At 50.8% G+C, this 57,671-nt stretch carries 42 protein-coding genes (1 of these 42 running past the window's edge); 17 read left to right on the top strand and 25 right to left on the bottom strand.

Features of this window, described 5'->3' with window-relative positions:
* From porV to AB2U10_RS18140, 7 genes are all read right to left on the bottom strand, one after another.
* Nucleotides 1–159, bottom strand: partial view of a type IX secretion system outer membrane channel protein PorV gene (porV, locus tag AB2U10_RS18170; RefSeq protein ID WP_367916419.1) — the 5' end (the start) only. It extends 1,014 nt beyond the left edge of the window; 159 of the gene's 1,173 nt are visible here — the first part of the coding sequence; its start codon is at nt 157–159; its stop codon lies off the left edge, out of view.
* Nucleotides 160–226: 67 nt separating this feature from the next.
* The gene (porU, locus tag AB2U10_RS18165) at nt 227–3,523 is read right to left on the bottom strand and encodes a type IX secretion system sortase PorU (RefSeq protein WP_367916418.1); all 3,297 of its coding nucleotides are present in this window, start codon (nt 3,521–3,523) and stop codon (nt 227–229) included.
* An 84-nt stretch (nt 3,524–3,607) separates the two neighbouring features.
* Complete coding sequence (locus AB2U10_RS18160) at nt 3,608–4,264, bottom strand: transcription elongation protein SprT (RefSeq protein WP_367916417.1); 657 nt, start codon at nt 4,262–4,264, stop codon at nt 3,608–3,610.
* 14 nt (nt 4,265–4,278) lie between these two features.
* On the bottom strand, nt 4,279–4,845 hold the full coding sequence (locus AB2U10_RS18155) for an anthranilate synthase component II (RefSeq protein ID WP_367916416.1): 567 nt from the start codon (nt 4,843–4,845) through the stop codon (nt 4,279–4,281).
* Nucleotides 4,846–4,964: 119 nt separating this feature from the next.
* Nucleotides 4,965–6,386: an anthranilate synthase component I family protein gene (locus AB2U10_RS18150; protein ID WP_367916415.1), complete on the bottom strand. Its 1,422-nt coding sequence runs from the start codon at nt 6,384–6,386 to the stop codon at nt 4,965–4,967.
* A 355-nt stretch (nt 6,387–6,741) separates the two neighbouring features.
* Nucleotides 6,742–7,269 carry a ferritin gene (locus AB2U10_RS18145; protein WP_367916414.1) on the bottom strand — a complete coding sequence of 176 codons (528 nt, stop codon included), beginning with the start codon at nt 7,267–7,269 and terminating at the stop codon, nt 6,742–6,744.
* A 168-nt stretch (nt 7,270–7,437) separates the two neighbouring features.
* Entirely contained in the window at nt 7,438–7,779 is a 342-nt protein-coding gene (locus AB2U10_RS18140; protein WP_367916413.1) for a hypothetical protein, read from the bottom strand.
* 253 nt (nt 7,780–8,032) lie between these two features.
* Between AB2U10_RS18140 and nagB the strand changes: the two genes are divergently transcribed.
* Entirely contained in the window at nt 8,033–9,952 is a 1,920-nt protein-coding gene (nagB, locus tag AB2U10_RS18135; protein WP_367916412.1) for a glucosamine-6-phosphate deaminase, read from the top strand.
* 192 nt (nt 9,953–10,144) lie between these two features.
* Nucleotides 10,145–10,300 carry a hypothetical protein gene (locus AB2U10_RS18130; protein WP_367916411.1) on the top strand — a complete coding sequence of 52 codons (156 nt, stop codon included), beginning with the start codon at nt 10,145–10,147 and terminating at the stop codon, nt 10,298–10,300.
* Nucleotides 10,301–10,346: 46 nt separating this feature from the next.
* Here the strand turns inward: AB2U10_RS18130 and AB2U10_RS18125 are convergent, their stop codons facing one another.
* On the bottom strand, nt 10,347–13,274 hold the full coding sequence (locus tag AB2U10_RS18125; protein WP_367916410.1) for a DEAD/DEAH box helicase: 2,928 nt from the start codon (nt 13,272–13,274) through the stop codon (nt 10,347–10,349).
* Nucleotides 13,275–13,421: 147 nt separating this feature from the next.
* On the opposite strand from AB2U10_RS18125, the gene AB2U10_RS18120 reads away from it, so the two are divergent.
* Nucleotides 13,422–14,240, top strand: a complete 819-nt coding sequence (locus AB2U10_RS18120) for an enoyl-ACP reductase FabI (RefSeq protein ID WP_367916409.1) — start codon at nt 13,422–13,424, stop codon at nt 14,238–14,240.
* A 183-nt stretch (nt 14,241–14,423) separates the two neighbouring features.
* On the opposite strand, the gene AB2U10_RS18115 is transcribed toward AB2U10_RS18120, so the two are convergent.
* From AB2U10_RS18115 to AB2U10_RS18100, 4 genes are all read right to left on the bottom strand, one after another.
* Nucleotides 14,424–15,704, bottom strand: coding sequence for an aminotransferase class V-fold PLP-dependent enzyme (locus AB2U10_RS18115; RefSeq protein WP_367916408.1), 1,281 nt, complete (start codon nt 15,702–15,704; stop codon nt 14,424–14,426).
* A 114-nt stretch (nt 15,705–15,818) separates the two neighbouring features.
* Complete coding sequence (locus tag AB2U10_RS18110; protein WP_367916407.1) at nt 15,819–18,290, bottom strand: ribonucleoside-diphosphate reductase subunit alpha; 2,472 nt, start codon at nt 18,288–18,290, stop codon at nt 15,819–15,821.
* 341 nt (nt 18,291–18,631) lie between these two features.
* Nucleotides 18,632–19,300, bottom strand: a complete 669-nt coding sequence (locus tag AB2U10_RS18105; protein ID WP_367916406.1) for a thiamine diphosphokinase — start codon at nt 19,298–19,300, stop codon at nt 18,632–18,634.
* Between the two features lie 4 nt (nt 19,301–19,304).
* Nucleotides 19,305–21,182, bottom strand: coding sequence for a beta-N-acetylhexosaminidase (locus tag AB2U10_RS18100; RefSeq protein WP_367916405.1), 1,878 nt, complete (start codon nt 21,180–21,182; stop codon nt 19,305–19,307).
* A 307-nt stretch (nt 21,183–21,489) separates the two neighbouring features.
* Here AB2U10_RS18100 and AB2U10_RS18095 point away from each other — a divergent pair, with 307 nt between their 5' ends.
* Together AB2U10_RS18095 and prfB are read left to right on the top strand one after the other, a co-directional pair.
* Nucleotides 21,490–22,365: a YegP family protein gene (locus AB2U10_RS18095; protein ID WP_367916404.1), complete on the top strand. Its 876-nt coding sequence runs from the start codon at nt 21,490–21,492 to the stop codon at nt 22,363–22,365.
* A gap of 206 nt (nt 22,366–22,571) precedes the next feature.
* Nucleotides 22,572–23,649 (top strand): peptide chain release factor 2 gene (prfB, locus tag AB2U10_RS18090; RefSeq protein WP_367916403.1). Its coding sequence is split into 2 segments (ribosomal slippage): nt 22,572–22,622 and nt 22,624–23,649, totalling 1,077 coding nucleotides; the frame shifts between segments, so codons are not numbered across the junction.
* 204 nt (nt 23,650–23,853) lie between these two features.
* Here prfB and AB2U10_RS18085 read toward each other — a convergent pair.
* Nucleotides 23,854–24,384, bottom strand: a complete 531-nt coding sequence (locus AB2U10_RS18085) for a YceI family protein (RefSeq protein WP_367916402.1) — start codon at nt 24,382–24,384, stop codon at nt 23,854–23,856.
* Between the two features lie 125 nt (nt 24,385–24,509).
* On the opposite strand from AB2U10_RS18085, the gene AB2U10_RS18080 reads away from it, so the two are divergent.
* Nucleotides 24,510–26,228 (top strand): M3 family oligoendopeptidase, encoded by a 1,719-nt coding sequence (locus AB2U10_RS18080; protein WP_367916401.1) that lies wholly within the window; start codon nt 24,510–24,512, stop codon nt 26,226–26,228.
* 222 nt (nt 26,229–26,450) lie between these two features.
* Entirely contained in the window at nt 26,451–27,845 is a 1,395-nt protein-coding gene (locus tag AB2U10_RS18075; protein ID WP_367916400.1) for an MBL fold metallo-hydrolase RNA specificity domain-containing protein, read from the top strand.
* 74 nt (nt 27,846–27,919) lie between these two features.
* Here the strand turns inward: AB2U10_RS18075 and AB2U10_RS18070 are convergent, their stop codons facing one another.
* A complete protein-coding gene (locus tag AB2U10_RS18070; RefSeq protein WP_367916399.1) occupies nt 27,920–29,401 on the bottom strand; it encodes an ATP-binding cassette domain-containing protein in 1,482 nt (493 codons plus the stop codon).
* Nucleotides 29,402–29,503: 102 nt separating this feature from the next.
* On the opposite strand from AB2U10_RS18070, the gene AB2U10_RS18065 reads away from it, so the two are divergent.
* Complete coding sequence (locus tag AB2U10_RS18065; protein WP_367916398.1) at nt 29,504–30,451, top strand: N-acetylornithine carbamoyltransferase; 948 nt, start codon at nt 29,504–29,506, stop codon at nt 30,449–30,451.
* A 9-nt stretch (nt 30,452–30,460) separates the two neighbouring features.
* Here the strand turns inward: AB2U10_RS18065 and AB2U10_RS18060 are convergent, their stop codons facing one another.
* Both AB2U10_RS18060 and AB2U10_RS18055 read right to left on the bottom strand, forming a co-directional pair.
* Entirely contained in the window at nt 30,461–31,414 is a 954-nt protein-coding gene (locus AB2U10_RS18060) for an MlaD family protein (protein ID WP_367916397.1), read from the bottom strand.
* A gap of 40 nt (nt 31,415–31,454) precedes the next feature.
* Nucleotides 31,455–32,237, bottom strand: coding sequence for an N-acetylmuramoyl-L-alanine amidase family protein (locus AB2U10_RS18055; protein ID WP_367916396.1), 783 nt, complete (start codon nt 32,235–32,237; stop codon nt 31,455–31,457).
* A 158-nt stretch (nt 32,238–32,395) separates the two neighbouring features.
* Here AB2U10_RS18055 and AB2U10_RS18050 point away from each other — a divergent pair, with 158 nt between their 5' ends.
* Entirely contained in the window at nt 32,396–35,338 is a 2,943-nt protein-coding gene (locus tag AB2U10_RS18050) for a putative LPS assembly protein LptD (RefSeq protein ID WP_367916395.1), read from the top strand.
* A gap of 107 nt (nt 35,339–35,445) precedes the next feature.
* On the opposite strand, the gene AB2U10_RS18045 is transcribed toward AB2U10_RS18050, so the two are convergent.
* Complete coding sequence (locus AB2U10_RS18045) at nt 35,446–36,363, bottom strand: PfkB family carbohydrate kinase (RefSeq protein WP_367916394.1); 918 nt, start codon at nt 36,361–36,363, stop codon at nt 35,446–35,448.
* Between the two features lie 426 nt (nt 36,364–36,789).
* Here AB2U10_RS18045 and AB2U10_RS18040 point away from each other — a divergent pair, with 426 nt between their 5' ends.
* A complete protein-coding gene (locus AB2U10_RS18040) occupies nt 36,790–38,013 on the top strand; it encodes a hypothetical protein (RefSeq protein ID WP_367916393.1) in 1,224 nt (407 codons plus the stop codon).
* Nucleotides 38,014–38,207: 194 nt separating this feature from the next.
* Here the strand turns inward: AB2U10_RS18040 and AB2U10_RS18035 are convergent, their stop codons facing one another.
* Nucleotides 38,208–38,714, bottom strand: coding sequence for a GbsR/MarR family transcriptional regulator (locus AB2U10_RS18035; RefSeq protein ID WP_367916392.1), 507 nt, complete (start codon nt 38,712–38,714; stop codon nt 38,208–38,210).
* A gap of 170 nt (nt 38,715–38,884) precedes the next feature.
* Nucleotides 38,885–39,544, bottom strand: a complete 660-nt coding sequence (locus AB2U10_RS18030) for a metal-dependent transcriptional regulator (protein WP_367916391.1) — start codon at nt 39,542–39,544, stop codon at nt 38,885–38,887.
* 77 nt (nt 39,545–39,621) lie between these two features.
* Here AB2U10_RS18030 and AB2U10_RS18025 point away from each other — a divergent pair, with 77 nt between their 5' ends.
* Nucleotides 39,622–40,617 carry an NADPH:quinone oxidoreductase family protein gene (locus AB2U10_RS18025; RefSeq protein ID WP_367916390.1) on the top strand — a complete coding sequence of 332 codons (996 nt, stop codon included), beginning with the start codon at nt 39,622–39,624 and terminating at the stop codon, nt 40,615–40,617.
* 22 nt (nt 40,618–40,639) lie between these two features.
* On the opposite strand, the gene AB2U10_RS18020 is transcribed toward AB2U10_RS18025, so the two are convergent.
* Together AB2U10_RS18020 and nhaA are read right to left on the bottom strand one after the other, a co-directional pair.
* Nucleotides 40,640–42,466, bottom strand: a complete 1,827-nt coding sequence (locus tag AB2U10_RS18020; RefSeq protein ID WP_367916389.1) for an ExeM/NucH family extracellular endonuclease — start codon at nt 42,464–42,466, stop codon at nt 40,640–40,642.
* 29 nt (nt 42,467–42,495) lie between these two features.
* Nucleotides 42,496–43,668 carry a Na+/H+ antiporter NhaA gene (gene nhaA, locus AB2U10_RS18015; protein WP_367916388.1) on the bottom strand — a complete coding sequence of 391 codons (1,173 nt, stop codon included), beginning with the start codon at nt 43,666–43,668 and terminating at the stop codon, nt 42,496–42,498.
* Between the two features lie 92 nt (nt 43,669–43,760).
* Here nhaA and AB2U10_RS18010 point away from each other — a divergent pair, with 92 nt between their 5' ends.
* The 3 genes from AB2U10_RS18010 (at nt 43,761) to AB2U10_RS18000 (ending at nt 47,524) form a co-directional block, all read left to right on the top strand.
* Nucleotides 43,761–44,825 carry a sensor histidine kinase gene (locus AB2U10_RS18010; protein WP_367916387.1) on the top strand — a complete coding sequence of 355 codons (1,065 nt, stop codon included), beginning with the start codon at nt 43,761–43,763 and terminating at the stop codon, nt 44,823–44,825.
* Nucleotides 44,818–45,495 (top strand): winged helix-turn-helix domain-containing protein, encoded by a 678-nt coding sequence (locus AB2U10_RS18005; protein ID WP_367916386.1) that lies wholly within the window; start codon nt 44,818–44,820, stop codon nt 45,493–45,495. The genes AB2U10_RS18010 and AB2U10_RS18005 overlap by 8 nt, the downstream gene beginning before the upstream one ends.
* A gap of 79 nt (nt 45,496–45,574) precedes the next feature.
* On the top strand, nt 45,575–47,524 hold the full coding sequence (locus AB2U10_RS18000) for a KUP/HAK/KT family potassium transporter (protein WP_367916385.1): 1,950 nt from the start codon (nt 45,575–45,577) through the stop codon (nt 47,522–47,524).
* Nucleotides 47,525–47,570: 46 nt separating this feature from the next.
* Here the strand turns inward: AB2U10_RS18000 and AB2U10_RS17995 are convergent, their stop codons facing one another.
* A complete protein-coding gene (locus tag AB2U10_RS17995) occupies nt 47,571–48,260 on the bottom strand; it encodes an SMUG2 DNA glycosylase family protein (protein WP_367916384.1) in 690 nt (229 codons plus the stop codon).
* 147 nt (nt 48,261–48,407) lie between these two features.
* Between AB2U10_RS17995 and AB2U10_RS17990 the strand changes: the two genes are divergently transcribed.
* The gene (locus AB2U10_RS17990; RefSeq protein WP_367916383.1) at nt 48,408–48,905 is read left to right on the top strand and encodes a DUF4890 domain-containing protein; all 498 of its coding nucleotides are present in this window, start codon (nt 48,408–48,410) and stop codon (nt 48,903–48,905) included.
* 87 nt (nt 48,906–48,992) lie between these two features.
* On the opposite strand, the gene AB2U10_RS17985 is transcribed toward AB2U10_RS17990, so the two are convergent.
* A complete protein-coding gene (locus AB2U10_RS17985; protein WP_367916382.1) occupies nt 48,993–50,012 on the bottom strand; it encodes an SO2930 family diheme c-type cytochrome in 1,020 nt (339 codons plus the stop codon).
* A gap of 70 nt (nt 50,013–50,082) precedes the next feature.
* Entirely contained in the window at nt 50,083–51,357 is a 1,275-nt protein-coding gene (locus tag AB2U10_RS17980) for a parallel beta-helix domain-containing protein (RefSeq protein WP_367916381.1), read from the bottom strand.
* Nucleotides 51,358–51,450: 93 nt separating this feature from the next.
* Between AB2U10_RS17980 and AB2U10_RS17975 the strand changes: the two genes are divergently transcribed.
* Nucleotides 51,451–53,808, top strand: a complete 2,358-nt coding sequence (locus AB2U10_RS17975) for a carboxypeptidase regulatory-like domain-containing protein (protein WP_367916380.1) — start codon at nt 51,451–51,453, stop codon at nt 53,806–53,808.
* A 3-nt stretch (nt 53,809–53,811) separates the two neighbouring features.
* Here the strand turns inward: AB2U10_RS17975 and AB2U10_RS17970 are convergent, their stop codons facing one another.
* Nucleotides 53,812–55,005 (bottom strand): MFS transporter, encoded by a 1,194-nt coding sequence (locus AB2U10_RS17970; RefSeq protein WP_367916379.1) that lies wholly within the window; start codon nt 55,003–55,005, stop codon nt 53,812–53,814.
* A gap of 275 nt (nt 55,006–55,280) precedes the next feature.
* On the opposite strand from AB2U10_RS17970, the gene AB2U10_RS17965 reads away from it, so the two are divergent.
* Nucleotides 55,281–57,446, top strand: coding sequence for a pectate lyase-like domain-containing protein (locus AB2U10_RS17965; protein ID WP_367916378.1), 2,166 nt, complete (start codon nt 55,281–55,283; stop codon nt 57,444–57,446).
* The last annotated feature ends 225 nt before the right edge of the window (nt 57,447–57,671 follow it).

Genomic DNA, 57,671 nt, shown 5'->3' with positions numbered 1-57,671 from the left:
CGCACCGGCATCGCCCATTGCTGCAGCCCGGGAGTCCGGTGAAATAGCCATAAAAGGCACTGCCGTATAGATTATAGAATAGTTCTTGGTAGAACTTTGTGCGTTAATAAGTCCCGGAGTCAGTAACAGGAGAATACTTAACCAATAATTTTTTTTCATAAAGGAATTTTTCACGAAAATATCAGTTGCCTGATTTTTTTAAAATCGAGCCCCCAAAGTAAGAGATTTATTTCCAAAAAAACAAGGTTCCGCCTGCCTGCGCAGAATGATTTTCTGATCGTATGATCAGCCGGTAAAAGGCCTTCGGGAATGCCGGGGAGCTTCCGTGAAAGTCTGCTTCCAGTCCTATTTCTTCTTCACAGTGGCTGCAGCTGAACTCTTCCGTTCGCAATACCCGGCCCAGGGCATCGCTTATAATCAGGGTTGCGTTCAGATCATCGCCCGGCCGGTTGTGCTTTACGCTTAACCGCAGGTAGTCTGTCACAGGGTTCGGATAAGCCGTTAGCCCGAGTACTTTTAGCTCCGGACGTTCTATTTGAAATTCAAACGTTTTCCGGGATATATTATTGTAGATGTCTGATGCAATTAATGTGCTCTGGTGCCTGCCGTTTTCCAGGTTGCCCACGTAGTAGCTGATCTCGCCTTCTGTGGCTCCCGCCTGCGGGGTAAAGTAAAGAAGCGGATCAGGCACGGGCTGCCCGTTGATGAGCAGGGAGAGGCGGTTTACGGAGTCCCGGCGGGAGACATTGATCCCGTCTTCGTCGCGGAGGGTCCATTTCAGCACCAGGTCCGGGGTGATCTCTGCCACCAGGTCAGGCGGAGTGAGGTTGTGCGGTTCCGGGAGGCTTCCCGTACGCAGGGGCACCGGCGCTACCCCGGAGAACTCCTGCAGGGTGCTGTCGGCCGACAGGCAGCGGATCACGATCCGGCCGTTTCCGGAACCGGGCAGCTGGTCATTCGGCAGCAGGATCTCCCCTTCATAGACGTAGTTGTGTACCGGGAACCGGCCGCTGAAAATTACTTCTGACCTGAGCGTATATTCAAACGGCGGGCTGTCGGCAAAGCCGCCCAATGTTTTTTTAACCCCCGGCTTATCGATGACCGAAACCAGGGCTGTTCCGTTCTGAACGGTTTCAGACCGGCCGGAGAAACGTACTTTGCGGTAAGCAGTAAGGGTATCGGCCGCCAGTGAAAACGATGCCGGTGTGCTCCACCGCGGCAAGGGCAGCGAGGGGTCGCCCAGCAACGAAAAGTTGCGGTTGATCTCGCCTTGCACCGACTGGTTTTTGGTGATCCTGAACAGCTCCCCCAGTGTTCCGGCCCCGGTAATATGGCTGAAGAATGCCTGGTTGACCAGCTGGTTGGTGCTGGAATACACGGGCCGCGTGGTGGTCAGCAGGGCTATGGCACCGGTTTGCGGCCGTAAGAGCATTAATTCGGCACCTGAAACGACTCCCGGGTTGTCGAATTTCCCGAACTGGCAGGTGGCCGTAAACCAGATCGGGAGCCGGCCGGCATTGCGGAAGGTCATGATGTCGCTCAGGGTGAGCAGCTTTTCACTGGTGAGGCCGTCTTCGGCACCGTGCCCGATATAGGTAATGAGGTAAGATCCGTTATTGACCAGCTCGTGCAGCCGCCGGTTGGCTTCAGGTACCGTTCCGTTTTGTACGGGGAAGTCATCGAGGTAGAGCTTCTCGTTCATAAAGCCGGGAAAGGCCTGGAGGGCTGTGGCTTCCAGCTCTTCGGCGTCGCGTTGATGCAGGTTATAGTCGCGGTTGTCAGCCACAAAAGCCAGGCGGTTATTCCAGCTCACGTGCTCCACAGCTTGCCGGTAAACGATATATTTGGCAATGTAGTTGTGCAGCTCGGAGAGGGTCCGGGCGGGTATTCTTCCTACGGCAATGTCCATGATATGGTCGTCAGACGTAGTGCTGATCCACTGGTTGTTGACACTCTCCCCCTCGGGCCACAAGCCTTCGTGCGGATCGAGAAAGGCGAAGTAATCGTCAGAAGCAAAGCTGTAAACCGGCTCCAGCGACTCGCGCGATTCATAGGTGGGAATCAGCAGATCTACATCTGCATAGTCGGCGGTATTGTTGTTTTTGTAGTCGAAAGAAGCGTCGCCCAGGATGAGCAGGTAGCGGAATTTGCCCGGCGCCAGCTCGTAGAGGTACCGGCAGTAGTCGCGGATGGCCGTAGGATCGGTTTTCCCCGAGCTGAATTCGTTGTAGATCTCGGTAGCAGAACACCCGGCCACTTCCAGGTCTTCGTTTTCTTTCTTGAACCGGATCAGCTGCTCTGCTTCGGTCCTGAATTTCTCCGGGAATACCACCAGCAGCTCGGGCACAATGCCGTTTCGCAGGTTCTGCGGGCTCACGGCCTCCCGGAAACCGGGGTAGGGCAGGGTGGCCGGGTCAAAAACCACCAGGTCGCTCAGTGTATTATCCGGTGAAAAAACGCCTTCCTGCGTGAGGGATAATTCTTTTACGGTGTTGCCCTGATTTACCTGCCACACGCGGGCCGATGCCGCATCGCCTGCCAGCCGGCAGCGGTAAGCCGACGTTTCAGGTACGGTTTGGTACAATACCTGGCGGCCTGCGTAAAAACGCAGGCGGCGGTTGTAGCTGGCAGACCAGTAGTTAAAGTAAACTCCTACGTTGCCCACACTTTCGGCGCTGAGCTGCAATTCCACGCGGGCCGGGGGGGCTTCCGGTTTTAGTTCAAAAGGATAGGCATTGGATACCCGGAAATAACGGGCCTGGTTGTCGTTCGGGTTATGAGGGGCGCCGTTCAGGGTGTCCTGCCGGGAGAGGTTCCCCGCGGTGATCCGTACAAACTGGCGGCTGATGCCCATCGGGTACAGCTCAAAGCTGAGGGTATAATCAGAAACGAAATCTTCCTGCGCCGGTGAAAAACTATAGGAAGAGCGAAACATATCGCCCAGCCAGAGCCGCCCGGAGTTGAGCAGGTTCTTCAGCTCTTTTTCTTCGTACCCGTAAAAAGGCAGGTTATCCCTGACGGGTGACCCGGTGTCTGCCTCCTGCCGGCTTATTTTGAGAGAAGGGCTGCTGCCGATGGTAATGAAATAGTCATTGGAGTTGCTGTAAGGATTGATCTCATGCGAGAACCGGCCGTCAGCATAGGTTACCGTATGCGGGTCACGGCCATAAAAGGCCATATAATCTCCGGTATCCCATTGGTTGTTTTTGTCGTTAAGGAAAACCGGGATCTCCTGCAGCCCTGTAACTCTCTCTGCCGAATTAAGCTGGGGCAGGGGACCGGGATGCCCTCCGTATACCCGGATTTTGTCGGGATCTGCTTTGGCAAAGGCAGGGGCATATTTCTCAAAAAAAGCCTTATCCAGCTTGTAAACCCCTGAGCGGCTGACCGATACTTTTATCCACTCGCCCCGGGCAAGAGGAGAGGGCTGAGCAAAGGCTGTGGCGAAAGATAAGAGAAGGTATAAGATGCCCTGTAACCCGTACGAAATACCTTTTTGTAATTGACAATGGACAATTGACAATGGACAATTGACGATGGACAACTGACAATGGGGTACTCGGAACGTACTGCTCGGAACTGGTTTTATACTCATTAAGATCTCATCTTAAAGCTCCACCCGGGCTACGCCGGGAATGGTGTAGCGCTTTCGGGTATTAACGCATTCTACCAGTATTCTGGTCCGCCGGGGCTGAATTCTTTTGAACTGCCGGCCGTTAAAGTTAAATACTTTTCCGTCAGGTACCTCTGAAAGATAGATGCCTTTCACTACTTTTTCAGGCGAATAAAAGGAAAGGGCCCGTACCAGTGCCGGGTCTTTGGTAGAAGAGGCGGCAGGGTTCTGCATGTGCGGAACAAGCACCTGCAGGATATCTTCCGGGAAGATGCGGGCGCTCAGGAGGGGGGCCATCAGGGTTTTGAAATGGAATTTCCATTCCTGCCCGTGAGGGGCCGGTGCCCGGTGGAATAGCTTCTGGCCGACCCGTACCCGCTGGTGGGCGATCTCGTGAATCAGGGTGATCAGGAAACTGTAAGGATTGGAGTCGCCGTTCACCGAAATAAAATGCCGGCCGTTTTTGTACATATAATTCCCCAGGCAGGTCTTGCGGGACCCGGCCACGGTAAAATTGAACGGGTGTTCGCGCCAGAGGGCCATAACGTAGTCTACCGCGTCTTCAGGGATATGCCCGGCAAACCCTTTGCGGAAAACGTCTTCGTTCTGCGGCCTGACAGCCCGGGGTTTTTTATTGAGAAATCCTAACATTCACCGGGAAAGGTTTAGTTCTGCATCCAGTTCTCCATCATCTTCACCCCGTGCTCGGTAAGGTAGGCTTCCGGGTGAAACTGGACTCCGCGTACGTCGTAGCGGGTATGTGCCTCAGCCATAACGTTGCCTTTATCGTCAACGGCCGTTACCTGTAAGCCGTCGGGGAAGGTTTCGGGCAGGACCGTCCAGGAGTGGTACCGGCAAACGTTAAACTGTTCGGGAATATCCCGGAAAAGCAGCTCATTGCGGTCTTTCACGATACAGGGGGTAGTGACCCCGTGCAGCACCTCGCCCATATTTTCAAGCTTTGCGCCGAAAGCCTCGCCAATGGCCTGGTGGCCCAGGCACACGCCGAGAATGCTCTTGGTTTCCTTGTATTCATTGAGCAGGTCCATCATGATTCCTGCTTCTTCCGGGATCCCCGGCCCCGGTGAAAGCAGGATCTTGTCGTATTTTTTTACCTCTTCCAGGGCGATCTTATCGTTCCGGAAGACGTCTGTTTCTGCCCCCAGCTGCTTCAGGATATACACCAGGTTATATACGAAGGAGTCATAATTGTCTACTACCAGTATTTTCATTTTTTTAGCTTTTAACTTTTAGCCTACAGCTCTCAGCTGTCAGCCTTCAGCCGAATAACGACTATTTATTTAATTGTAAACAATATCTAAATATCTAACTTCTGATAGCTCACAGCTGATTAAATTTCTTCCGCCATTTCAATGGCCTTGCGCAAAGCACCCAGCTTCAGGTGTATTTCGTTCATTTCGGTTTCCACGTCTGATTTGGCAACCACGCCCATGCCGGCCTGGAAAAACAGGGTATTGTTTTTACTTAAAAACGTACGGATGGCAATGGCGTGGTTAAAGTTACCGTTAAAATCCATAAATCCGATGGCTCCGCCGTAAATACCGCGGTGATTGGGCTCTGCCCGGTTAATGAGGGTCATGGCGTTATGCTTCGGCGAGCCCGACAGCGTACCTGCGGGGAAGGTGTCAGCTACCAGCTGCAGCGGGTTGACATCGGCATTCATACGGGCGGTAACTTTCGAAACCAGGTGAATCACGTGGCTGTAGAACTGTACTTCCTTGAAGATCTCCACATGTACCTGCTCTGCATTGCGGGAAAGGTCATTGCGGGCCAGGTCTACCAGCATTACGTGTTCTGCCGATTCTTTCGGGTCGGCATGAAGGTCAAGCGCCAGCTGGCTGTCGTGCTGGTCGTCGCCCGTTCTGCGGAAAGTTCCGGCAATGGGGTGGATCTCAGCGGTGCCGTCATGAATAAAGATCTGTTTTTCCGGGCTTGATCCGAAGATATGGTAATCTCCGCCGTCAAAATAGAACAGGTAAGGCGAGGGGTTGATGCTTCTGAGAGCACGGTATACGTTGAAATCATCGCCCGAGAAAGTACGGCTGAATCTCCGTGACGGTACAATCTGGAACACATCGCCGCGCAGGCAGTGCCGGATGCATTGCCGGATGATTTCCCGCATTTTGTCGTCAGGAATATTGGTTTCTTCTTCACCGGTAATTTTAAATACGGAAGTGCTGCGCTTGGGGTTTTTAACAAAAAATTCCAGCGTCTCCAGGCCATCCCGCACGGGTGCGGGCTCTTCGCCTTCGCGTGTGTAGGTATGTTCAAAGAGGTGAAGCTCATTTTTGAAATGATTGACAGCAATCACGTACCGGTAAACGCGGTATTGAATATCGGGAATGTCGTTTTCCGGCGCTTTCTCCTGGAGGGTAATGTCTTCAAAATACTGGACGGCGTCGTACGTGATATGGCCGAAAAGCCCGTTGGAGATAAAGCCGGGGTTCTGGCTATGATGCTCAAAACGCGAAGAAAACGCCTGCAACGCCTGCACGGCATCTTTCTTATCGGCCAGCGGGTAGATGTTTTCCGGGCCGCCGGGGTAGACCTCCTTTACCTGCCCCCTGTCAATGGTAATAGAGGCTACGGGGTCACATGCAATGTAGCTGAAGCTGTTGTGCATGGCGTGGTAATCGGCACTTTCAAGGATCACCGACAGCGGGTACTGCTCCCGGATACGCAGGAAAATGCTTACAGGCGTAAGGGTGTCGGCCAGGAGGCGCTTGGTTCGGGTAGTAATTTTGAATTTCATAGTAAAAAAGCTTTCAGCCATCAGCTTATCAACCGTTTTGGGCTGATAGCTGACGGCTATTAAAAAAGGCCTGCCGTAGTTGAACAGCAAGCCTTATAGTATCTTAAAATCCCATAGCGAATGATGTTCAACCCTCAGAGAGAAGAACGCCACCAGTTAGCCGCTATGCCGATTGATAATTTCATGGTGCAAATGTAGAAATGTTTTTGAAAAATTATGGGGGTTGGGATGAATTTTTTATAACCACATAGGTACATAGACATATAAGTTCTTACTAAACAGGTCTTATGTGCCTATGTGGTTAAAAAAGGGGGCATAAATGCCCCCCATCGCTTTATAACTGCCCAAAAAAGTTTTACTCGTGTCCCCCGATCTTCGCAATTTCCTTGTCAAGAACGAACCGGCCGGTGGCGCTGTTTACATCAATCAGCTCAAAAAGCTCCAGGGCTCTCCGGGCATTTTTCTCTTCTTCACGCTGCTCTTTCACGTACCACATCAGGAAATCTTCGGTGGCGTAGTCATGATTGGCCCGGCATTGGCCTACCAGGCGGTTGATGGAGTTGGTAACGGCAATCTCGCTTTGAAGGGCTACCTCAAAAACACTCCTGAGATCCGGGTATTCCAGCTGAACCTCACCCACCACCGGGGTAACGGCATTTCCGCCTACCTCGTTGATGTACCTGAAAATTTTCAGGAAATGTTCACGTTCTTCCTCCGCCTGCCTGTACAGGTATTCGGCAGAACGTTCAAAGCCGTTTCGCTCCAGCCACGAAGCCATGGCCAGGTATTTGCTGGAGGCTTCCGCTTCCATTTTGGCCTGGGCATTCAGTGCAATTTCTATATCTTCTTTTAATGAGGTCTTGTCTCTTAATAAATTCTTCATTTGATCTTCTTGATTTATTTGTTTACAAAGTTAACGAAGATCCGGGAGATAAAAATTCCCTTGTGCGCTGATTTACAGCTATTTGTATTGAATCTAAATTTAAAACAAATCAAATCAGGGCGGACCCCCCGGCAGGGGAGACAGCAGAAAAGGCACAGTTGCAAGCGGTTATACCACGGTGTAATCGCCCAGCACCTCGTGAATCAGGGAAACCAGCTCCAGTGAAAAGCGGGTACCGTCTACCAGCTCGCGAAGCTGGATGAGGTCACAGAGGGTAAGCGTAACAGCAGAAGCCAGGCGGGCATGATGAAGCGAAACAAAATCGCACTCGTCAGAAAGATTGAACAGGAGCTCTTTCAGGTCTACCGCGTGAATGTGCTTCCGGAAAAGAAGAAAATCATTGACAGAGAATTTCCAGGTATAATCTTTGAAGTTCAGAATAATAGAGTTGGTCAGGTCACATTGGAAGGCCCGGCCCTTTGAAGTACTGTAAAGCTCTGATAATGTCAACGCCTGAAGATTAAACCCTGCAAATATACACGGCAAAAAACAGATTTAAAAAATTATTTATAATTAATCCAGATTTTAATTTAACTATATTGGCGCTGTGAAGCAGCAGGCGGAGAGTCGGGAATGATTAAATTAACATGGTTTTTAAGAATTTATAGAATTAATAATTTTTTTTAATAAAAAAACTCTTCTAAATTTAGCCGTATAAATTAAACAGGTAGTTGTACTCCTAACATCAAATTATTTTAACACCATGGGTGATTCAACCGTTAAAGAACCGATTGCGTACGAGAAAATTCCAACCCGTATTTTTGCAGATCCGAAAGAAGCCTCAAAATCTGTAGCGCAGGAAATTGCCGACCTTATCCGGAGGAAGCAGAAAGAAGGTAAAAACTGTATACTGGGTCTGGCCACGGGGTCTTCCCCCAAAACCGTATACGCAGAGCTTGTGCGCATGCACAGGGAAGAAGGCTTAAGCTTTAAGAATGTAATCTCGTTTAACCTGGATGAGTATTACCCGATGGAGCCGGATGCGATTCAGAGTTACTGGCGTTTTATGCGCGAGCAGCTGTTTGACCTTGTGGATATCCCGAAAGAAAATTATTTTATTCCCCTCGGTACGCTTCCGCAGCAGTCTATTGCTGAGTTTTGTGCCGGCTACGAGGCAAAGATAGACGCACTGGGCGGCCTCGACTTCCAGCTGCTGGGCATAGGTGGCAACGGGCATATCGGCTTTAACGAGCCGGGCTCGCTGATCAACTCCAAGACCCGCCTGATGATGCTGGACCACTCTACCCGCGCAGCGGCTACCGGCGATTTCGGCGGAGACCTGACCAAGGTACCCAAGAAAGCCATTACCATGGGTGTTTCTAAAATTTTACAGGCCAAACGGGTCGTGCTGCTGGCCTGGGGAGAGCGCAAGGCCGAGGTTATTGCCCGTGCGGTAGAAGGTACAGTAACCGAGCAGAATCCTGCTTCCTACCTGCAGACACACAGCAACGCCCTGTTTGTAGTAGACCCGGCGGCGGCCTCCGAGCTGAAACGGATCAAAACGCCGTGGCTGGTAGAAGATGTGGTATGGGATAACCAGATGATCAAGAAAGCCGTATGCAGCCTGGCGCTTGAACTGGGTAAGCCTATCCTGAAGCTGACCAATAAAGATTATAACGATAACGGACTGTCAGAGCTCCTGGCCGGTTACGGGCAGGCGTATGACATCAACATCGATGTGTTCAATAACCTGCAGCACTCCATTACCGGGTGGCCGGGCGGAAAACCCAACGCCGACGATACCAACCGTCCTGAGCGGGCACTGCCGGAAAGAAAGCGTGTCATTATCTTCAGCCCGCATCCGGATGACGACATCATCTCAATGGGGGGTACATTCCAGCGCCTGGTAGACCAGGGCCATGAAGTGCATGTGGCGTACCAGACCTCGGGTAACATTGCCGTGTCAGATGATGAGGCGCTGAGATTCATTGATTTTGTGGTAGACTATAACCGCAATTTCGGGATCAATAACGAGAAGGCCGAAAAAATCTTCGAAGATGCCAAGCTCTCTATTAAAAATAAGAAAGGAAGCGAAGTGGATTCGGAAGCGGTAAGGCACGTAAAAGGAATTATCCGCAGGGGAGAGGCCAAGGCTACCTGCCGCTTTGTGGGCATTCCTACTGCGCATGCGCACTTCCTGAATATGCCTTTCTATGAGACCGGCAAAGTGCAGAAGGCTCCGCTGGGTAAAGAAGATATTGCGGTTATTAAAAACCTGATCGAAGAGGTGAAGCCTCACCAGATTTATGCGGCAGGCGACCTGGCCGACCCGCACGGAACCCATAAGGTTTGCCTGGATGCTATTTTTGAAGCCATTGACCAGATCAAGCATAAAAACTTCATGAAAGACTGCTGGCTGTGGCTGTACCGCGGTGCCTGGGCAGAATGGGAGATCCATGAAATTGAAATGGCCGTGCCTATGAGCCCTGACCAGGTTATGCAGAAACGCCTCGGGATTTTCAAGCACCAGTCGCAAAAAGACGGTGTGGTGTTCCAGGGAACCGACGCGCGCGAGTTCTGGCAGCGGGCAGAAGACCGTAACCGGGCTACTGCCGGGCTGTACAATAAGCTGGGGCTTGCCGAATACGAGGCCATGGAGGCATTTGTACGCTGGAAGTTCTAATCCCGGCGTCATCTGCCTGAGGCGGTTGTAAGACCTGTTGGGGCTTTTCGTAAGGGCAGGGTAGAACTATGGAGTTAAAAAATATAAAAAAAATTAGATAAAGCTGTTGTATTTATCAAAAATTCTTTTTAACTTCACTTGTGTTTTGATCATCAGGGATTAAAATACCTTATAAAGCTACCCTTACCAATTATGAAAAAATTCAATTTGTTTATGACCTGTCAATGGATAGTATTTGCGCCGATTATTATCCCGATCAGTATTATTACCGGTGCTTATGAAGGACTGAAGAAGGTAATTCACCAGGCTTCTGTGGATATTTTCCAGACAGAAGAAATGACTTCCTGATGAATTTTAGCAGAATATAGAAAAACCGGGCGTGTCCCGGTTTTTTTTATTCTATAAGGCTTAGTATGTCTTCGGTGGTTAACGACTTGAAGAAACCTTCTTCTTCTATAATGAGCTCATCAAAAAGCTGCTTCTTGGTGTTTTGCAGCTCCACAATCTTCTCTTCAATAGTATTCTGGGTGATAAACTTATAGCTGAACACCGTTTTGGTTTGCCCTATGCGGTGGGCCCGGTCTACGGCCTGTGCTTCAATGGCGGGGTTCCACCAGGGATCCAGTATAAATACGTTTTCGGCAGCGGTCAGGTTAAGCCCTACTCCGCCGGCTTTGAGGGAGATCAGGAAAACCTGCTCCGAATCCTGCTGCTGAAAGCGGTCTACCAGCTCCATCCGGTTCTTCGTGGAGCCGTCGAGGTACAGGAACGGGATACCTTCGGTGCGAAGGGCTTCGGCCACAAATTCCAGGTGCTTTACAAACTGACTGAAGACCAGTGTTTTTGATCCTTCCTGCACTACTTCGCGGATACGCTGCATCACATCGTTTCCTTTGCCTGATTCGCCCCGGTAACCGGCTGAGACCATGGCCGGGTGGTTGGCCAGCTGGCGAAGCTTGGAAAGCCCCTGCAGCACCAGCATGCCCGATTTCCCCAGGGTGCCGTTTTCCTGCATTCCCATGATCTGGTTTCTTACGTATGAGCGGGTCTCATCGTAAAGCTTTTCCTGCTCTTCGGTCATCTGGCAGTATACCACCGACTCTATTTTCTCCGGGAGATCCTGGGCCACCTGCCGCTTGTTTCTGCGGAGCATAAAGGGCCGGATCCGGGCCGAGAGCACCTTCAGGCTTGCTTCGTCTTTTTCTTTTTCTATGGGGCTCTGGTACTTCTTTTTAAACGCTGAAAAGCTGCCCAGGAGCCCCGGGTTAATAAAGCTCATCTGGCTCCAGAGGTCCAGGGTGCTGTTTTCAAGCGGGGTACCCGTAAGAATAAGCCGGTTTTGGGTGTTGAGGTCCATAACGGCCTTGAAGTTGGCGGAAGCGGCATTCTTGATCGATTGCGACTCATCCAGTATGGCGTAGTTGAAACGGAAGTAACGGATAAAATCGATATCGGAACGTAGCACGCCGTACGAACAGATGATCAGGTCATACAGCGCAAATACCTGGGTGTCTTTGCTCCTCTGGGTACCGTAATGAACCATCACCCGCAGGTCAGGTGTAAACCGGGCGGCCTCTTTCTGCCAGTTGTAAATCAGGGAAGTGGGCAGTACCAGCAGGCTGGGGGCACCCGGCTTTTCTTCCTTGATCTTTTGCAGGAAAGCCAGGGTGGTAACCGTTTTTCCCAGTCCCATGTCATCAGCAAGGCAGCCTCCCAGGCCGTACTCCTTTAGAAAAAGGAGCCAGTTGTAGCCTGCTTTCTGGTAAGGGCGCAGCTCCCCTTCAAATTTTTGGGGAAGGGGGGCATCCTGTATCTCCTCAAAATCAGACAGGGCAGAGAGCTTGCGGTTCATTTGGGTGGTGACCACGCCGTCGTGAGCCAGCAGGTTGACCAGCCCTATAAACTGTTTCCTGAGGCGGGGGGCATCTGCGCTGTCTGCTTCGTCCATGCTTTCAAACAGCTCGGAAAACTTTTTGAACCAGGCTTCGGGGATGGTCGCCAGCCGCCCGTCAGGCAGCGCAAATTCTTTGATATTGTTGAGAATATAATGCCTGAATTTCTTGAACGGGATCCGGAACTCCCCGAAGATCACCTCCGCTTCAATATCAAACCAGTCGTTTTTTTCTACCACCTTTACATCCACGTGGCTGTAGCCCAGGAAGTAAGTGGCTGAATTGCCCTCGCTCTGCTGAACGATAACGGGGTAGGCTTCCAGCTTTTCGAGGTGGTCGCTGATCCATTCCACGGCATAATTTTTAGGCAGTATGCTACGGCCGTTACGGAGGTCGAGCCCTTCGTTTTTGAGGAAAGAGATAACCGCCCGTTCAGCAGGGAGGTTCCTTTTTATCTTGTGGAACTTCCAGGAACCGGCCGTTTTTTCCGGGTAAACGTAGGCGGGATCGCTGAAATTGTCAAATTTAAAATCGTGGTCTCCGTACGAAAAGATGAGCTCCAGGATGACATCAGCCGGCGGGTTCTCGTCTTCCCCCGTGCCGAACAGGCCCGTTCGGGCGGCAGCTTTTACCTCGGTAACCTGGAGGCGTGTAATAAATTCTTCCTTCTCATACGATATATCGAACCCCTGGGCATATACGTTAAAGTTAGCGATCAGGGGCACAATGAACTTCTTATAATAGGTATCTTCGATTTTCCGGGGAATCTCGATGTTGGATTTCTGAAGAAACGGACGCAGCTTTTTACCGTCTACGTGGTCTTCGAAAATATACATCAGGTTATCGATCAGCAGAACTGCGGGAATGTCGTTAATGATGAGCCCGTTACGAAACTGGAACTTTACTTTTTCCCCGTTGCATTTGATAATGGGGTAGTAAATGGTTTTTTCTTCCTCGCGGTTGAAATGAAAATAGACCTTGGCGGGTTCCTCCACAATTTCCACTTCTTTCCAGGTAGGAATGCCGTCGCTCCCCATGATGAAGAAATTCTCTCCCCGGATATTCCGGTAAATTTCTTTCCGGTAATTGTCTATGTAAAGGGTAATGGCTTCGCGGAGGGCAGGATCCCCTTTGGCGGGATCAAAGATCTTTTTAAAAAAATCGTCTCTTTTCAGCTTTTTGTTGGTGTTGAACTTCCTGAAAACAATGTCCTGCTGAATTTTGGAGGTAAGCTCTACCAGGCGGACCTGGTCGCGGGTGAGCCCTGCTTTAAAATCTTTGACGTTGGTTCCGGAGATATTTTGTGACTGGAAAGAAAATTCGCCTTTCAGGGTGAGCTTTACTACGTAAGGCTCGAGGAGATACCCGAGGAACTCATGCTGGTACAGGCTGAAAACAAGTTTAAAAGGTTCAGTAGGTGAAACGATCATGAATTTTTTAAAAAACGGGTTTCAAAACTACGGTAAAAGACGGTGCGGGCAAAGTCTTTTTTGAAAAGATTCGGAATGACTTATCGTACATAAGGTTCTTATCGAAAAAAATAATACTTTTGTGAATTAAGATTAACATAATACACTATGGGTTACGGACTACTTAAAGGGAAAAGAGGAATAATCTCCGGGGCGATCGATGAAAATTCTATTGCCTGGAAGATAGCTCAGCGGGCTAAAGATGAAGGGGCGATATTTACATTGACCAATGCGCCTATAGCCATGCGGATGGGCGAGATCAATAAGCTGGCCGAAGAGTGCAATGCGGAGATCATCCCGGCCGATGCCACCAGCGTGGAAGACATTGAAAACCTGTTCAGCAAGTCGGTAGAGATACTGGGCGGAAAGCTGGACTTTGTGCTGCATTCTATCGGGATGTCGCCTAACGTAAGAAAAGGCAAGGAATACGGCGACCTGAATTATGAATGGTACAAGCAGAGTGTGGATATCTCGGCCATGTCTTTTCACAAATTTATGCAGGTGGCTGAGAAGCAGGATGCCATCAATGAATGGGGTTCTATTGTAGCCCTGACCTACATGGCGGCACAGCGTACTTTCTCTTTCTACAGCGATATGGCCGATGCCAAAGCCATGCTCGAATCTATAGCCCGGAGCTACGGATACCGGTACGGCAAGCTGAAGAATGTAAGGGTAAATACCGTTTCGCAGTCGCCCACCAAAACCCGTGCCGGTGGTGGAATCGGCGGATTTGGCAACTTCTTTGAATTTGCCGAAAAAATGGCGCCTTTGGGAAATGCCACAGCTGACGACTGCGCCGATTACGTGGTTACCCTTTTCTCTGACCTTACCCGTAAAGTAACCATGCAGAATCTTTACCACGACGGCGGATTCTCTATGACCGGGATCTCGGCAGAGGTGCTGGAGATGATCAAGCCGGCAGAATAAGCAAAAGAAATTTACACCAATAAGGATCTCCCGTGCCGGTTCAGGTGCGGGAGATTTTTTGTTACCTCGATTTGGGATATACGAAGTGGGAAAACTTTGAAAAAGTAATCCAGAAAGCTAAAGATGCCCGTAAGAATGTAGGGGAGGAGATCGTAAACCATTTTCCTGACGTCAGGGAAATGGTCACCCATGTCCCAGCTGATAAAGTGCCTCCTTCAGCCGGTCCAGGTCTTTTAGCGTAGTGTATACGTGGGGGGTGATCCTGACGCCGTTCAGCGCTTCCCATTTGATAGGGGAGGTGTGTATCTTGTACCTGGAGAAAAGAAAGCTTTCTACTTCAGCGGCCTCTTTGCCCTCTACGCCCAGGTGGGCCAGGGCACAGGAGTACCGCGGATCCAGCGAAGTGTTCAGCCTGATTTTGGGAAGCCGGGCGGCCTCTTCGGCCCAATAATTTTTCAGGTAGCGGAGCCGCGCTTCTTTCCGCTGGTTGCCTATGGCTTCCTGGAACTTCAGGGCCACGCCGATGGCCTGCTCTATGGGAAAAGACCGGGTGCCGAGGTTCTCGAATTTACGGATATTCTCAGAGCGGGGATTGTCATTGGGAATCAGCGGGAAGATCTTGCTGATCTTCTCCCGTTTTATCCATAACATGCCGCTGCCTATGGGTGCCGACAGCCATTTGTGGAGGCTGGTGCCCAGGTAATCACCACCCAGATCGGGTATTTTATAATCGAGGTGAGCAAACGAGTGAGCCGCATCGATGACCACTTCAGCCCCTCTTTTACGGGCTTCTTCGGCTATTTTTCGTACCGGCAGGATTTGGCCGTTCCAGTTAATGATATGCGTGATATGCACTACGCGGGTACGAGGGGTCATCCGGGCGATAAAGCTTTGCACGATCTGCTCTTCATTTTCAGAGGGCAGGTCCAGGTCGGCGTACCGGATCTTTATCCCGTCGCGGAGCTCTCTCTGGCGCCACGCGTGCAACATATTGGGGTAATCGTAGCGGGTCATGACCACCTCGTCACCTTTGTCCAGCGGCAGGCCCATGATCACGGTATCCAGGGCCTCGGTAGCGTTCCGGTTAATGGCAATTTCTTCTGCTGAGCAGCCGGCATAAGCAGCGAGGTTCTCCCGCAGGGGTTCCCTGCCCTGGTCCATGATGCGCCACATGTAGTAGGAGGGAGCCTCGTTGGCATATTTGCCGTATCTTTCCACAGCATCCTGGACAATCCGGGGCGAAGGGCTTACACCACCGTTATTCAGGTTAATGATCTGGGGCGAGGTGGTATAGGCCTGCCCGATCTGCGCCCAGTAATCTTCATCAGTGGCCAGCTCCCCGGCAGGTGCACCGGCAGAAAGTGAAGCGATCTCGTTCAGGTAATCATCAGAAAGGAGCTTAAGGCCCGGCTGCAGGCTGAGACTGCCGCCGGCAAGGACTCCCAGGAAATTTCTCCGGATCATGGGTACAGGGTGTTAATGGCGGACTAATTTACTAAGAATCTTTGGGTTATGCAAGACAATAAATCAAAAAGACCACCCCGGGGGGATGGCCTTTTTGATAGTATAAAGCATTGCTTATGAGCCACACATTTCGCACCCTTCCGGGTTATCGAGCGAGCACTGCATGGCTGCATATTTCTGCTCGGCTTCACTCATTTGAAAACCGGCTGCAGCCTCTTTATTTTTTTCAGTATGCTCTTTGGCATAAGCCTCGTAGTCCAGCGGTTTTTCCTGTATGTTCTGTGTTACAGGTACGGTTTCGGCAATGGCCTGGCGGTCTACCGTAAACTTCACGGCATCAGCGGCGGCCTTGGTTCTCAGGTAATACATACCGGTTTTCAGACCGGCCTTCCACGAATAGAAATGCATGGAGGTCAGCTTGGCAAAGTTCGGGTCGGTCATGAAAATATTCAGTGACTGGCTCTGGCAGATAAAGGCCCCGCGGTCGGCTGACATGTCAATGATGGTTTTCTGCTTGATCTCCCAGGCGGTTTTGTACAGCTCTTTGAGATGGGCAGGAATTTCGGCGATGGCCTGAACAGAACCGTTGGCGGCGATGAGCTTGTTCTTCATGGTATCGTTCCAGAGCCCGATCTTCACCAGGTCGCGCAGGAGATGCTTGTTCACCACCACAAACTCGCCGGAAAGAACCCGGCGGCTGTAGATGTTGGAGGTATACGGCTCAAAGCACTCGTTATTCCCCAGGATCTGGCTGGTAGAGGCCGTTGGCATCGGTGCCAGCAGCAGCGAGTTTCTTACCCCGTTTCTGATCACTTTTTCACGAAGGTCGTCCCAGTTCCAGAGACCGGAATCAGGACTTACTCCCCACATGTCAAACTGGAATATACCCTGCGAAACCGGCGAGCCTTCAAAAGTAGAATACGGACCTTCTTCGATGGCCAGCTCCATGGAGGTTTCCATCGAAGCAAAATAGATGGTTTCAAAGATATCGCGGTTAAGCTTCTGGGCCTCTTCGCTGTCAAACGGGTAGCGCATCAGGATGAAGGCATCGGCCAGCCCCTGGATACCGATACCGATAGGGCGGTGGCGCTTATTGCTGTTTTCGGCTTCCGGTACCGGGTAATAGTTGATGTCTATGATGCGGTTCAGGTTGCGGGTAACCACCTTGGTGATCTCATACAGCTTCTGGAAGTCAAATTCCGGAGCGGTGCTGTCGGCATTGACAAACTTGGGTAAGGCTATAGACGCCAGGTTACAAACCGCCACCTCATCGGGAGCCGTGTACTCGATGATCTCGGTGCAGAGGTTAGACGACTTGATGGTGCCCAGGTTTTTCTGGTTCGACTTCTTGTTGGCCGCGTCTTTGAACAGCATATACGGTGTGCCGGTCTCTACCTGCGACTCCAGGATATGGAACCACAGCTCCTGTGCCTGCACGGTTTTGCGGGCCCGGCCTTCGGCTTCGTATTTTTCGTAAAGTCTTTCAAAATCTTCCCCGTAGGTTTCTGACAGGCCGGGGCATTCGTGCGGGCAGAACAACGACCACTGGCCGTTGGATTCCACCCTTTTCATGAAGAGATCGGGCGTCCAGAGCGCATAGAAAAGATCCCTGGCGCGTTCTTCTTCCTTGCCATGGTTTTTCTTCATGTTCAGGAACTCGAAGATATCGGCATGCCAGGGTTCGAGGTAAATGGCAAAAGAGCCCTTGCGTTTCCCTCCGCCCTGGTCTACATAGCGGGCAGTGTCATTAAAGACCCGCAGCATGGGGATGATCCCGTTAGAGGTACCGTTGGTGCCTTTGATGTAGCTTCCGGTAGCGCGTACATTATGAATAGCCAGGCCGATACCCCCGGCCGACTGCGAGATTTTAGCCGTTTGCTTCAGCGTATCGTAAATGCCGTCAATGCTGTCGTCTTTCATGGTGAGCAGAAAACACGATGAAAGCTGGGGCTTGGGTGTGCCGGCATTGAAAAGGGTAGGCGTAGCATGGGTAAACCACCGTTCGGAAAGAAGATTATAGGTTTCGATGGCTTTGTCGATGTTGTCACCGTGAATACCCACGGCTACCCGCATCAGCATGTGCTGAGGTCTTTCCACAATTTTGCCGTTCAGCTTCATCAGGTAGGATTTCTCCAGGGTTTTATAACCGAAGAAATCGTAGCCGAAATCGCGGTCATAAATTATAGACGAATCCAGCACGGCGGCATTGGCCTGGATGGTTTTCCAGGTTTCTTTGGAAATAAGCGAAGCGTTTTCACCGGTTTTCGGGTCAATGTACTGGTAAAGCAGCTTCATGGTTCCCGAAAACGACTTCAGCGTATTCTTGTGCAGGTTGGAAATGGCTATCCTGGCGGCAAGAATGGCGTAGTCGGGATGCTTGGTGGTCATAGAGGCGGCTGTTTCAGCGGCCAGGGTATCCAGCTCAGAGGTGGTCACCCCGTCATAAATGCCCGAAACCACTTTCATGGCTACTTCAACAGGCTGAACAAACAGGGAATCGAGTCCATAGCACAGTCTCTCAATTCTAGCGGTTACTTTGTCGAATTTTACGGATTCTCTCCGTCCGTCTCTTTTTATAACAAACATGAGTATGTAGCAATCAGGTGAATAATCTGTTTATTTTAATGGATGTTTTTTCGCAAAGCGATTTCAAAGCTATCTAAAAAAAAGTACAAAAAAAAAGTTGAAAAAACGGGGTTGGAGACAATTATTAAAAATATATAAAACACGAAAAAAAGCTGTGCTGCTAATTATCAGAACATTAAGATATTTTTAAGGAAATGACAACTCGAAAAAATCCTATGAAAAATATTTATCCACAGGTTTTCGTGCTTGTTCCGTACAGGGAATTTGCCTATCGGGTATTTTGGAAGAAAAGGTTATCCACCGGATATCCACCGGTTTATCAACAACTAATAACTTAATTATTAATCGTTACATTCCATTATCAACAGGGTACCTTCTTCGTATTCCACAAGCACCTCACCGTCTTCGGCCGCCTCGTTGGAGCTGCCGTTCCGGTACCCCAGGTGCAGGCTTTCGTGCGTAAGCGGATAACGGAGGTTCCGGGTGGTGATGCCCGTGGTGATACCCAGGGGCATGAGGGAGATCACGGTGCCTTTCCGGTACCATTTTACGAATTTATGGGGCAAAGGCAATATTGGAAAAATACAAGAGTAGTCGTCAATGATCTTCAGGCTGATGCTGCCGGCATATTTGGGTAAAATCGATATATTGGCCAGGGTATGATCGGCCCGCCGGCCGGTAGCCCAGATAATGTTGGCCGCAGGATATTCTTCTTCTACCAGGTAAATAATCGCTTTTTCCAGGTCAGTGAAATTCTGGTCGGGGGTGTGAACCACTTTTACCGGGTACTGGCTTTGCCGTACAGATTCTGCATCCTGGCCGTCGAAGTCCCCGAGGATCACATCTATTTTTATTCCTAAAGGCAGCACGCGGTCCAGCGCCCCGTCAAGTACGATCACTGTGGGAGACCATTCCAGCAGCTGCCCCAAAAGCTCAACGGAGCAGGCCTCACCATTGGCAATGATTAAGGCCGGCTCCTGTTTTTCGCGTACTACGTGATGAGATGACATACGGTTATTTTGCTCTTTTGATCAGCTCTTCCCGGGGAATGATCAGTTCCCGGCCCAGCTCTTTGCCGTCTTTATACGTTTGTGTCCTTAGCCGCAGCCTTCCTTCCGGTATCTCCACGGGTCCGGTATATTTCGTGGAAAACTTCGCGGGATAGGTGTTATCCAGCGAGTAGAACACCTCAGCGCCGGGTATTTCGGTTTTTAGCTCCAGGTAATAGCGGCCGTCTTTCCCGGTTACCGTTACTTCGGGTTCGTAGATGGTTTTGGCGATGCTGACACCGGCCTGGTTGAAGCGCTCAAACGTATTCTCCAGGCGATTGACAAAATCAGTGAAGGTGCTGGCATTTTTAGGCGACCACAGCTTTTCTGAAACGGCCAGCGCACGCGGATACGCCATGTAGTAGGCAAACTGCAGGGTAGGGATCACCTCCGTCCAGAGATTGCCCTGTCCGCCCAGCACATATTTCGGATCCACGCCTTCGGGAGTCGGGTCCAATTCATACGACTTGGCCAGGCTGAGGTCGGCGTAGATCGGATTTTCTACAGATTTGTCGCCCTGGGTGTAGTCAAGATACGCATAGGTTGTAGGGGTCATGACCACGTAATGGCCCTCTTTGGCGGCCTTAATGCCTCCATCCATGCCTCTCCAGCTCATAACGGCGGTAGATTTGGGCAGCCCGCCCCCGTCAAGAATCTCATCCCAGCCGATCATCTTCTTCCCTTTGGAAGCAATGATGTCATTGACCCTTCTGACAAAATAGGCCTGGAGCTCTTTGGTATCTTTCAGGTTGTTTTTCTTCATAAACTCCTGTACGCCGGTATTTTCGGCCCAATAGCCGTGATAACACTCGTCGCCTCCCATGTGGATATATTCACCGGGGAAGAGCCCCGCCACTTCGGTCATAACCTTATCAACAAACGTGTATACATTTTCATCGGCAGGGTTCAGCGTATTTTCAATGAGCATCCTGAACTCGTGATTTCCATACCATTCGGCAAATTTTGAACCGGGGTTCACAAATTTCGGCTCTTTTTTAACCGACAGCTCAGGATAGGCGGCCAGGAGCGCCATGGAGTGGCCGGGAAGATCGATCTCGGGCACGATGGTGATGTTTCTTTCAGCGGCAAACCGGATGATGTCCCTGATCTGGTCCTGGGTATAGAAACCGCCGTAGGTAGCTTTCTCGCCTTCTTTGGGGTACGGCCGGGTATCACCGAATGCGCCGTAACGCTCTACCCGCCATGCGCCGACCTCAGTGAGCCGGGGCAGTGATTTGATTTCGATCCGCCAGCCTTCGTCATCGGTGAGGTGCCAGTGAAATACGTTGAACTTGTATTGGGCCATCCGGTCAATGAAGTCTTTTACCTCATCAGCTGTAAAAAAATGCCGGCTGACATCCAGCATCAGGCCCCGCCATTTGAACCGGGGGTAGTCGGTGATCCTGCACTGCGGAACGGTCACGGCGCCGGTAAAGGCCGTCTTCCGGTTTTCAAGCTGGGGCGGCAAAAGCTGCCGCAGCGACTGAATGCCGTTAAAGATACCGGCACGGGTGTTGGCGGTCAGGCTGATCTCGTTTCCTTTGACATCCAGGATATATCCTTCCTCCCCCAGCTTGTCGTCTTTCCCCAGCCGGAAAACCACCGCCGGGTTTTTGCCTTTCTTCTGAACAACAGCAGCAGGTGTCAGGCCGGTATAACGGCTGAGCTCTTCGGCGTATTTCCGGATCTCCGGCTGGCCGTCGGGTACAACAAAGTCGGTTGCCTTACCGAATGTAAATACGCCGGAGCCTTTTTCGGTATGTACCGGCACCGGAATTATCGATTGGGCACTGGCCATTCCCCCGGTAAAAAGGAGGCCTATGAGGATGAAAAAACTTCGCATTATTTTTATCAGGTTTTTACGGTTGAAACAATTCTCCGGCAAAATACAATAAAGCCCCGTAATTTAAAAATAAACGAAAACGTGATGCTTTTACACAATTTCAGGAGGGCATTTTGGTGAAATGCAACCGGTGCAGCCTTTTGTTTCGGGAAGGGGCTTTCAAATTAGATTTTTCAAATAAAGTATAGAAGATTAGCTCTATATATTTGTTTTTGATGTATTATTTTAGGGTTATGAAAATAACTCATAGTAAATTAGTTAACTTTTTCACCAATTCAATTTATTTCAGTCAAAAATACATTTTTCTATGGCAATAAATGACGATTATCTGAGTTGCAAATCGTACGAAGGTCAGGAAGCAGATCCGAAAAATGAAGGTTTTTCGCTTTTCCAGGACAAGAAAACAGGGAAGTATTATTTTAGCTATGCCGGTGCTGTTCTTTTAAGGAGCGAAGGGTATACCGATGTGGCTTCGAGAAGCAAAGCCATTGCGTCTGTGAAGAAAAACCTGGCCTCGGCAGATAAGCTGGCGGTTATAGAAGAAGGCGGAAAGTTTTATATTGTTTTAAAAGCAGCCAATAACAAAGAAATAGGCCGTTCGTGTGATTTTAAGACCCGGGCAGCGGCAGAGAAAGGGCTTGCCCGCTTTACCGGGGCGCCGGCAGCTGAAAAGCCGGTGACACCTGCAAAGAAAAAAGATGCTTCAGCAGAGGCCGGAAAACCGGCCGCTAAAGCAAAGAAGACGGCTGACAAGCCGGCTTCAAAAATCAAATCTCCCATAGCGGAAGAAGGGGTTTTAAGCGGCCTGCAGAATTTTCTGGAAGTACATGAATATCTTGACCGTCCGCGTATCTGGGATTCGTACGGCATAACCGGCTACGTGAAGTTCCAGGGAAATGACGGGAAACACTATTTCGGGGTATATAACCCGGATGCCACGCTGTACCTGCGTTCGGAAGGCTTTGCCACCGAAGAAGAGCGGGATTCGGTCTTTGACCTGATGGACAGCATTATCCTGCTTGAAGAAAACTACAAAATTGAAAACCTGAACGGCCGGTACTATGCCGTGCTTTTCGAAGAAAATGATATTGTAGCCATTTCTCCTGACTTCAGCTCCTTTATAGAAGCTTTTGTGACCACACCGGGCGGGCGGCCCCGGGAGGTACAGGGAACGATGTTCTGATTTATTGTGTTTTAACTGCATAACCTCTCCATGTCCGGAGAGGTTATTTTTTTATAACAGCAAAAGGTTTTACGAAAGAAAATAGCTGACGAATATCCCGGGCGCATCGTTTCCGGGGGAAAACCAACGCTATAAGTTCTAGGGTTAATTCCGAATAAGCTGTACTTTTGCAGAAAAATCATTTTTATCACCATTTAAAGGAAATCATGACAACAGAAGCGTTGAAAGATTTGAGAGCCAGAGTGACGGCACTGAGGAGGTATCTTTGACTACGATAACCGGAAAGAGAAGCTTGGAGATTTGGAAAATCAACAGGCGCAACCCGAGTTCTGGAATGACTCGGATCATGCCCAATCAGTAGTTAAAGAGATCCAGACACTAAAAAACTGGACAGAATCTTACGAAGAAGCGGAGGCTTCTATCAGTGATCTGGAAACCCTTCATGAGTTTTACCAGGCCGGTGATGTAGACGAAGCCGAAATGGCCGCAGAAGGAAAGAAAACCATAGCCATTATTGAAGAGCTGGAGCTGAAAAAAATGCTCTCCGGCGAAGAAGACCAGTTTTCCGCCATTATTGAGATTAACTCAGGGGCGGGCGGAACCGAAAGCCAGGACTGGGCCAGCATGCTGTACCGGATGTACCTCATGTGGGCGCAGAAGCACGGCTACAAGGTAACCCAGATCGACTGGCAGGACGGTGACGGTGCCGGTATCAAGTCGGCTTCCATGCAGATAGACGGGCCCCTGGCCTACGGTTACCTGAAGTCGGAAAACGGCGTGCACCGGCTGGTGCGTATCTCGCCTTTTGACTCCAATGCCCGCAGGCACACCTCGTTTGCGTCGGTTTATGCCTACCCGCTGGTAGACGATACCATTGAAATTGACGTGAAAGATGCCGATATTGAATGGCAGACTTCGCGTTCAGGGGGAGCCGGCGGACAGAACGTGAACAAGGTGGAAACCAAGGTTCAGCTGACCCACAAGCCCACGGGCATTGTGATTGTATGCCAGATAGAGCGCAGCCAGCTGGCCAACAAGGAACACGCCATGAACATGCTGAAGTCGCGCCTGTACCAGATCGAGGTGGAGAAGCGCAATTCAGCCCGGGCCGACATTGAAGCCTCCAAAAAGAAAATTGAGTGGGGATCGCAGATCAGGAACTACGTTTTCCACCCGTATAAGCTGGTGAAAGACGCCCGTACGGGTCATGAGACCTCGGATATCCAATCGGTGATGGACGGCGACCTGGATGACTTTATCAAGGCGTACCTGATGCTGGATTGATGGTGCAGAATCCGGCGAATTCAAATGTTTACAGAGGAGACATTACACATCCGGTACGACCCTGAAGGGGCCGGATGTTGTAATGTTTTCGGCTATAAACATTTGACTGTTTCCGGATCCGAAGGTTTACATTTCTTTCCCACAAAATAAAAGCCCCCTGCCAAACGGCAAAGGGGCCTTACTATTTAAACCTCTAAAAAAAAATCAGGCTTGTTTGGTAAACTGCACGTTCAGCAGCAGTTTTACGTCATCGCTTACCACTACACCGCCGGCTTCGGTAACGGCGCTCCATGTAAGTCCGAAATCCTGGCGATTGATTTTGCCTTCTACTTCAAAACCTGCCTTGGTCTGGCCGTAGCCGTCTACCATTACACCGCCGAAATCACCTTTCAAAGTGACCGGACGGGTAACTCCTTTAAGGGTAAGATCACCTTTCAGCACTACTTCACCCCCGGAAAGATCAAGGGAAGTGGATTGGAAAGTAAGCTCGGGATATTTTTCCGCATCAAAAAAGTCGGCTGATTTCAGGTGGCCGTCTCTTTGTTCGTTTTTGGTGTTGATAGAAGCAATTTTAGCAGAGAAGCTCGCTTGTCCGCCATTGAAGTCATCTCCTTCACCGGCACATACCAGCGTAGCGTCAAAGTCAGTAAACTCACCGGTAACGGTGCTGATCATCAGGTGTTTGATCTTAAATTGTACTTCCGAGTGAGAAGGGTCGATTTTCCAGGTACTCATATTTGTAAAATGTTAATTTTATATGTATATACATTAAATACAATTACATTGTTTAAAAAGTTTCACTTACTTCCTGTTTTTTTTCGGCCTCCTGCTAAATTGCATTTTATTAGTAAACGAAAAGCATGAGCAACTTAGCATTGGAAAAGAAGAAAAGAGAGTTTCTGCCTGAAAATTATACGATTGATAACTGGGATTCGCTGAAAGTCTATTATGAAAATATTAAAAACCGGGAAGTTGGCAGCCCGGCTGATTTTTTAAAGTGGCTGAAAGATAGAAGTGAGCTGGAGTCGTATGTGTCAGAAGATTTTGCCTGGCGGTATATCCGGATGACCTGCAACACGGCCGATGCCTCACTGCAGAAAGCTTACCAGGATTTTGTGGAGAACATTCAGCCGCAGCTGGCCGCTTACGGCGATCTGCTCAATAAAAAAACACTGGACTACGCCGAAAAATGGCCGGTAGAGGAGCCCGGCTATGCCATTATGCTGCGCGGGATACGGGAGTCGGTGAAAATTTTCCGGGAAGAAAACATCGCGCTGTTTACAGATATCCAGTTGAAGCAGGCGGAATACCAGTCGCTGACCGGGGCCATGACGGTTACCATTGACGGGCAGGAGATGACGCTTCCCCAGGCCGGTGCCCTGCTGCAAAGCCCGGACCGGGCCCTGCGGGAGAAAGCCTGGTACGCTATTTCGGAAAGAAGGCTGGCCGACAAAGACCAGCTTGACCGGATTTTTTCAGAGCTCCTGGTGCTGCGGAATGAGGTGGCCCGAAATGCCGGCTTCCGGAACTTCCGCGATTATATGTTTTCGGCGATGGGCCGTTTCGACTATACTCTACAGGACTGTTTCGATTTTCACGGATCAATAGCAGCTACGGTAGTACCCATTGTAGACAACCTGGAGGCGGAACGTAAAAAACAGCTGGGGTATTCTGATTACCGCCCCTGGGACGCCAAAGCGGATACGGAAGGAAAAGCGCCGCTGAAACCTTTTCAGGACGCTACTGACCTGCTGGATAAGACAGAACAATGTTTTACCGCCATTGACCCGGCCTTTGCCGGTTATATTCGTACCATGCGCCGGATGGGCCATTTTGATGTGGAGTCAAGAAAAGGCAAAGCTCCCGGAGGGTACAATTACCCCCTGGAGGAAACCGGTGTGCCCTTCATTTTTATGAATGCCACAGATACCGTGAGAGACATAGTGACCATGGTGCACGAGGGCGGGCATGCCATTCATTCGTTCAAGGTGCGTGACCTGAGCCTGAATGCCTACCGGAATCCGCCTATGGAGGTGGCTGAGCTGGCTTCCATGAGCATGGAGCTGATCTCGATGGAGCATTGGGAAGCTTATTTCCCGGATCCCGAACAGCTGAAGAGGGCCAAAAGAGAGCACCTGCGGGATATCCTGGCGGCGCTTCCGTGGATTGCTACGGTAGATAAGTTCCAGCACTGGCTGTATGAGAACCCTGCGCACACCTTAGAGCAGCGGGCGGAGCAATGGACAAAGATTTTTGATGAATTTGCCGATTCGGTGACCGATTGGTCGGGCCTGGAGAAGTTCAGGCGCTACAGCTGGCAGCGTCAGCTGCATATCTACGAGGTACCGTTTTATTATATTGAGTACGGCATGGCGCAGCTTGGGGCCATCAGCGTGTGGCGCAATTATAAGGCTGATCCGGCAAAGGGCCTGAAGCAGTATACCGATGCCCTGGCCCTCGGTTATACACAAGGCATTAAAGAAATCTATGCCGCAGCAGGTATCCGTTTTGATTTTTCAAAGGAATATATTGCGGAACTAATGGACTTTGTCAGTCAAGAATTGGAGCAAATGAGCTGAAAGTGGTGAGGCGCAGTTATCCGGGGGTATTACAAGCTATAACGGAATAATTGGAATACCATATGGCCGGTAGTAAAGTTGATTGCCGGCTGTATGGTATTCTTTATAGTCATTCCGCTTTACCACAACGTTTACGGTATAACAACCTTTATTTACGCAAAATTATTTTGGTTTCCGGGCCTGATTTTCCCAAATTGCAGCCATTCAAGCCTTAAAAGAAATATGAAGATCCGGTTTTTCGGAGCAGCCCAGCGCGTAACGGGCAGCAAGCACCTTATCACCACCAACAAAGGCACCAATGTCTTGCTGGATTGCGGGATGTTCCAGGGGATCAATACCTCAGAGCTGAACCTGCAGTTCGGATTTGAACCTTCAGAAGTAGATTACCTGCTTCTTTCTCACGCCCATATTGATCATTCGGGGCTCATACCAAGACTGGTCAACAAGGGCTTTAACGGGAAAATATTCTGTACGGCCGCTACCCTGGACCTGTGCAAGATTATGCTGCTGGATTCTGCCCGGATCCAGGAACGCGACCTGGAGCGGATCAACAAAAGGCGAAAGCACCGGGGCGAGGAGCAGCTCGAAAGCCTCTACAGTGAAGAAGATGTATATACCGCTCTTTCCCTGTTTGTTCCGGTTCAGCTGAACCGCCCGTTTTACCTGGAAGAAAATCTCAGGGTAGAATATTTTAACGCCGGGCACATCCTGGGCAGCGCCGGCATCCTGCTTAGCTTTGAAGATCCGCATTATACCAAAAAGCTGTTTTTTACGGCAGATATCGGGAGGAAGCACGACCGGATCCTGGATGCGCCGGCGCCGTTTCCGCAGGCCGATTACATTATTTGTGAGTCTACTTACGGCGACCGCCTGCACGAGCCTGACGTAGATGCCCATGCCCGCCTGCTGGATGTGGTCATGCGTACCTGTGTGCAGAAAAGAGGAAAGCTGATCATACCCGCGTTTGCTGTAGACCGTACCCAGGAGATGGTGTTCCTGCTGGATCAGCTGGAGAGCTCGGGTCAGCTGCCGCGTATCCCGGTGTATGTGGATAGTCCGCTGGCCGTAGACGCCACCCGTATCATGAGCCGGCACCGGGAAGATTTTAACCGCGACATCCTGGCATATATTGAAAAAGACGGAGACGCCTTCGGGTTTAAGAACCTGGAGTATATTACGGAAGTGGAAGAATCCAAAGCGCTTAATTTTAAGCCGGAACCCTGCATCATTATTTCGGCTTCCGGCATGGCAGAGGCGGGCCGTATCAAGCATCATATTGCCAATAATGTGGAAGACCGGCGGAATACCGTCCTGATTGTAGGGTATTGCTCACCGGGAACGCTGGGAGCCCAGCTCAAAAACGGCAATCAGTTTGTCAGGATATTCGGGGAAGAAAAAACCGTGCGGGCAGAGGTGGAAGTCATGGATTCTTTCTCGGCTCATGCCGATTACGCCGAAATACAGGATTATCTTTCCTGCCAGGACCCGGCCAAAGTAAAGGGACTCTTCCTGGTGCATGGTGAAATTGAGACGCAGAAAGCCTTCAAAGAAAGACTGAACCAGCAGGGCTTCCGCAATGTGCTTATCCCGGCGCAGGGCGATAGCTTTACACTGTAAAAGGAGGTAGGTGGTTCCCGGGAACCGCGCAATTGCCATTAACAGGATTTACCCTTCTGAACCCCGGTGCCGTGTCAGGCGCCCTCCACCTTAACCACCCGCCCTTCATCGAGATAAAGCTTTTTGCTGACACAGGCAGGAATCTCTTCCATATAGTGTGTAATGTAGATCAGGGTTTTCTGCTGTGATTTCACGATCTCGTTCAGGGTTTCGCGGAAGAATACCATCTGGTTATGGTCCAGGCCCTGGCAGGGCTCATCGAGGATCAGCACCTGCGGATTTTTTACAAGAGCCCGTATCAGCAGCACCATCCGTTGCTGCCCGGAAGACAGCTGATCCAGCCGTTTTTCTTTGAGATGACCTATCCCGAAAAGCTGAAGGTAACTGTCAATAAGGGTCATCTGCTCTTCATTCAGCTTCCTGAATAGCCCCATGGTATCAAAAAAGCCCGAGCCGGCCACTTTCCATACCGGGGTGAGCTTATGAAAGAACAGGTGCAGTTCGGGCGATACAAAACCTATGCGCTTTTTGATATCCCAGATGCTTTCGCCGGTACCCCGCCGGCGGTCAAAGAGGTAGATCTCGTTTCGGTACGATTGCGGGTTATCTGCCGTGAGCAGGCTCATCAGCGTGCTCTTACCCGAGCCGTTCGGGCCCAGCACAGCCCAGCATTCGCCTTTTTTTACCTCCCAGTTGATATCGCTTAAAACCTCTTTCTCGCCGTAATTCACCCGGATGTTCACCAGCTTTAATGCGGTATGGAAACCGGGGAGGGTTTCGGTATGCAGCTTTTGTATACGGGTTAACTGACGGGCCAGGTCAGCTATTTCCAGGGGAGCTTCTTCTTCCAGGTCTTCCACCCGGCCGTTAAAAACAATTTCTCCTCCGCGGAAGCAGAGCGCCTGCTCAAAGTTGGCCGGGATGTCTCTCTTATCCGCCACCAGGAATACCTGCACGCCGGTCATGCCCCGGATGATTTCTTTCAGGTCATTCCTGCTTTGGATGTCGAGGCCGGAAAACGGGTTGTCGAGGAGAATAACGTCGGGGTCCTGGAGGAACCAGTAGGTGAGGAGGCTGCGGCGTGTTTCGCCGTTGGAAAGAGAGGTGATTTTCCTGTTCAGCAAATGCCCGACCCGGAAACGGGCAGCGGTCTGCTCTACTTTTTCAGGCGAATGGGCCAGGGGCGGCAGCTCTACAGACAAAGGGTCAACCGTGCCCAGCGGCAGCACCTGGTTTTGCAGCACCTCATACAGGGTAGGCCCGGTTTCGGCATCGTAGGCATTGTAGCGCTGCTGGTAATACTGGTAGGCGCTGCCCACGATCCGGTGAAACGAATAATCGCGGCTGACACTGACCACCTTACGTGATTTGTCTTTTTCCAGCTTTCCGCCGGATGGGAATATTTTCCCGGCCAGCAGGTCGAGGAACGTGCTTTTTCCGGATCCGTTGCTGCCCGTGACGGCCCAGTTTCCTGTGCCCTTATCGTGGAAAGTAATATTTTTTAAAACCGGGTTATCATTTTTCTTTACCGATACATTTTCTAAGCTGAACGCCATTTCCCTCGTTGTTGTTTTCGAGTGCAAAGGTCGGATAAATACGGTTAAGAGGTAAGGGTTTTCTGCTTTTACGTGTAAATTTGTGCCCAAAAAAAGCAATAGATGAAGCATTTCATAAATTTAGATGACGTCAGCAGCGTGGAAACGCTGGTGAACCTGGGCCTGAACCTGAAAGCCAACCCGCTTCAATACCAGTCGCTGGGGAAAGACCTGACCATCGGGCTGGTTTTTTTTAATTCCAGCTTACGTACAAGGATCTCCACCCAGAAGGCGGCCCTGAACCTGGGCATGAACGTCATTGTTATGAATGTGGGGTCTGACTCCTGGCAGCTGGAGTTTGAAGACGGCGTGGTTATGGACCAGGGCAAGGCCGAGCATATCCGCGAGGCGGCAGCTGTACTGGGGCAGTACTGCGACGTTCTGGGCGTGAGAGCCTTTGCCGGGCTCACGGATCGCGACGAAGATTACCGGGAAGTGGTGCTGGAGAGCTTCCGGCGGTTTGCCGGCGTACCCGTTATTAACCTGGAATCTGCCACCCGCCACCCGTGCCAGTCGCTGGCCGACCTGATCACCATTGAAGAGCTTAAAACCAAAGAAAAACCCAAAGTGGTGCTGACATGGGTACCGCATTTTAAGCCGCTTCCGCAGGCAGTGGCCAACTCTTTTACCGAATGGGTGCTGAGAACCGACTACGACCTGGTCATCACCAACCCGGAAGGCTATGACCTGGCGCCGGAGATCCGGAAAAATGCCCGTGTGGTGCATAACCAGGACGAGGCTTTTGCCGGCGCCGATTTTATTTATGCCAAAAACTGGTCTTCGTATGAATCGTACGGAAAGGTGCTTACCCAGGATCCTTCCTGGGCCATTACACCGGAGAAAATGGCATTAACCGACAGCGGCTATTTTATGCATTGCCTGCCGGTACGAAGAGGCCTGAAGGTCAGCGATGCCGTTATTGACGGAACCCATTCAGCGGTTATTCAGCAGGCGGGTAACCGGGTCTGGTCGGCACAGGCGGCATTGACCCGGATACTGGAGAGCCGGTAATATACCCGGTTATTCTTCTTCTTTCTTTGCAGACTTATCCTTACGGCCGAACAGCGAGAAGTGTACATACCGCCGGGGGTTCTCTTTCAGGTCTACCATCAGCTTGTTCAGTGATTCGGCGGTATTGTTCAGGTTCATGTACAGTGAATCGTTAGACGTCAGCTTGCCGATAGTACCGTTACCCGAGTTGATTTCGCTGACAATGCTCTGGAAATCAGTAATTGTGGCATCCAGCTTGTTCATGGTGGAGGCAAGCTGCATAGAGCTGAGCGAGTCGGTAAACTGCGTGGCATTGGCCAGGATAGGCTTCAGCTGGGCATCGAGGTCTTTTACCACCCGGTTCAGGTCTGCCGTAAGCACGGCGGCATTACCGGTGATGGTATTCAGGTTTTTGGAGTTGGATGCCATAATGGCGTTCAGCCCGGAAGTAGACTGGGTGGCACTGGCCAGAAGGGTTTTGAGGGCATCGCCCGAATGCTGAAATTCTTTGGCAACCACGTTCAGGGTCAGCAGCAGGGAGTCTACCTTCTCGAGGGTAGGATCCAGCATTTCCGTTACCGAGCCCAGCAGGCCGGTCTGAACACCGGTTTTTACAGGTGAATCAGGCGGAAGCGGATTCCCCGGGTTGATTTTGAGAATGAGCATCTTCCCGCCCACCAGGCCGTCATCGGCCAGCAGGATCTCCGACTGATCGGTGATTTTTACTTCTTTTTTGAGCGAAACAATCACGTTCACCCTGTCGTTCTGGTAGTCAGGCGTGACAGAAGCTACCCGGCCCACCACAACACCGTTATAGGTTACCGTATTGGAAACTTCCAGCCCCATGACGTCTTTAAAGATCAGACGATAGTCTTTGGTGGAAGAAAAAATATCAGATCCTTTGAGGAAGTTAAAGCCATAATACAGGAGGACCAGGCCGATAATTCCCAATATCCCTACCTTAACCTCTTTTGAAATATTCATTTTGTCCGGCAATTATGTGCAGGCGCAAATGTACGAAATATTATTTTTTGTACTCCTCAAAAGCTCTAAAAATAGCATCCGCCATCTCTTCCCTTCCTTTCTCGGAGGCCAGCACGCGCGAGTCTTCGGCATTCGAAAGGTAGCCTGTTTCGATCAGAACGCTCGGCATGGTGGTTTCCCAGATGACCAGGAAACCGGCCTGTTTTACCCCGCGGCTGCGCATGCCGTTCACATTACCGAAGTACTTTTCCACCCGGGCAGCAAAATTGGTGCTCTGGGTCATGAAGGCGTGCTGGTAGTTGGCCAGCATGATGTGGGCCAGGGGCGACTCGGGGTTAAAACCCTTGTAGGTCTTTTTATAATCTTCTTCCAGCAGGATCACGTTATTTTCTTTTTTAGCAAGATCCAGGTTATCCTGCGTTTTGTGAAGTCCCATGACATAGGTTTCCGTTCCCTTAACATGGGGCTTGGTGTTGGCATTGCAGTGAATGGAGATGAAGAGGTCGGCTTTGTTCCGGTTGGCAATAGCGGCCCGTTCATGGAGAGGCACAAAAACGTCTTTATCCCGTGTATAGATCACGTTAACGTCCGGGAAAGCCTCTTTGATTTTTTTGCCCACCCGAAGCGTGATATCCAGGGCATACTTCTTTTCCCGGCCCTGTCCGGCACCGGGATCTTTCCCGCCGTGACCGGCATCCAGCACGATCGTATTAATGACATATCCGTTGGAAGGACCTCCCGTATTTTCAGGAGTAAACGAAGACAGACCCAAATAGAAAAGCACCGTCAGAGCTGACGCATAAAAAATTTTATAGGAAAACATCGTTAATCTATCTTTTAATCTAACGTTAAAGATATAGTTTTTTATAATTTTGCACTTACAAATATAAAAAAATTACATTATAAACTGAAGAATGCTACGATTATTTGAAAAGTGGCGTTTATAAGTTTATAGAAAAAGCCATTTATACGCTACCGGATTTGAGAGTAAAGAACCTGATACTTATCCTGTATGTTCTAACGAGTTTCGGACTTTCCGCTCAGGTCAAAAGACAGGCAGCGGGTGGCCAGCCGGCAAGAAACACACCCGGCCGTTCCCTTCCGAGGGATACGGTTAAGCTACAGTTGGCCGACTCCCTGATCAGCCGGGAGAGCGGCCTCACCACTACCGTGACCCGGTACGCCAAAGATTCGGTTATCTTCAATGTAAAAAAGAAGCTTTACCATCTCTATACCGATGCCAGGGTAGAATACCTGCCTACAAAGCTGGCGGCAGACTACATCATGCTGAACTGGGGGAGCAACGAGATCTTTGCTCACGGGATACCCGATCTTACCGACAGCACAGGGAAGGCTGTGCGCGGAAAGCCGGTCTTTGAAGACGGCACGGAAACGTACCACATGGACACCATCCGGTATAATTTCAAGAGCAAGCGGGCCAAAATTTACTCGGTGGCCACCGAGCAGGGGGAAGGGTATATCCACGGGAAGGTGGTGAAAAAAGACCAGTACGATAACCTGCACCTGGGCTTTGCCAAGTACACCACCTGTAACCTGGCAGAGCCGCATTTTCATATTTCCGCCAAAAAGATCATGTTCATCAATAAGAAATCGGCCATTTCGGGGCCCTTTAATATTGTGGTGCATGATATTCCTTTGCCCATCGGCTTCCTGTTCGGCTTTTTCCCTGTACAGCCCAAGCAGGAGATCGGTACCTCCGGGTTTGTGATGGGAAGCTACGGGGAGCAGCGGAACGACGGCCGGGGCTTTTACTTCAACGACTTCGGGTATTACCATGCCTTCAATGAAAAGATCAGCAATACGGTTACCTTCCAGGTGTATTCCAACCTGAGCTTCGGGGTAAAAGAGCAGGTAGATTATGCCCGCAAATACAAGTATAACGGTACATTTTCAGTACAGTTTAACCGTAACGTACAAAGCAACCAGTACGGGTTGAGAGGGAAGGAGTATAATCCCTCGAATAACCAGTTTAACGTGGTGTGGTCGCATTCGCCGAGAAGCCTGAGAACCGACAGGAGCTTCTCGTCCAATATGAACTACATGACTAACGGCTTCAACGCCAGCAACGTGAAGACGTCTAACCTGAGCACGGTGGTTCAGAACAACGTGGGCGGGAGCATCAACTATATGCGGAACTTCGGGAAGCTCTATACTTCTACCTATTCTTTCTCTATCAGCCAGAACCAGAATAACTTCACGTCGAACCTGGGCTACTCTATGGGTCTCAAGCAGTTTAACCCGTTTGTTAAGGAGAAAAACCAGGTAGGACGGTGGTACGAGTCGTTCCGGGTAGGGCTGAACCTGACAGGCGGTGTAGCGGCTACCAACAGCATAACCAACCGGTCTTCGTCTTACACCGACTACAACATAGCGGGTATCAGCAACTCGCCCTATACCGAGGCAGAGCTGCGGCGCATCAACGAGCTGAACCTGCTTATTTATGATCTGAACCTGTCGATAGAGGAAAGGCAGGCCTACCAGAAAGAGCTGGAGGGTCTGCAGAACCCGAAGCTGCAGGGCCTGGGACCGATCCTGAAAAACAGCCGGGTGACCAATTCGTACAGTGTGCCCATTACATTGCCGAACATCAAGATTCTGAAATACATCAACCTGACACCGTCTATTTCTATGCGGGGCGATCTGTATGACCGGAGCCTGCAATATACCTATGTCAACGAAAACAAGGAATTGACCCTTTCAAACGGCAGCAAGGTATTTGTGAATGTAAAAGATAATATTGATACGCTGAGCTATGTGAGAGACAGCACCGGGCTGCATGTAAACATGAACTCGACCAGCGGGGGTGTGGTGGTGATCGATACGGTCAGGGGAATGAACTTTGCCAACCAGGTGGCGTTTGGCGCCAGCATGAACACCCGTTTTTACGGTACCTTCAATCTGGGGCAACGAGGCCGGATACAGGCCATCCGCCACACGGTTAACCCGTCGGTAGGGTTCAGCTACACGCCTCAGAACAGGATGTCGGTTTATCAGCAGGTGCGGTCAGATTCTACTTATCGGTACCTTCCGCGGTACATTGGCGGTAGCGGAAGCTCGTCGCGCGATGCGGGCAATGTGAGCTTTTCCATCAGTAACCAGCTGGAAGCCAAGGTCAGGAGCCGCTCCGATACATCCGAGACCGACTTTGAGAAGGTGATGCTGCTCGACAACTTCAACATCAGCACCAGCTACAATATCTTTGCCCGGAAGGAGATGAACGAGTTTGCGTTATCCAACGTATCGCTTTCTACCAATACGTCGTTGTTCAGACGCAAGCTTAATATCAATGCTTCGGCCACGCTGGATCCGTATATGTACGTGACTGACCCGCTGGTGAAGAGTAACGAGGCGGGGATCCGTATCCCTACCTATAAATGGAAGCGGCGCAGCACCGAGTACCAGGATACCGATGTGGGCTCTTACCTGACTTCGCTCACCTTCGGGGCCAGTACCAGCCTTAACCCGGAAGTGTTCAACGGGGGCGCAGCGGCGGGCAGGGGAGCCAGCCCGGCCATAAATCCCAACACGAACCTGCCGGTGAACCCCATGGATTACGTGGATTTTAATATTCCCTGGAACCTGAGCGTCAATTATTCGGCCAACTACAACAAGCAGGGCCTTGCGCCGGAGCGGTGGACCATGGCGCTGTCTTTTTCGGGCGATATGAGCCTGACAAAAAATACAAAAGTGACGTTTAACAGCGGCTGGGACTTCCGGTTCAACCAGGTTACACTGACCAGTGTGGGAATTGTGCGGGAGCTGCACTGCTGGATGTTCTCCCTGAACTGGACGCCTATTTCAGGCAGCGCCATGCGAAGCGGCGGTTTTGATTTTACCCTGCGGCCGAAAGCCAGCCTGCTTAAGGATCTTAAAGTGACGAAAAGGCGGGCGGGAAGCTATTAAGTAGTACAGGTGTAAGAAGCAGGTTTATGGCCAATAAGGCAAAAACCTGCTCCTTACACCCGGTACTCGGTACTCGGCACTCGGCACTTGGTACTCGGCACCCGGCACTAAAGTATTTCCACGCTCGACAGGCTCAGGAACTCCCGTACCCTTCCCACGATCTCCTCTTTACGGAGATACTGCATTCTTTCCGTTCCGAATTTCTCCACGCAGAAAGAAGCCATGGCCGAACCGTAGATCACAGCGCGTTTCATGTTTTCGAAGCTGGTGTCATCGGTCTGGGCCAGGTACCCGATAAAGCCTCCGGCAAAGGTATCTCCGGCGCCGGTAGGGTCAAATACCTCTTCCAGGGGCATGGCCGGGCAGAAAAAGATTTTATCGTCCTGGAAAAGCAGCGCACCGTGTTCTCCCTTTTTAATGACCAGCGATTTGGGTCCCATGGTAAGGATTTTTTTGGCGGCTTTCTTTAAAGAATATTCGCCTGAAAGCTGGCGGGCTTCCGAATCATTGATGGTCAGGCAGTCGATCTCCTTCAACACCATTTTAAGGTCGTCCATCATGATGTCCATCCAGAGGTTCATGGTGTCGAGCATCACGAATTTCGGGCGGTTACGTAATTTTTTCAACGTCTGGTACTGGATCATCGGAACCAGGTTGCCCAGCATAAGATAGGTGGCGTCCTGGTACGATTCGGGAATCACCGGATCCCAGTTCTCAAAAACGCCCAGCTGGGTATCGAGGGTGTCACGGTGGTTCATGTCCTGGTGGTATCTGCCGTGCCAGAAGAAGGTTTTCCCGTTCGGGTCTACAGCCAGTCCTTCGGTATTGATGCCGTGCTTTTTAAAGGTTTCCATCATTTCTGAAGGGAAATCATTACCCACTATTCCTACAAGATTATTCTTAGTGGCAAAATAAGAAGCTGTGAGGGTGATGAAGGTGGCTGCTCCGCCTACAATTTTATCTGTACTTCCGAATGGGGTTTCCAATTTATCAAAGGCTACAGAACCTACCGTTAAAAGACTCATTTATATCTGTTTTTTGGCGCAAAAATACTTTCTAAAACCAAAAGAATGGTAGTTTTAGCCGGAAAAAACAAAATAACTGTGTTTATTTTTTTAAATGTCTGTCAAAAAAAATTACATTTGCATTGCAAAAAGACACTACCTTTGTCTTGAGTTTTGTTTATTAGTAAATTAAATCAAGTTACAGGAATAAAATTTCTCACAATGAAAAAGAGATTATTAAGTTTTGTCACAATTCAGGCGGTTGCACTTCTAATTGGGGCTTTATCATTCCAGAGTTTTGGACAGGGTACCAAACCCTGCTGTGAAGAGCTTGTTAACGCTTTCGGCCCTGCCTCGTCAAGCAAACCGGTGCTTTTAAGAAGATTAGGAACAAGCCCTCAGTTCGGGGAGATCCCTCAGCACACGTCAAAATCAGCGTATGATCATTTGAAAAAAGTGCATACCCGCAACCTGAAAGGAAGCCGCCAGGAAATGGACCGTTTCCTGAGACTGCTGGGATACTCCGGTTTGAATGACCCCTCGTTCACTGTAGACAAAATTACGCCGGCTATCCTTCCTAAAGGAAAAATAGGCTGGATGGGAGGATATTCCCGGGGCCATCAGTATAAATGGTCTGTTCTGGGTAACCCGTTCCCTACCTTTAAAATTGTTTCAAAAGACGGGAAATGCCATGCGTATATCATGAAGAAATGTGGTAACGCGTTCTTTGATCCTAACGAGCAGATCTGCCCGGATCCGAAAGTTCCCTGTAAAACACAGGAGCTGTCTTTTGCCGGAGACGGAAGCATCAAAGCCGGTGATGTGATCAACACTACCCAGACCCTGCCGATCATTGGTACCTATAATGATAAGAAGCTGTGCATCGGTGAGCAAACCGTGGGTGTACGACTGACCTATGAGCTTTCTGCCGAAGGACAGGTAAATTATGCAAGAACCTTCCAGGTATGTGATTACGGTACTAACGCACCGACCAGCCTGAATATGCCGGTGTTAATGGAATACGAGATTTCAGCTTCCAATGTAACGCTGGGCGGAGAAAACGGCGGTTCGCTGCAGGTGCCTCTGACCAAGAAGCAATACAACCGGATGAGAAAGCTGTACAGCGCATGTCCGGCCGATGCGTCTGCTCCTACTGCAGCATCTGCCCTGGTAGCCAACAAAGTGAGCAACTTCTCAGAAGGCTCTGTAGCTCCGGCAGTGTCTAACAACCTGACTACCACAGAAAACTGTGTGAGACAAACCCTGTCACTGAGCGGTAACGGCGAAGTAGCCGATGTATCGGCAAAAAGCAGCACCCAGGAAGTGACCGTTATCGGAAGATACATCAAAGAAGGAAAGCTGAAAAAAGGAGAGACCGCTGACAAATACAGATGCCTGGGTACATACAGCCTGCCTGCCAACTCACAGGTACAATACAACCTGAAAGGAAACAGCAAGATCGAGCACGTGATTGAGGTTTGTGATAACGGCAACGTGAATCCTAACGAGAGCATTACCGTGCCTATGACCATTAACACCGAGTTCACCAAACAGGATGTAATGGTAGGTGATTACGGTAAAGTGTATATCCCGCTTACCAAAAAGCAATACAAGAAAGTAAGCAAGATTTACGGAAGATGTTGTGCTGACGGAAGCACCAAGTGTTTCTGATTTGCGGAAGATAATAGAGAAGGCCCTCGGTTGAGGGCCTTTTTTTTGACCCTATAGGCATGGAGGCATTGAAGAAAAATGAAAAGAATCCATTGCTGCTACCAGTGGCTGACTGCGGCCAAACGGAATGCGTTTTACACGTGTTCCGGTCTTAACAACAATTCTTGAATGACTCTATGCCTTATAGGGTAGTATCAACCTTTCTGGTGAATACGCGCAAAGGTGCTCACCAGCCACTGGCTTTCCTCCCTGGAGATGAGCTCCAGGGTGCTGTCGGCCAGGGAGGCCACGGCATCAATATCGTTGACTATCTTAAGGAGATCTTTAGCCTCTTCGTTATCTTTTACCCCGTTCCGGATATCGTTCATGGCATCCAGCAGCGGCGTCAGCTCGCGCCTTCTTCTCTCCCGGCTGATCTGGCGGGTGATTTTCCAGATATCTTTTTCAGCAACAAAATATTCTTTCCGCTCTCCCGGGATCAATTGTTTGAATATGAGGCCCCAGCTGATCAGGTCGCGCAGGTTCATGTTCACATTGCCCCGTGAAATCTGCAGCTCCTCCATGATTTCGTCGGCATTGAGGGCTTTGTTGGAGAGCAGAAGCAGCGCATGAATCTGAGACATGGTCCTGTTGATACCCCATTGCGTGGAGAGGGTACCCCAGGTGTGGATAAACCTGTCTTTTGCTTCTTTCAATTCCATGTATTTACAGCACGTAATAATTATTCAAAGTAAATATAAATATTTTGAATTTTCAAAATATTCTGAAAATTATTAAACGTTTTGAAGCCAGTTTATTATGAAAAATCGCCTGCTCAGACAGGAAAAACGGAGCTCTTCAGCCGGGGACCGGGGGGTATTTCCTGTACCGTTTACACGGCAATAACCCGGATATTGGCACTGATCTGGTGACTAAAGCTTTGCGGGGTATTTTCGTTGATGATCACGTGTTGGGAGCGGTCAAAATCCATGGTTTCGAGGATCCGGATGGTGTCGCCCAGCCGGAAGCCCAGGCGGTCGATCTGCCGCAGGAAACGGTCATCAGAAGATCCCACGGCCATAAAACGGTAGAGTGTTCCGGGAGTGCACTCGGACAATGCCACAAAGTTCTGAACGGCAATGACGCCCTTTTCATCCGGGATGGGTGAACCGTGCGGATCTACCTTGGGGTGGTTCAGGATCTCATCGATCTTCTGAAAAAGCTTGGGCGACTGGATGTGTTCGAGTTGCTCGGCCACTTCGTGCACCTCATCCCAGCCAAACCCCATTTTTTCGACCAGGAACATCTCTACCAGCCGGTGCTTACGGATGATGAGCCCGGCAGACCGCCGGCCTTCTTCCGTGAGGCGGAGCGGCTTGTATTTCTCGTACAGCACCAGTCCCTTTGCCGCCAGCTTTTTCACCATGCTGTTCACGGTGGGCATTTTAATGTCGAGGCTTTTGCTGAGGTCCAGCACCGATACCGCCGGGTTTTCCGTACTGAGGTGGAACAGCGCTTTCAGGTAGTTTTCTTCGGTCAATGTCATCATCATATACAAATTTACTCGAATATTTTTAATGTACTTACCCGCAAAAGCCCTTAGTTTTGATCTGTTAATCCAATAGGCCTATGAAAGCTGTGGTCTGCGACCGCTTCGGAGATATGAGTCATACGGGTATCCGGGAGGTAAAAACCCCGGAACCGGGCGATCACGAAGTACTGATCGGGGTAGCCGCCTGTGGCCTGAATTTCCCGGATCTGCTGATCCTGGAAGGTAAATACCAGTTTAAACCGGAGCTGCCGTTCATTCCGGGCGGTGAGATTACGGGAGTAGTGTTGGAAACCGGGCGTAAAGTCAAAGATTTTTACCCCGGTCAGGAGGTTTTTGCCATAGAGCGGTGGGGTGGCCTGGCCGGGGAGATCGTGCTCCCTGAAACGCGGGTATTTCCTTTACCGGGCGGGATGCCCCTGAAAGAAGGAGCCTCGCTGATGTACAATTTCAGTACGGCCCTTTATGCCTTAAAGAACAGGGGAGAAGCCCGGCAGGGCCAGGTTCTGCTGGTATCGGGAGCTTCGGGCGGTGTGGGCCTCGCCGCCATTCAGCTCGGAAAGGTTTACGGGCTGGAGGTCATTGCCGCTGCCGGGAGCCCGGAGAACCTGGTCCTGTGTGCTGCTTACGGAGCCGATCACCTGCTGAATTACAACGAAGAGAATATCCGGGAAAGATTGAAGGAGATCACCGCCATGAAGGGTGCAGACCTGGTGCTGGATACCGTGGGGGGCCGGTTTGCCGGGCCGGCGGTGAGGAGCCTGGCCTGGGCAGGGAAATACCTGGTGACGGGCTTTGCTTCCGGGGAGATCCCGGCTGTCCCCCTGAACCTCCTCCTGCTGAAAGGGGCCGACATAAGGGGGGTATTCTGGGGGAAATTCTCCCGGGAAGAACCCCTGAAGCAGCAGCAGAACGTAGACGAAATAGGCCGGTATTATTCCGAAGGCCGGATCCGGGCCTGTATAGGCCGGGAGTATGCCCTGGATGAGGCCGTGCAGGCCCTGGAAGATTTTAAAGAAAGAAAAATAAAAGGTAAGGCGGTAGTGATCTGTAACCCGGCGCTTATAGCCGGTTAGAATCACCACCGTCCTGAACGGCTTATTTTAGCCGTAAGCCGATGATCAGCGGGTCATGATCCGAGGACCGGAACACGCTGGCATCGTAATAGCTCTGCACCTGTTCGGGTGTTTTAAACTCGGTATTGTAGTCCAGTATCGGGGCTTCTTCCGAATTAATATGCCATTTTACCGCCCTGGTTACCTGGGTGGTCATGCCGGGCGTGGCCAGGGCGTGGTCAAGTGAGCCCCAGAAGCCGTCGTATACATACGAATAAGACGTCATGGGGAACAGGCTCTTGTAACCGTATGAATTCAGGTACTGCAGGGGATCTTCCAGGGCATAGGAGTTGAAGTCGCCCATGAGCAGGTAATCGGGGTCTTCAGTGCCTGTAGGGCGCGTATCCAGCCAGTTTTTCAGGTCTTCGGCCTGCTGCACACGTAATTCGTTGTTGCGGCCCTGTCCGTCGTTTTTATCTTCATTGCCGGCGCCGGCACTCTGTATGCCCTTCGATTTGAAGTGTACGGCTACCAGTGTGAACTCCTGGTCGGAACGAAGCTCCCGGAACGTCTGTACAACGGGTTTTCGCCTCGCAGAGTCAAAGGAGGCCGTACCGTACCCGTCGGGCATGGAGACCGTACGACCTGCCGGCGCTACTTTTTTGGCATCGTAGAGGATAGCCGAGGCGATCACGTCAGTGCCCCGGTTGTCCACTTCACAGGCTACGAAGTTCCGCTTATTTCCCGAAGCCCGGTTCAGGGCCCGGACGAGCGTCTGGATAGCGCTGTACTCCCCGAAACCGTCGTTCTCAATCTCCATCAGGGAAACCACGTCGGCCCCGGAGGTCAGGATCACATTAACGGTCTTGTCCTGCTGCCGCCTGAGCTCTTCGGGGGTATTGGCCCCCCGCTCTGTCGGGAAGCCTCCGCCCTGTCCGTCGCCGTTAAAGTAATTAAGCACATTGAAAGCCGCTACCTTTAGGGTGCTTTTCCGCGGAATTTTCGGGGGAGTATAAAGCCGTTTGGCAGAAGGTTTGAACCATACGGTTTCCGTAGGCTGGATCCGTATGGCATCGAAGCGGTCGTCTACAATGCCAATGATCTCTTTTACCTCGTCGCCACCCCTTATGGCATGGTACATATCAAAGGGCTTCCCCTCTCTTCCGAAGGGCAGGTAGGTCGGGTTACGCATCCCGCTGCCGTCGTCCAGCACGATTTTCCGTTTTTCCGTTACTGCCAGGTAGGCCTTGTAACTATCCGTATCGGGCGCATTGAACTGGGTAAACTGGTCGAGGCGTCCGTCGGTTCCCGGCTGGTTCTCCGGCCCGGTAGCGCATAATGTAATCTGGCCGAAACGTCCCAGCTGGTAAAGTTCGGTTACAAAAAAATTTCCTTTTTCTGCTTTTATACGCACGCGCATGCCCTCATACTGTTCCCATTTATCGTTGGGCAGAGTGACCGTCACCGGGGCAGGAAGCCTGTTGTTTTCCGACAGGGTAAAAATGTTGCTCACATTTTTTATATGGGTCAGCGAGCTGCGGGTGCTTTTCAGCTCGCCCACTTCTCCGATCACCTGGATGAGGTCACCGGTTTTGCCTTTAAACAGCTGGGCAGGGTCATGAATGAAAATCCCTTCCGAGGTGCTCACATCGTCATCCGGTTCGGGCTGCTGCAGGAAGAAGCCGTTCAGCTTGTCTTTCCCGGCAAATACGGCCGTAACCACCCCGTTTACCGCCACTTTCTTTCCGGCCAGGGGAGAGGTCTTCCCGTGCCCCTGGATAACGGAGACCGGGGTGATATCGGTTTGCTGGGCAACGGCGTACCCGGAAATAAGACACAGGAACAGGAAACGGGCGATTTGCTTTTTCATCAGATCAGGAATTTGAGCCCAAAAATAGCTTATTTTCTTGGGGATTTATAAAGGGAAGAAAGGAATATTGACCCCAGTACGGCGGCCAGCACAGAGGCCACAAGTATGCTGAATTTGGCCTGTAGCAAAGGAAGCGCTCTGCCCGTAAAGGAAAGGATAGAAATAAATACCGACATGGTAAAGCCGATACCCGCCAGAATACCGGCGCCGAAGATGTGTTTCCAGCCCGCTCCCTGGGGCAGCGAGGAAATACCGAGCTTTACGGAAAGCCGGGAAACCAGAAAAATACCCAGGGGTTTGCCCAACACGAGCCCGAGAATTATACCTGCTCCCAGCGGAGTAAAAACACCGCTCAGCATTTCATTATCAAACCGGATATTGGTATTGACCAGGGCAAACAGCGGCATGATAATGAAATTTACCGGCCTGAGAAGCAGGTGCTCCAGCTTTTCAAGGGGAGACTCGGTGGCATCAGGGGTAGTGGGCAGGGTCAGGGCCACCAGCACACCGGCAATGGTGGCATGGATGCCCGAATGATGGATAAAATACCAGATAAACAGCCCCGGTATAAGGTAAAAGTAAAGCTTCTTAACGCCCGCCAGGTTAAACAATACCAGGAGAGCTGTCAGCGCGCCGGCGTAGAGGAGATACAGGTAATGCAGTTCTGACGTGTAAAAAACGGCAATCACCAGTATGGCCAGCAAATCATCTGCGATGGCCAGGGCGGCGAGAAATATTTTCAGGGAGGCCGGTACCTTTTTCCCCAGCAGGGTAATGATGGCAATGGCAAAGGCAATGTCAGTAGCCATGGGTATGCCCCAGCCGCCTGAGGTGTCGGTTCCCCGGTTCAGGACGGCAAAGATCAGGGCAGGAGTGAGGGCCCCTCCTATGGCCGCCAGGATGGGTAAGGCCGCTTTTTTGGGTGATGACAGCTCGCCTTCAACCAGCTCACGCTTGATCTCCAGGCCTACCAGCAGGAAGAATATCGCCATGAGGCCGTCGTTGATCCAGGAGAGCACGCTGTAGCGAAGGTGCTCAGACGGTCCCCATTCGGTAGCCAGGAAATTTTCAAAAGCAGTACCCGCCGCAGAATTGGCAACAATAAGGGAAATAACCACACAGCCAAGAAGAATAACGCCGCCGGCCATACCCGATTTCAGGAAATCACGGAAAGGCCGGAGATTAATGCTGAATTTGCTCATAGCTTCAAAAATACGCAATTATTCTTTTGCAGCCGGAGAAGTATGCCGGGCAAATATTTTTACATTTGTAATACATAAAAAATAACAGAATAGTGAGACACATCTCTGTTCTCCGGCAGATTCTCATAGGCGCAGGCTTCGTGATCCTGCTTTCCGTAGTGTGTTATTTGTTCCGGCCCTATATGGATTACCGTATCGTGGCCCTCATTCTTTTACTGGCCGTATCGCTGCTGGCCGTTTTGTTTGATATTCTCCCTGTGCTGGTTTCGGCGGTATTGAGCGCCCTGATCCTGAATTTGTTTTTTATTGAGCCGGTACTGCATTACAAGATCAACAGTGCCGAAAGCGCCCTGCTGTTTTTTATCTATATGCTGGTGGCCCTGGTCAATGCCGTGCTGACCAACCGCCTCCGCAAGCTGGAGGCCCGTACCCGGGATAAGGAGGAGAAAGAAAAGACTATCCAGCTGTACAATACGCTGCTCAGCTCGTTATCCCATGAGCTGAAAACACCCATTGCCACCATTATCGGGGCGGTAGATACGCTTAAAGAAACCGGAGATAAGATAACGGCGGAACAGAAAGCCGACCTGCTCGCTGCCATTGACATTGCCGGCAGCCGCCTGAATAACCAGGTGGAAAACCTGCTGAACATGAGCCGGCTGGAAACGGGCATGCTGACCCTCAAACGCGACTGGTGCGATATCAACGAGCTGATATTTATGGTCATCGGTGCGGTGCCCGGCCAGGGCGGTCATACGATTCTTTTCGAACCCGATGACCGCGCCCCGCTGTTTAAAATTGATGAAGGCCTGATGGAAATTGTCTTGTACAGCATTATCAGCAATGCGGTCAGGTATACACCGCCCGGTACCGAGGTGCGGGTGAGTGTGGGCTTTGACGATGACCAGCTGCACATGGTTATCAGCGACAACGGCAAGGGCATACCCGAAGAAAAAAGACAGCAGGTATTTGAAAAATTCTACCGGATGCCGCGCTCAGGTACAGGCGGAACGGGCCTGGGGCTTTCTATTGCCAAAGGAATTGTTGATGCCCACAAAGGAGAAATCCGGCTGGCCGACAGCCCTTCGGGCGGTGCGGAGTTCAGCATCACCCTGCCGGCAGAGGTTTCGTATTTAAAAAATCTGAAGAATGAATAAACCTGAGGTACTGATCATTGACGACGAACCCCAGATCAGGAAGCTGCTGGAGATCAACCTGAGCAGCCACGGCTACCAGACCCGCCTGGCCTGCACCGGTAAGGAAGGCCTCATGCTGGCCGCTAACCATATTCCGGAGGTGATCCTGCTTGACCTGGGCCTGCCCGATATGAGCGGGCACGAGGTGCTTCTGCAGCTGCGGGAGTGGTACCGGAAAGCCATTGTGGTGCTGTCGGTAGAAAAAGGCGAAGAAGACATCATTGCAGCGCTGGATAACGGTGCCAACGACTACCTTTCCAAGCCTTTCCGGGTGGGTGAGCTCATGGCGCGGCTGCGTTCAGCGATCCGGAACAACGATTCAGGAGAAACCCGGCAGGTCATTACGGCAGGAGAGCTGGAGATTGACCTGGCCGGCCGCGTGGTGAAGGTCGATGACCAGGTTTTAAAGCTGACCACTACCGAATATAACCTGCTGGCCCTGCTGGCCCGGAATGCCGGCCGGGTACTTACCCACCAGTTTTTATTAAAGGAAGTATGGGGGGTAGGTTACCAGACAGAAACCCAGTACCTCCGGGTTTTTGTGGCCCAGCTGCGAAAGAAGATCGAAGCAGATCCGAACCATCCCCGGCACCTGATTACGGTAAGCGGTGTGGGGTACCGGTTCGAGTGATCGTCTTTATAAAATCTTTATACCTGCAGGGATTTATTTATATTCTTCTAACAGAATCGGGGCGAACTTTGCACCGGATATGAGAGATGCGCACGAAATAAATAAAAAGGTCACCGCTGCCTCCCTGGTTATAGCATTGGGAATCATCTACGGTGACATCGGTACCAGCCCGCTTTATACCTTTAAAGCAATCATCGGTAATAAACCTATTTCTGAAATGCTGGTGCTGGGCGGGGTCTCCTGTGTTTTCTGGACCCTCATGCTGCAGACTACCGTAAAATATGTCTGGCTTACCCTCCAGGCCGATAACGAGGGAGAAGGCGGGATATTCTCGTTGTACTCCCTGGTCAGGAAATACGGTAAGAAGCTGATTGTTCCCACCATGATCGGAGCATCAGCCCTGCTGGCCGACGGCATCATCACCCCGGCGGTGACCGTTACTTCTGCCATCGAAGGCCTGACCATGATTGAGCGCCTGCAGCATATTTCGCCCGTACCTGTTGTGGTGCTGATCGTTACGATGGTATTCTTTTTCCAGCGGTTCGGATCAGAAAACGTGGGCAAAGCCTTCGGCCCGGTGATGGCCCTGTGGTTCAGTATCCTCCTGGTGCTGGGCATCAGCCAGATCAGGCATTACCCGGAGGTGCTGCGGGCCTTAAACCCCTATTACGCCTACCAGCTGCTGACGCATTACCCGCACGGCTTCTGGATATTGGGAGCGGTGTTCCTGTGTACTACAGGGGCAGAAGCGCTCTATTCTGACCTGGGGCATTGCGGCCGGGAGAACATTCATATTACCTGGGTATTTGTGAAGATCTGCCTGGTGACCAATTACCTGGGTCAGGCCGCCTGGCTGCTGCATCAGGGAGGGCGCTACCTGAGCGACAGGAACCCTTTCTTCGAGGTCATGCCCGGCTGGTTCCTGGTACCCGGCATTATCATTGCCACCCTGGCAGCTATCATTGCGTCACAGGCCCTGATCAGCGGCTCATTTACCCTTATAAACGAGGCGATCAACCTGAATTTCTGGCAAAGGGTGATGGTGAAGCAGCCTACCGAGGCCAAGGGACAGATCTATGTTCCTAGCGTGAATACCCTGCTGTGGGCCGGGTGTATCCTCATTGTTTTCTACTTTAAAGACTCGGCCAGCATGGAAGCGGCCTACGGGCTGGCCATCACGGTGACCATGATGATGACCACTTTCCTGCTGGCGTATTTCCTGCGGTATAAATTACGGTGGAATAAAATGGTGGTGATCGGGTTACTGATGGTTTTCGGTGCTATCGAAGTTTCGTTTTTTATTGCCAATCTCAGTAAATTTAAAGACGGGGGTTACATTACGGTACTCGTGGGCAGCTTGTTTTTCCTGGTCATGTACACTTCCTTTTACGGCCGGAAGATCAACAACCGGTATACCAAATTTTCGCACCTGGGTAAGTTTACCGACCGGATCGTGCAGCTGTCGGAAGATAAAAGCATTCCCAAATTTGCTACTCACCTGATCTACCTGACCAAAGCCGATCACCGTGACCAGGTAGAGCAGATCATTCTCAATTCTATTTTTGCCAAGCGTCCGAAACGGGCCGATGTATACTGGTTTTTCCATATTAACCGTACCAACAAGCCTTATACGTTAAACTACGAAGTCTCTGAGCTGGTCGATGACAAGGTGATCAAAATTATATTGAATATCGGTTTCCGGGTTCAACCCCGCTCAGAGCTTTACTTCAGGCAGATTATTAATGAGCTGATCGGGAAAAAAGAGCTGAACCTGCATCTCCGCTACAACGGCTCAAGTAAATACAACGACAGCATTGATTACAAATTTGTGGTCATTGAAAAGTACATGTCTATTGAAAACGAATTCAGCTTCCACGAACGGTTTGTACTGAATACCTACTTCTCGCTTAAAAAGTATGTACAACACGATGAGCAGGCCTTCGGTCTCGACAAAACCAGCGTACTGGTAGAAGAAGTGCCGCTCGTCTACCATCCGCCGAAAAAGGTAGAACTGGAGCGGGTGGGGTAGTAGAGCTTTCCGGATAAAAACCGGGCAGGAGGGAGAAATAGAGGCCTTAGTTTCCGGTTAAGATCTGAATATAGCCGGCAATATATATTTCCTTTTCCTTCGATTTATATTGTTGGATAAACCGGGGGTGATCGAGAGCAGTGAGTTTTCCGAACAGCTTTTCTTCTTTATTGATCCGGTCCAGGAAATCCGCGTTTTTTTTCCCGAGCACAAATACTTCGTCTGTATCCAGGCCCAGGCTGATGTGCTTTTTCAGCGATTCCACCATAAAAGGCTTTACATCTCTGAAGAGGGTGGGGTCATCGTAGTAGTTGGCATTCAGGAAATTTCCGTTGGTGGTTTGCCTTACAATGGCCAGGGGGAAGGGCGAGTTGATATAAAAATCGCGGTAGAAGGCGCCGGGACCGCCGTAGGCCCGGATCATGTCGTACATGAAAACAGAAGAAACCTCGTGGGTGCGGGCAGAGGTCATCCGGATGCCGCATTCGCTTTCCAGGCGCTTGGTGTCGGTAAAAGGCACACCGGTTACGCCGGCGCCGTGGCGGCTGGGATTAATGCCGATCAGAAATTTCCGAGGGCGGTTATCGGCATAGTACTGACCATAGAATGCTTTCATCACCGCCATGGTTTCCGGGTTTCCCAGGTAAGGGTTAAGTACCGCAAAATTTTCAGGGAGCCGGCCGTGATAAACCAGGTTCTGATTGAACTCGACCACTTTATCAGCAAATGTTTTCATAGGGCAAATGTACGTTTTTTTAAGCCTCTTTCCGCAAAACATCTGCGTAAGCGGAACATGCCGGCAGGATAAAAGACCGCGTGCATCAAGCGCATGTGAAGCAGCAAACCGACGGGTTTTTACGTATCAGTTTAAAAGAAAGAAGCAATGAAAAAAAGCAAATGGTTTGCGCCCGCCCTGGCGGCGCTCTTATTCGTATCATTAACCTCGTATGCCCAGTTCGGATCGCCGGGCGGCGGACCGCCATCGGGAGAGCAGAGGAGGCCGGAACCCCGTGACCCTGAAAAAGTAATGGAAGAGGAGGTGCACTGGATGAAGAAAAAACTGAAGCTGAACAACGATCAGACAGCCACTGTGACCCGTATCTCGGCGAAGTATGCCTACGCCCAGGATGACCTCATGCGCAATGCTATGGGGGCCGGGCGCCCTTCAAGAGAAGAGATGGAAAGAACAAGAGACCGGATGAAGCAGCTGGGACTGGAAAAAGATGTGGAGATGCGAAAAGTGCTGAACGACAGCCAGTATAAGAAATACCTGAAGAGGAGAGTAGATTTATCGAAAGAAATGGAAAACAACCGCTCCGGCGGCCGGCCCGGCGGCGCTATGGGCGGGCGACCCGGAGGTGGCGGCCCGGGAAATTTCTAAACATTTTTTTGCTATACACTCAGAATTTGATCACAAAAATGTTTTAAACCCAATCCTGCTTTCAGGGTTGGGTTTTTCTGAATTGTATCAGAGGGAGTCGATCCACCGGGCAATCAGCTCTACCCCTTCCTGGTGGATGGTCACCCGGCCCATTTCAGGCATCATTACGCCGGGATGGGTGGAGTTCATCCGGTAGGTTACAATAGACGCCTTGCTTTGACCCGGAAGAATATCAAATTTCAGTCCGCCGCCACCCATACCGGCTGCTACCGGCGACTTCCATACGCCCAGGTGAAAAGGACGATCTTCTTCGGCGTTGTAGTACAGGCCGGAGGTAGAGGCAGGTCCCGACTGGCTGTGGCAATGCCCGCAATTGACGTCGAGGTAGGCCCGGGCCCGTTCAGGCAGAGGCCGGGATGCATCAAAAGGATTGACCAGCGGGTGTATAGCAGACAGGTCTTTACCGGTCTCCAGGATACCGGTCTGCTGCCATTTTTCCAGCGGACCGGCCAGTTGTTTCGCCTTGGGGCCGATAGGCAGCATCACCCCGTTTTTGTTATGGCAGCTCCGGCACTGGGTTTTCTGGGGTACCACGTAGTTGAACGCTGCTTTTGCTCCTTGCTTATCGGTATAGCTGACGGGTATGGAGGCACCTGTATTCTTCAGGGTAGCTTCTGTTTGCTCATCGTTCCAGAGGTAAGGATAAGCCTCCCACGTTCCCTGGTTTTTGACGAGCAGCCGGGTTTCGATCACCCGTTTTTCACCCTCGGGCTTCCTGAAATCAAGCGGGTAGTAAAAATGCTTTACCAGGATGGTTTTATCCGGAAAATCCAGCGGCGCATCCGGGTCATCGGGGAGGGTGGCATGTGTATTTCCGGGCATCCATACGTAACGCTTCTTAAAGGCGTAGTCGGTAAAGAGTGAAGAAACCGGCTCATAAGGGGTTACTCCTTCTGCCTGTGAAAAGTTTTTCAGGTCACCGGTAAACAGGCCGTATTCCGACAGGGTCTTGTACGGAAGTTTCGAGAAGTCAATATCTGAAGGGGTTCCGGAGTGCGAGCAGCTCCAGAGTATACCTGATAGCAATATCAGCCAGCCATTTTTCATGAGAGGTAAGTTAAAAACTAAAAGCTAGGGAACATAAATATTTATGTAAGAATGTTCCGCAACTTTTCACTTATTTATTTGACGGAATCATCGACACATCTGTAGAAACCGGGTATGACCCGGCAAAGCTTTTGGCATCTTTTTCCATCCGGATTCCCATCACGTTCCCGTCATCCGGGATCACCATCCGGTAAAACCGGAGGTCGTCTGTTTTTTCGTCTACAAAAACCTGCATCGGATTGGTGGCGGCATCTTTGCCTTTGGCAGGATCCAGGATGCCGTCGTAAAGAATATCCGGCGCCCTCAGGCATTTGGCGGCAATCAGCTTACCCCAGTCTTTGCTCAGGTCGGGCAGGGCCATTGCACGCTCATACGTATTGTCATGAATATAAATGCGGGTAGTATAGGGGCTCCATCCCGGGTGGGTAGGAACGGGCAGGTCGGTAATCTGGTAGCTGGCAATGGCCACGCCCAGGGTACGGTTATCAATGATTTTGTTATGGAACACTTCCACCTGGTCACCGGCCAGGATCACCACGCCACTGCCGGGCGGAATCATGGATACCGGGTTACCGTCCTGGAAAATCGCGAAATTTTCGTGGTTATTGGCTTTGATCAGGTTATTAAATACCCGGGTACCTGACCCAAAGGGCTTGGGCAGGCCCGGCAGGTTAAAAATGAGTATTCCGCCCGTATTGTTTTCTGCATGATTGTCGTACACTTCGGCATTATCTGAGTTTTCGATCTCTATGCCGGCCACATTCTGGTGAACGTAGTTATTTCGCACAATAATGTTTTCCGACTGCCCCACGTAGATGCCCGCATCGCGCGAGTGGCTCACTTCGCAGTGCTCTACCAGCACATTCCTGCATTGCACCGGGTAGATTCCATAGGTACCGTTCTCTGACTTTTTGCCGTGGGTCCAGGTGGTATTTACCTGGCGGAACGTGATGCCCTCGCAGTGCTGGGTTTTGATATTATCTCCGGGGGCGTCGGCTACGGTAAAGCCTTCCAGCAGGATATTATTTCCCGCAATCTTCATTCCTTCACCACCGGTGGTCATGGTTTTGAACGATAGCACGGTATTGAACATGCCGGCCCCTTTTACTTTTACACCGTTGACATTGTCGAGAATGAGCTGGGTAGGCAGCTCGTAATATCCTTCGGGAATTTCAATGACGGATCCTTCTTTTGCGTCAACAAACTGCTCAATCAGCTTTTCAACCTGCTCCGGGCCCGCTTTAGGCAGCTTTTCAATGTTGAGGGAAGTGGCCTGTTCTTTCTTTCCACAGGAGACCGCCAGCAACAGCAGGAACACGGCCGGGGTCAGTACGCTTAATCTCATAGAAAATGTAATAATCTACGAAATAAAGAAATAATTAGAATATAGTAATAAAAAATTGACTTATTTTAGTGCTGTTGGCCTTATTCAGCACCTATGAAGCATTGGATATTCTTTTTTGTTTGCCTGGTTTCTGTGGCCAGGGCCCAGGACCGGACCCGGGATGTAAGGGGGATCGTTACCGACAAGAAAACCGGGCAGCCGCTGGAAGGAGCCACCGTAATACTGGAAGGAAGTACACAAGGCGTTTTAACGGCTGAAGACGGCGAATTTACCCTGAAGAATGTACCGTTAGGCAGAAGAACGGTAAAGGTGAATTTTGTGGGGTATGAGCCGTTTACCATGGCTGATTTCATTGTACAGAGCATCCCGGAACCCTACCTCACCATAGCGCTTACCGAAGTCAGCCGGGAGATACGCGAGGTAGTGGTAACGGCGGCCAAAAATGCGTATGAGCCGCTGAACGATCTCTCGGTGGTGAGCACACGTTCTTTTACCGCAGAAGAAGCCGAGCGTATGCCCGCCGGCGTCAATGATCCCGGCCGGATGGCCTTGTCTTACCCCGGTGTGCAGGTGGGGCAGGACGACACCGAAAACCAGATCGTGGTACGCGGGAACTCCCCTGCAGGCATCCTGTGGCGGCTGGAGGGCATTGATATTCCCAATCCCAACCATTTTGCGCTGATCGGGTCTTCAGGCGGCGGAATAACGGTTTTTTCCTCGCAGCTGGTAGCCCGCTCCGACTTTTCAACGGGCGGCTTTGCGGCAGAATACGGCAATGCCCTCTCCGGGGTATTTGATGTCAGGTTCAGGGCGGGAAATAACCAGAAAAGAGAAAACCGCTTCAAGGCAGGGGTGCTGGGAATAGACTTTGCCACCGAAGGACCGATCAGCAAGGGAAGCTCATCGTACCTGGTCAATTACCGGTATTCTACCCTGGGCCTCCTGAGCAGCATGGGCTTTTACCTGGTGGGTGAGCGGGTGACCAACAACTTCCAGGACCTGTCTTTTAACCTGGTGTTCAGAAGCAGGAACAACAAGAGCGTGCAAACGGTATTCGGCATGGGCGGGCTCAGTGAAGAGCATTACATCCCGGTAGAAGATCCCGCCCGGCGCGAAGCAGGCGTGGCCAATAACTGGGAAGACCGGGTAAAGCCGGCCAATATGGGTGCCCTGGGCTATACCTGGACCCGCCACCTGAATGCCGGATCGGTACTGAAAACGGTAGTGGCGCTGGTGGGGAGCGATATCCGCCGGTCTGGCGATACCCTGGACCGGGACAACCGGCGATTCCGCTATGAAACGCAGCAGTACACCGATAAGCGGGTGGTGGCCACCACGGTATACCAGACCCGCCTGGGCGCAAAATCGGCTTTGAAAACCGGGATAATCGGGAATTTCATCCGGTTTGATTTTTACAGGGATGTAAAAGAACGGAGCTCACTTTCAGACGTCAGCCAGCTGCGCGGAAACGTGTCGGTAGAAGGAAACGGAAACACCGCTCAGCTTCAGCAGTATGCCCAGGTACAAACCCGTCTGCTGCCCGGCCTGAATTTAAATTACGGTTATCACTACCTGAAATTATTCGCAAACGGCACGTGGTCGCTTGATCCGCGGGTGTCTTTGCAATACCTGGCCGGCGAGAACCACCGCCTGAGCCTGGCCTATGGATTGTACAGCCGCACATTGCCGCTGATGGCCTATTATGTCAAAGATTCGCTGGGCGTATTTCTGAACAAAGACCTCGGGTTGCTCAAAGCCCGGCACCTGGTGTTCTCGTACCAGGTATATACCCCTTCCAAGATCCGGTGGGTGCTGGAAGCTTATTACCAGAAGCTGGCGAATGTGCCGGTGGATCCTGATAAAACGTCAAATTACTGGATGCTGAACAACAGCTCGGAGTTCCCGGTGACGAAGATGGTCAGCCGGGGAACCGGTACCAATTACGGAATAGACGCAGCGATAGAGAAGATGTTTTCTGATTCGTATTATTTCCTGGTAACGGGCTCATGGGTGAATTCAACCTATAAAACACTGAACAACATAAAGCTCAATACCCGTTTTAATACGGGGTATACCACGGCCGTGACGGCCGGTAAGGAATTTCCCCTGAAAAACGGCAAGACGTTCCAGGCCGGTGCCCGGTACCTGCTGAGCGGAGGTTTCCGGTATACACCGTATGACCCGGTGCTCTCGGCTAACGAAGGGCACTACGTGGAGCTGAAAAATGCTGATTTTGCCGGACAGGTACCGGCTTACCGTCGTCTGGATGTGCGTTTTGCCTACCGGTATAACGCCAGGAAGCTTTCAGGAAATATCAGCCTGGATATCCAGAATGTATTTAACCGCATCAATGCGACGTCTGTGTATTACAATGCCGGGAATAACACCACCAGCATTTTTTATGACGGCAGCGGACTGGTGCCGGTGATCACTTTCCAGTTTGACTTCTAGGCACTACCGGATCACCTTCAGGCGGGTCACCATAACGCTGATCATGACCCCGAATACGGCTATGAGCGCATAGGAGATCCGGAGGTTCAGGATCTCGGAAATATACCCGATAAGCGGTGGCCCCAGCAGGAAGCCCAGGTAGCTGATGCTGGCAATAGCTGCCAGGGCAGCGCTGGCCGACATTTTCTTCTGCTGGCCCACCATGCTGTATACATTCGGGATATTGGTAGATACCCCGAAGCCAACCAGCAGGAAGCCAAAAGCTGCCGTAGAGATGTACGGAAACAAAACGGCGATCAGCAACCCGGCCGCAATCAGCAGCCCGTTCAGCTGCATAATCCTCTTTTTGCCGGTTTTTGCCACAATTTTATCGCCCACAAAGCGGCCGGTGGCCATCATGACCATAAAGCAGGCATAACCCAGGCTGGTCCAGGCACCCTGCGCCCCTACAATGTCTTTGAAATAAACACCGCTCCAGTCAAACATGGCACCCTCGCACGACATGGCAAAGAAGCCGATGATGCCCAGCTGCAGGATAAGCGGATCGGGTTTTGAAAAGAATTTTTTCTTTTCAGGTGTAGCTGTTTTGGGGGCGCTGTCGCCCACCAGGTATTTTACATTGGCATACGTGGCAATGAAGCTGATGACCGAGATCAGCGCAAAGTGATACATGGGCGTAAGCTTCATCGCTCCGGCCAGCAGCCCGATCAGGGCACCGGTAAAGCCGGCCAGGCTCCAGGCTCCGTGAAATGAAGCCATAATGGGGCGGTTATACATTCTTTCGGCATTAACGCCCTGGGTATTCACCGAGATGTTGCACAGGTTACCCGTTACCCCGAACAGGAACAAAGCGGCGGCCAGCTGCCACGCACCCGTACACAAAGAAAGCAATACCATGGCCAGGGAATAAAGCGGCAGCGAAAAATGCATGATATTCCGGCTTCCGTATTTTCCTACAAGGTAGCCCGATACGGGCATGGTGCACATCTGTCCGGCCGGTAAGGCAAACAGGATAGACCCCATGGCCCCGTCAGAAAGCTGCAGGGCGGTTTTGATGTCGGGGATCCGGCTGGCCCAGGAGGCAAAGCACAGGCCCTGGAAAAAGTAAAAAGACGATACGGCAATACGAACACGAACTTTCGTGGAATGAATTCTGAGATCGGATGTATTCAGGTTTGCATTGAATGAAATTGCCATAGCTACCGGATTGAAACTGCAAAATTAAAGCAGTTCTGTTCATTTGCTGAAACCGGTACACCGGAGTTTTCAAAAGATATGGAAAAGGTGAAAAGGAATAATTGAAATGTTATATATTGCTCATGTCCAGCACCGTAGAGGTGAATAATAAGGAAGCGTTCAGGCTTCTACCTGATCACATGAATGACGCCGGTCAAAAACCTGTACCCGGATCATCAGTGGAACGGAAAACTTAAACTAAATTAGGGCCTGAAATCATAACCGAAGAATTTCTTATGAGTACAAAAATAACCTTTGTGTTAACCGCATTTGCGTTGATCCTATGTGGTTTTGATACACCTTGCTTTCCCGGAGAAAGCAGCCCGGAGACAGGGGGCAAGCTGGTTTACAACAAGAAGAAGCACAGCATGACCTTGTCGTGGCCTGCATTCGGTTCTTCAGGAAACTATGTGATCACAAGAGGGGGCAGCCGCCTGGCATCAGATTTTGTGCCGGTAGGGTCGACTTCCGGGCTGACATTCACAGATCACAGGCCCAACGCCGATAAGTATGAAAATTACTATAAGATTACCCGAGACTCATTAACCCTGATACTTTCGCTGGAGAACCAGATTTTTGGTGATCGTATGTATTTCTATGACAGGAAATACGAAACGGCCGAAACGGCACGGAACGAAATCAATTCGCACTTCAGCACTGTGGGGCTGGGCGGGTCCAACGGTGAGTGGACCACTAAACGTCAGGCCTATTATTTCAAAGCAAATGTGAATGGTCAGACGTACGATCCGGGCGGCTCAGGTTCAGCCTCATCGGCAGCGTCTAACGCCATAGAGCTGGGATTCTACTCTCATATCGGGGGCCTGGGAAAGGTACCGGCAGCGGTTAAGCTGGGATCGGTATTCACCAGGCCCCACCTTTCAGGCGGAGCAAACGCCACCTGCACCTTCTGGCGTTCCATGGAAAATGTGACCGTGATGCGCGATTTTGCCTGGACGGTTTCGCAGTCAACCAGTGCGCGAAGAATGCAGGTTGAAAGCACCTCGAAGTATATTTCAGACGTAGGCGATACCAATTTCTGGGGCAGTGGCGGTTATATTGCCGATACGTATTATACATCATCCCGGCCCGACTGGAAGGGACAACAGCAATGGTACACCCGGAATACGGTCTTCCCTGCCGGGCGGGGAGCTATGGGCGGTTCGTATAACATGGTCTGGCAGGGCTGTGTCAATGCCCCGGAAGCAGACGAGATCAACTCACCCGTTCCGGTTACACCCGTTATCCGCGAAAAACCTTTCCTGTTTATGGATGACGACGGCGAATACAAAGTGTTTGTTCCGGCATGGCAGAAGAACAGAACAGGGCTATCCTGGTCGTCGGCAGGTATGGGAAAAGGGGAGGTCCAGGATCTGCTTACCGACTGGTATGTGGCTAAAGAAGGCGATACCGATGCTGAGATCAATGAGGCTTTAAAAGCAGGCAAAAATATATTTTTTACACCGGGCCATTATGCATTGAATGCGCCTATCCAGGTAAACCGGGAAGACGCTATCCTGCTGGGGGCCGGTATAGCTTCGGTAACGCTGGAGCCTACGGAAAAAAACACCTGGGGATGCATCTATGCCGATGACAAAGATGGAATTATTATTGCCGGACTTCTCATGGATTCCTTCAACAGTACAACGTACCAGGTCAGGGTGGGGAATGAAGGAGCTCATGCCGATCACTCTGGCAATCCCATCCTGCTTACCGACCTCACGTGCAGGGTAGGCGGGGTTCAATCCAAAAATATCCAGGTACATGCCTCTATGCAGATCAACAGCAATCATGTGGTGGGTGATCACTTCTGGTTGTGGCGTGCCGATCATGGTTCGCAACGCGGCGGAGATGCCCGCTGGGTAAGAGACAGGTGTAAAAACGGGCTCATTGTTACCGGTGATGATGTTACGCTGTATGCCCTGTTTGCCGAACACTACCAGGAATATGAGGTGCTGTGGCTGGGAGAACGCGGCAGGACCTTTTTCTTACAAAACGAGCCTCCGTACGATGCCCCGAACCAGGCAGCCTGGAGCAGCCAGGGAGGCAGGGTAGAGGGTTATGCGGCATTTAAGGTAGCGAATACGGTGAGCGAACATCATAGTATAGGAATGGGCTCGTATGCGGTTTTCACCGGAACAGACGGCCATGTGAATAAGAAAAACGGCTTTGAGGTACCCAACAACCCGGGTGTGAAGCTGGAAAAGATGTGCATCACCCGTTTTGCGGGCCCGGGCAATATCCTGAACGTCATTAATGGTGTGGGCGGCAGCACAGCTACGGGCGTGAAACGGGTGGCCTTGTACAACAATACCGGAGGTACCCAACCTTATGACGAAGAATTTACGCTGCCGGATCGGGAATCCTGGCCTGCCTATATTGTTATGGATAAGAAGCAGAATTAAAGTATCAGCGGTTGACCATATGAGTCACGAAGACACATGAGTAAGTTAAAAACGGTCCGCCGCTGCGGTTAAAAACTAAGCTACATTTCTATTATTATATAGGGATATTCAGTAAATAGAATTGAAATCGGTTGTTGAATAATTTTTTGACAGCCGATTTTGTTTTTTTAAAGAAATGCTAGCCAGAGATTTTGCTGATGGGATACTATGTTGTTGTCAAGGGCC

The organism is Leadbetterella sp. DM7, assembly GCF_040829825.2.
Lineage (GTDB): Bacteria > Bacteroidota > Bacteroidia > Cytophagales > Spirosomataceae > Leadbetterella.
Note: the sequence above shows the minus strand (reverse complement) of the source record. Positions and strands in the feature narration are given on the sequence as shown.

Coding starts and splice junctions, on each gene's coding strand:
- AB2U10_RS18160 (WP_367916417.1), bottom strand. CDS start 4,264: ATGTTAGGATTTCTCAATAAAAAACCCCGGGCTGTCAGGCCGCAGAAC.
- AB2U10_RS18155 (WP_367916416.1), bottom strand. CDS start 4,845: ATGAAAATACTGGTAGTAGACAATTATGACTCCTTCGTATATAACCTG.
- AB2U10_RS18150 (WP_367916415.1), bottom strand. CDS start 6,386: ATGAAATTCAAAATTACTACCCGAACCAAGCGCCTCCTGGCCGACACC.
- AB2U10_RS18145 (WP_367916414.1), bottom strand. CDS start 7,269: ATGAAGAATTTATTAAGAGACAAGACCTCATTAAAAGAAGATATAGAA.
- nagB (WP_367916412.1), top strand. CDS start 8,033: ATGGGTGATTCAACCGTTAAAGAACCGATTGCGTACGAGAAAATTCCA.
- AB2U10_RS18130 (WP_367916411.1), top strand. CDS start 10,145: ATGAAAAAATTCAATTTGTTTATGACCTGTCAATGGATAGTATTTGCG.
- AB2U10_RS18125 (WP_367916410.1), bottom strand. CDS start 13,274: ATGATCGTTTCACCTACTGAACCTTTTAAACTTGTTTTCAGCCTGTAC.
- AB2U10_RS18120 (WP_367916409.1), top strand. CDS start 13,422: ATGGGTTACGGACTACTTAAAGGGAAAAGAGGAATAATCTCCGGGGCG.
- AB2U10_RS18115 (WP_367916408.1), bottom strand. CDS start 15,704: ATGATCCGGAGAAATTTCCTGGGAGTCCTTGCCGGCGGCAGTCTCAGC.
- AB2U10_RS18110 (WP_367916407.1), bottom strand. CDS start 18,290: ATGTTTGTTATAAAAAGAGACGGACGGAGAGAATCCGTAAAATTCGAC.
- AB2U10_RS18105 (WP_367916406.1), bottom strand. CDS start 19,300: ATGTCATCTCATCACGTAGTACGCGAAAAACAGGAGCCGGCCTTAATC.
- AB2U10_RS18100 (WP_367916405.1), bottom strand. CDS start 21,182: ATGCGAAGTTTTTTCATCCTCATAGGCCTCCTTTTTACCGGGGGAATG.
- AB2U10_RS18095 (WP_367916404.1), top strand. CDS start 21,490: ATGGCAATAAATGACGATTATCTGAGTTGCAAATCGTACGAAGGTCAG.
- AB2U10_RS18085 (WP_367916402.1), bottom strand. CDS start 24,384: ATGAGTACCTGGAAAATCGACCCTTCTCACTCGGAAGTACAATTTAAG.
- AB2U10_RS18080 (WP_367916401.1), top strand. CDS start 24,510: ATGAGCAACTTAGCATTGGAAAAGAAGAAAAGAGAGTTTCTGCCTGAA.
- AB2U10_RS18075 (WP_367916400.1), top strand. CDS start 26,451: ATGAAGATCCGGTTTTTCGGAGCAGCCCAGCGCGTAACGGGCAGCAAG.
- AB2U10_RS18070 (WP_367916399.1), bottom strand. CDS start 29,401: ATGGCGTTCAGCTTAGAAAATGTATCGGTAAAGAAAAATGATAACCCG.
- AB2U10_RS18065 (WP_367916398.1), top strand. CDS start 29,504: ATGAAGCATTTCATAAATTTAGATGACGTCAGCAGCGTGGAAACGCTG.
- AB2U10_RS18060 (WP_367916397.1), bottom strand. CDS start 31,414: ATGAATATTTCAAAAGAGGTTAAGGTAGGGATATTGGGAATTATCGGC.
- AB2U10_RS18055 (WP_367916396.1), bottom strand. CDS start 32,237: ATGTTTTCCTATAAAATTTTTTATGCGTCAGCTCTGACGGTGCTTTTC.
- AB2U10_RS18045 (WP_367916394.1), bottom strand. CDS start 36,363: ATGAGTCTTTTAACGGTAGGTTCTGTAGCCTTTGATAAATTGGAAACC.
- AB2U10_RS18035 (WP_367916392.1), bottom strand. CDS start 38,714: ATGGAATTGAAAGAAGCAAAAGACAGGTTTATCCACACCTGGGGTACC.
- AB2U10_RS18030 (WP_367916391.1), bottom strand. CDS start 39,544: ATGATGATGACATTGACCGAAGAAAACTACCTGAAAGCGCTGTTCCAC.
- AB2U10_RS18025 (WP_367916390.1), top strand. CDS start 39,622: ATGAAAGCTGTGGTCTGCGACCGCTTCGGAGATATGAGTCATACGGGT.
- AB2U10_RS18020 (WP_367916389.1), bottom strand. CDS start 42,466: ATGAAAAAGCAAATCGCCCGTTTCCTGTTCCTGTGTCTTATTTCCGGG.
- nhaA (WP_367916388.1), bottom strand. CDS start 43,668: ATGAGCAAATTCAGCATTAATCTCCGGCCTTTCCGTGATTTCCTGAAA.
- AB2U10_RS18005 (WP_367916386.1), top strand. CDS start 44,818: ATGAATAAACCTGAGGTACTGATCATTGACGACGAACCCCAGATCAGG.
- AB2U10_RS18000 (WP_367916385.1), top strand. CDS start 45,575: ATGAGAGATGCGCACGAAATAAATAAAAAGGTCACCGCTGCCTCCCTG.
- AB2U10_RS17995 (WP_367916384.1), bottom strand. CDS start 48,260: ATGAAAACATTTGCTGATAAAGTGGTCGAGTTCAATCAGAACCTGGTT.
- AB2U10_RS17990 (WP_367916383.1), top strand. CDS start 48,408: ATGAAAAAAAGCAAATGGTTTGCGCCCGCCCTGGCGGCGCTCTTATTC.
- AB2U10_RS17985 (WP_367916382.1), bottom strand. CDS start 50,012: ATGAAAAATGGCTGGCTGATATTGCTATCAGGTATACTCTGGAGCTGC.
- AB2U10_RS17980 (WP_367916381.1), bottom strand. CDS start 51,357: ATGAGATTAAGCGTACTGACCCCGGCCGTGTTCCTGCTGTTGCTGGCG.
- AB2U10_RS17975 (WP_367916380.1), top strand. CDS start 51,451: ATGAAGCATTGGATATTCTTTTTTGTTTGCCTGGTTTCTGTGGCCAGG.
- AB2U10_RS17970 (WP_367916379.1), bottom strand. CDS start 55,005: ATGGCAATTTCATTCAATGCAAACCTGAATACATCCGATCTCAGAATT.
- AB2U10_RS17965 (WP_367916378.1), top strand. CDS start 55,281: ATGAGTACAAAAATAACCTTTGTGTTAACCGCATTTGCGTTGATCCTA.